Below are 56,929 nucleotides of genomic sequence, written 5' to 3' on the forward strand. Positions count from 1 at the left end.
GCCTGAGGTGCCTGTGCTGCGTGTGGTGCCTGTGCTGCGTGTGGTGTCCGTGCTGCCTGCGGTCAGGACGGCGTCGAGGGCTGCGGCGAGCTCGGGTGGGCGGGGTAGGCCTCCGAAGCGGGTGTGGACCGCGCGGTCGGCGTCGAGCAGCAGGACCGTCGGCGTCTGCATCACGTCGAAGCGGCGAGCAAGTTCGGGGTGCTCGGCGAGGTCGATCTCGATGCGTCGAACGCCCTCGTGTTGGTCTGCGACAGAGGCGAGCTGACGCCGGGTGGCCGGGCACCGCGCACAAGTCGGCGTGGAGAACTGGACGAACGTGGCGGCGGTGCCGTAATCGGTGTCGAGCGCGAGGCCGTCTCCGTTCTGCCTCGTCGACGCGGCGCTGCCCGCCGACCGGGCTCGACCGGTCCGGTGGCGGAGCAGGAGACCGAGGACCGTCGCGAGCGCGAGGACCCCCACGAGCACGGCCACTGCGGTTCCGACGGTCACACGGCGACGGTACGCGCAACCGACGAACTGCTGTCGAACGTGACCGGATGTGACGCCGAGCTGTGCACGTCGCGCCGGGCTCGGCGGGGGCTCAGTCCTCGGGGAGCGTGCGGACCCACTGCTCGAACGCGGCGGCGTCGTCGTCGCTGAAGACGGCGGAAGGCCGCGACTCGTCCTTCGCCGAGTGCAGGAACAGCGTGCCGTCGGCCATCCCCGGCGTCGCGTCGTCGAGGATGGACGACTTCGCAGCGACGCCCTTCCTGGTGAGGAACGTCAGCTGTTCACCGTTCGCCGATTCTGCGATCGCCGCTTCACCGTCGAAGAACGAGGCGAGCTCCATCACCAGGAACGCGGTGGCCCCGTCCTGCGTGGTGAGGGCGACGGCCGGCTTCGTCCGACCCTTGCCGAAGGGGCGCACGACGGCCGTGGCCCTGACTCCCGAGCCGGTCCATGGTCGCACCTCGGTCAGGGGGAGCCTGGCGGCGACCCGCGCCGCGGGTCGTTTCGGCGGGAGGGCGGCCTGGAACAGCAACGTCCCGATCACGACCGCGAGGAACCAGGCGTACGGCGAGAACGTCTTCGTCGCGATGAGGACGAGGAAGCCACCGAGGAATCCCGCCGCGACCAGATTCGGCCACCACCTCGACTCCTGACGCAGGCCGAGCGGCCACACCACGGCGCCGTACACGAGTCCGACGACCGTGGGGACCCAGAAGGCCGAGGGGCGGATGACGCCGGCGTGGAAGTGCAGCCAGACGTCCACCCCCGCCATGACGACCGCCATGACGACGAAGAAGACACGCTGTGCGCGACGGTCCCGCTCGCGCGTGCTCAATGTGGTCATGTCGTTCCCCCGTGGTGCTCGTTCCCCATGCTGCTCAGTCAAGCAGAACGCGCGGTCATGGTCCCACCGCTCGGGCCGTACCCTCGGTCGGGTGACTGACGACGTGACCGCGGGCCGCTACCGGCACTTCAAGGGCAACGATTACGAGGTGCTGCTCGTCGCTCGTGACGTGGAAACCGAGGAGCCCGTGGTCGTGTACCAGGCGCTGTACGGCGAGCGGGGGCACTGGGTTCGCACGCTCGCCGACTTCACGGCACACGTGACACGTGACGGGTACGACGGGCCGCGGTTCGTACCCTTGGCCGACTGATCGCGGAGGCCGGACTGTTTGCCGGCCCGCTGAGAGCGCTCATGTCCGGCGGTTGGCGAGGGTTCACTGTCGGCTGGGCTGTTCTCGGCGCTCGGGGACCTTTGACGAGCGGGCAGACCTGACGGCGTCGCGCAGATTGGCGCCGTCCCCGACCGGGAAAAGCAGGGTGCCAAGGTGACCTACCCCGATCGAGGCGAGAACGACCACCTCGATGACGTGGGTCGCGAAGATCATCGCGGCGGCGCAACACGACGCAACCAGGAGCGGCCCGCTCACCGCGACGAAAGCCTCGCGGAGAGGTGGCAATGAGTTGCGCACAACGTGGGCGAACCGAGCCTCGCGACGACATGGACGTGCGACCGTTGCGCCGACAGCAGGCCAATGGCGAGGAGATGACCGAGTTCATGGCAGAGATTTGAGACGAGAAACGCGAGCACCGCCAGCAACGGTCCGTACGTCGCTCCGCTGCCGAGAAGCGTCGCCATTGCGAGTGCGGTCGTCACCGTCAAAGGAAGTGCCGCAGAACCGACGACTGCCAGGACGAGGCGCACGTACACCGAGAATCTCTTCGCATCGCCAGAATCCACAAGCGCTCCCGCAGTGAAGGCCGTTCTCCATCGGCTCTCGCCTCCAGCGATGAATCCGTGGTCGATCGCTGCGCGACGCCTCGCGTTCGTGTCGGTCCGGAGCGACAGTGCGAACTCTTCACATCGAACGGCAGGGCCCTCCGGACTACAGCACGGCGGCAGCAGTCGGGAGATCATCGGGACGAGGTCAGTCGGACGCACGTGGTCACCGACCCTGCTACCAGCAGGCAGATACAGCACATACTTCCGAGCACCTTCAATGGTCCAGCGAGCTGATCCAGATAGGAGATGAGGGAGCTGCATCCCAGGTACAGCACGGTCGTCAGCATCAGGCCGACGCTGCCTGACATGGGCTGCGTGTCGCTCCACGGGACGAGGGCGCCAGCGAGTGCCGCTGACAGGAAGAGCAGCGTCGCACGGAAGACCATCCCCGGGAGCTCGTCGAATTGGACGACGCCCAGGAGGAGGGCTGCGCCGCTCAAGCCTGTCCAGGCAAGGGCAGCGGCGACGACGTGCGCCACTGCAACGGGCGCGAACCACCACGTACGGCGACGACCGAGCGCGGTGCCGGTCCAAGCCCATGGCAGGACGCGCCCCGGGCCGAAGAGGACGAGAGCACATCCCGCCGAAGGAACCGCCATGGCCAAGCCGTCGCGTACCTCTGCTGGAACGCTCGGCGGGAGCGCCCACGCCGTTGTCGCCAACAAGCATATTGCGCCCGCAATCGCGAGGGAAGTCTGCGGCGCACGAATCATCACCAGGAGCTGAGAGAGCAAAGGCCCCTGCGGTCCACGGAGTATCCGATCGGCAGGGAGAAGCGCGAACGCGGACGGGACCGCCTTCGAAGTCGAGATCTTGCTGACTGCCCAGACGAACACAATCGTCACGACGAAGTAGCTCACGAAGACCAGCCACGCCAGATCAGGCCTCCGGCTGGTCGCGACATCGCTGATCAGCCTTGGGAGGGACAATGCGGGCGCGTCATCGGTAGCCAAACCCGAGGGCCCGATGACGCCGGGGCCGAAAGCGACGAGCGCAGCACCGATCGTCACTGCGCCACTGATCGTCGACGAGACGGCGAAGGGTGTTCGGAGCCAAGACTGCATCAAGCTCCCTACTGCGTGCAGCAGGCCTTGGGCGAGCGCTTCAACGAGAGCGACGCCCGCGAGAAGCGCGACCACGTATCGCGTCGCCTCGCTGAGGTCGAGAACACGTCCTGCTACGAGCATCGCCGGGACGCACAGCGCCGTCGAGCCGATCGTGGTGAGCACGGTCAGTGGAAGCGATCTGCCGATTGCTCGAGCGCTGTTCGTCACCGGTAGGAGGCACAGAAGGTGGTCGAGTGCCGAGCCCGCTGGGGCAGTGAGCGCGAGGACGACCGTCACCAGCGCCGCGCTCAGCAAAGCACCACTCGCCGCGGTCTCCACTATGAACGCTGCGATCGGTGCCGGCACTTGGCCGCTCAACGTCGAGACTGTCGTCAACCCGAGGGCAAGTCCGAGTGCAAGGATGCCTGCGACGGTGAACGCAGCGCAGAGGAGGACTCGCAGACGTGAGACGTTGAAGGCTCCAGCGAGTTCTGACATCCAGACCAACGCGGTGGCGCGCGCGACCGTGATGGTCTGACTCACTGGTGGGGGCGAGCGCGAAGGCGCAGGGCGGCGTACCCGACCGTGATGAGAACGACCGTCACGAGAAGCCCCAACCCGTTCGGCGTGAACTCCACCGATGGCAGCCCGTTCTCCGTACCGACTGTGGCCGAGAACACGAACGGAATCTCAGCGGGTGTCCCACTGACGGCTGAGGTGGCGATCGTGGCAGCGATCGCAAGGAAAGTGATAGCGATGCCGAGCACGAGCCCGATGAACGTCACGCTAGCGGTCTTCATGAATTTCCTTTTCGTCGGGGGTGAACAGGGCACGGAGCCGGTCGGCGCGGGTAGCCATCGACGAAGCGCTACTGATCCGCGCGGAGAAGCACTGGCCGACCGAGCCATGGCTGGAAACGATCTCCCGGGTGCGACCCGAAGCAACAATTGCTCCGTTGTGCAGCATGGTTATGGCCTCACAATGCTTCTCGGCGCGCAACAAGTCATGCGTCGCCATGAGAACCGCTCCGCCTGCCGCGGTGAACAAGGAGAGGCATTCTTGGAGGACTTGCGCTGTGTCCGGGTCCAACCCCCTGAACGGTTCGTCGAGGATGAGGAGCGAGGGACTGTGCGCGAGCGCACACACCAATTGAAGCTTTCGCTTCATGCCGTGGGAGTACGAGGAAATCGGCTTTGAGAGTGCGTTTCGTACCTGGAGGACACGTGCGAGGGACATCGCTCGGGACGAGTCATCGCGGCGACGGAGTGAATCATGCAGGCGCAGGTACTCGCGGCCCGTCAAAGACTGAGGAAGCGGGAGATCGTCAGGTGCGAAACCGAACCGCATCCGAGCGACGGCTTGGCTGACCGTCACGCCATGGTGAAGGACTGATCCGCGGTCCGGGTCGATGATGCCCGTGATCACATGCAAGGCTGTACTCTTCCCGGAACCGTTCGAGCCGAGGAGCCCGTGAATGCTTCCGGGGACGATGGCCATCGAGAAGTCGACCAGTGCAGGGCGCCCGCTGTACGACTTGTCGACTCCGATCACCTCCAGGACAGGATTCACGGGCTCCTCGTGCATGTTCACTTTCGGCAGTACACCTTCCATGTGCCGCCAGCGCTGAAGGACGGCATGTCCATTGCCGGGTACATTCCCTTGTTCTGGCAGGTGATCCACCACGCGGTGATGAGGCCGACCGCGAGCAACAGTGCGATCGCGATGAGCACGAGCACAACGACTCGGTCCTGTTTGAGAGCGAGTCGATCACGCATCGATTCGACTCTGTCGGTGATCGCCGATTGTGAATAGAGCGCTCCGTTGAGCACGAGGTTCGACATGAACCATCCCCTTTCTGGTCGAGCTTCAACGTATCACCTGCGGAATCTAGTATGTCAAGAGCGAATTCGAGGAACCCGTCTCGTTGTCTGACGCCGCCCCTAGGCTTTCAGCGCACCGGAGAGCAAGGGGGAACGCATGCAGATCGGCGTCGACGGGCACGTGCTGCTCAGCCCGAGTGACCTGAGCACGTGGTCGGCCTGCGAGTGGGCGTTCCTGCGCCGGCTCGACGCCAGGCTCGGTCGCGGGGATGCCCTGCCGGACGTGCACGACGACATGCTCGAGCGCACCGCTCGGCTGGGGGACCAGCACGAGCTCGACTACCTCGACATCCTCAAGCAGACCCGCGAGGTCGTCGAGTTCGACCGCCCCGCCCCACCGGACTACGCACGCGCCGCAGCCGAAGCACGACAGGCCTTCGCCGACGGTGCCGACGTGCTGTACCAGCCGACGTTCCACGCAGCGCCGACGGCCGACGAGCCCGGGTTCATCGGGTTCGCGGACTTCATCATCGGCAACGACCGCGGCGAGTACGAGGTCTACGACACCAAGCTCGCCCGGCACGCCAAGATCAGCGCCCTGCTGCAGCTCGCCGCCTACGCCGAGCAGATGCAGGCGCACGGCATCCCCACCGGTGAGCAGGTGCACCTGGTGCTCGGCGACCGGACGACGACCACGCACGACCTCGCCGACATCGCGCCGGTGTACCGCACGCAGCGCGCCGAACTGCAGCGGGTCATCGCCGAGCGCATCGCGGCAGACGAACCGCTGCGGTGGGGCGACCCGCGCTACTCGAGCTGTGGCCGATGCGACGTCTGCTCGACACAGGTCGCGGAGCACCGCGACCTCGTCCTCGTCGCGGGCATGCGTCTCGACCAACGGGCGAAGCTGATCAAGCACGAGGTGCGGACGATCGACGACCTGGCGGTCCGAACCCGGGCAGTGCCGGGCTTGTCCCGCGCGACGCAGGATCGGCTGGTGCGTCAGGCGAGCCTCCAGATCGAGTCGGAAGACGCCCGACGGAAGGGCGCCGACGGACCGGAGCAACCCGTCAAGCCGCGCTTCGAGGTGCTCGACGGCCGCGCGCTCGACGCGATCCCGGCACCCGACCAGGGCGACGTCTTCTTCGACTTCGAGGGCGACCCGCTGCACACCGAGGACGGCGTGCACTGGGGACTCGACTACCTGTTCGGCCTGGTCGACGACCGCGCCGAGTTCACCGCGTTCTGGGCGCACACCATCCGCGACGAACGAGTTGCGCTGGAGCAGTTCCTCGCGTTCATCGAGGCCCGGCGGCAGCAGTACCCGGGCATGCACGTCTACCACTACGCGGCCTACGAGCGAACGCACCTGCTGTCACTCGCCGCCCGGCACGGCGTGGGTGAGGACACCGTCGACGACCTGCTGCGAGCCGGGGTCCTGGTCGACCTGTACCCGATCGTCCGCAAGGCCCTGGTCGTCGGCAGCCACAGCTACTCCATCAAGAAGCTCGAACCGCTGTACATGGGAGCGGACCTGCGCGAGAGCGACGTCACGAACGCCGCGGACAGCATCACCGCCTACGTCGACGCGATCGACGAGCTCCGGAACGGCGACGCCGCCGAAGGGCAGCGGATGCTCGACCAGGTCGCCGACTACAACGCCTACGACTGCCGCTCCACCCTGCGCCTGCGCGACTGGCTCCGCTCGCTGCGCACCGCCGACCCCGATGCGGCCGACCCGGCGCTCGAGCTCGAGGTCCCACCGATCCCCGTCGAGCGCGAGCCCAACCCGGTGTCCGTCGCGCTGGCCGCGCAGCTCGAGGACGTCGACGCCCTCGACCGCACCCCTGACCAGACCGCGTTGGCGCTCGCCGCGGCCGCGATCGACTACCACCGCCGCGAGGCCAAGACCTTCTGGCAGGACCACTTCGACCGCCTGCGGAACCCGCTCGACGACTGGGCCGACACGCGTGACGTCCTGGTCGTGGAGCGGGCGTCCGTCGAGCGCGACTGGGACACGCTGCCGCGTGCCCGGTCGCAGTCGCGGGAACTCCGGTTGTCGGGGACGCTCGCGCCCGGTTCGCGGCTCCGGCCTGGAGGCACGCCCCACCTGGTCTACGACGACCCACTTCCGCCATCGGTCGTCTCCCCGGGCCCCGGGTCGAAGGGCGCTTCGTCGCGCGCCGTGATCGTGGACGTCCGGGACAACGGCGATGCCGTCGAGGTCCTCGTGAAAGAGGGCCTGCCCGTCGGCGGCGAGCCACACCACGAGTTCCCCGTGGCCCTCGCCCCGTCGGCGCCGCCCCGAGCGAAGCCGCAGCCCGAGGCGATCGCGTGGTGGGGTCAGGCCGTGCTCGACGAGTTGCCCGAGATGCTGCCCGACCCCGCGCTCGACCTGCTGCGCCGGGTGCCCCCTCGTGGCCCGATCGTCCCGGTGCAGGGCGACGACACGGTGTCAGCCGTCGTCTCGACCCTGCTCGACCTCGACCGGTCGTACCTGGCCATCCAGGGTCCTCCCGGCACGGGCAAGACCTACGTCGGCTCGAACGTCGTCGCCCGACTCGTCCGTGAGTACGGCTGGCGCGTCGGGGTCGTCGGCCAGTCCCACGCGACCTCGGAGAACTTCCTGACCTCGGTCGTGAACGCTGGCGTCCCCGCGGACCGGGTCGTGAAGGTGCCGAAGTCCGGCGCGACCGAGGACGAGCTCGACGCCGCAGCCTGGACCCGCGTGAAGAACGGTGCCGCGGTCGCCGCGTTCCTGTCTTCGTGCGAGGCCTCGGGCACCGGTGGTGTCGTCGGTGGCACGGCGTGGACGTTCGCGAACGAGTCCACGATCGAGCGCCGTTCCCTCGACCTGCTCGTGGTCGACGAGGCCGGGCAGTTCTCCCTCGCACCGACCATCGCGTCGTCGGTCGGCGCGACCCGGCTCCTGCTGCTCGGGGACCCCCAGCAGTTGCCCCAGGTGTCGCAGGGCTCGCACCCCGAGCCCGTCGACGAGTCCGCGCTCGGCTGGCTCGCTGACGGACAACACGTCCTGCCGCCTGAGTTCGGGTACTTCCTTGCTCGCACCCGCCGCATGGAGCCCGCGCTGACCGAATCCGTCTCGGCCCTGTCCTACGACGGGCAGCTCGCCTCGATGGTCTCCGGGAGGCACCTCGACGGCATCGACGCGGGTGTGCACCCCGTGCCGGTCGTGCACGCGGGCAACACGACGTCCTCTGCTGAGGAGGCCGCCCGGGTCGTCGCACTCGTCGGTGACGTCGTCGGCCGCACCTGGACCGACGGTTCCGACACCCGAGCCCTGACCGACGAGGACGTCATCGTGGTGGCGCCGTACAACGCACAGGGCGCACTGATCCGGCAGGAGCTCGACCGCGCGGGCTTCACCGGCACCCAGGTCGGCACGGTCGACCTGTTCCAGGGTCGAGAGGCCGTCGTGTCGATCGTGTCCCTGGCAGCGTCGAGTGCGGCGGACATCCCACGCGGCCTCGACTTCCTGCTCATGCCGAACCGGTTGAACGTGGCGATCTCGCGGGCGAAGTGGGCGGCGTACCTCGTGCACTCACCGGCGCTGACCACCGGACTGCCCCCGTCGATCGCGGGCTTGTCCCTGTTGTCCCGCTTCATCGAGCTCGTCGAACCGGCTCGCTGACCGAGGCGACGCCGAGTCCCCTAGGCTGCAGGCGGCCGAGGGGGCCAGAGGAGTGGGGGACGATGTCTGCAGGAGCGCAAGGACCGCTGCCGGCCGGAAGACCAGCGCCGGACCCGGTCGGGGCACCGAAGCCGAACGCGGCGTGGACGGTCGACCTCGTCGTCACCATCGCCCTGTTCGTGGTCATCGCGATGCTCAGCGGCTTCGCGGTGCTGTTCGGCTGGGTCCTCGGGACGATGTCGCAGTACGGGTGCGACTGGGAGTCCTCGACGCGCGTGTGCAACCGATCGATGGGGGTCCAGACCGCAGTGGTCGAGGCGATCGTCCTCATCGTCGTGTGCACGGGAGGCGGGGTCCTCGCAGCGAAGGTCCGTCGGAAGCGGCCGCTCGGGTGGCTCGTCGCACTCGGGACGGCTGCAGCGGTAGCGATCGCTCTCGCACTGACGCTCGCGGTGATCGGGGCGGCGTCGGGTTCCTGACACCCGCCTGTCGGTTTCGGTTCACGAATCCCGAGGATCGCGAACCATAACCGTCACCCAGCGAAAATGCTCCGCACTCGCCCGGAGCGGACGGTGAGACGGAGCGGGTCAGCCGTCGCTGGTCGGCACGCCACCCTGCATCTGCGCCCGCATCTCGGCGAGGACGTCACTGTGCAGGAAGTTCGCCTCGGCCGCACTCGTGGGGTCGACCACGATGCCGAACTCCTCGGGCAGGGCCGACACGAGCTCGGACATCGGCACCGGACGCCCCTCGGCGTCGGGCAGGCCGGCGGCGAGTTCGTCCGGGTCGGTGAAGACGGGCACGAACGGCTTGTCCCGGATCATGACGTGGGCGACGCTGCCGGCCTCCGGGGTACCCGCCGCCTTCCAGGGGACCCACGCCGCGCTGCGCAGGAAGCCCGCGGGCGAGGCTGCCATCCTCCGTCGGAGTTCGGCAGCGGCGGTCGGCGGGGCCTTGTCGACGCCTCGGCCGAAGGCTGATCCGTTCGTGTCTTCGGTACTCACGCCAACCATGCTGTCACGGTCGGCGGACACGGCGGGGCCGAGCCGCGCCTCCAGGCCGATGCCCGGCGCACGCGGACGTGGGCCGGGCGTCGGAGGTGCCGGACTCAGTACGCGGCCGACTGCCCACCGTCGATCGGGACGACCGTCGCGTTGACGTAGGACGCGTCGTCGGACAGCAGGAAGGCGACGACGGCGGCGATCTCGGGGGCCTCGCCGTAGCGCTTCGTCGGGTTGACCTGGATGAACTCCTCGGCGGCCTTGCGCGGGTTCTCCGCGTCGAGCTGCTTCATCGAGTTCTCGACCATGGGCGTCCAGATGGCTCCGGGGGCGATGGCGTTGATGCGGATGCCGTAGCGGCCGTACTCGACAGCCGAGTTGCGGGTGAGGCCGACGACGCCGTGCTTGGCTGCCGCGTACCCGGACTGGTTGCCGATGCCGCGGATGCCGCCGACGCTCGCGGTGTTCACGACCATGCCGGAGCCCTGCTCGCGCATGACCTTGAGCACCTTCTCGAGCCCGAGGAACACGCCGCGCAGGTTGATCGACACGACGCGGTCGAACTCGGCGGCGGTGAAGGACTCGGTGGGGTTCTGCTTGCCCTCGATGCCGGCGTTGTTGAAGAAGCCATCGATGCGGCCGAAGCGCTCGGTCGTGGCGGTGACGTAGGCGTCGACCTGGGCCTCGTCGGACACATCGGCGACGGTCGTCAGGACCTGCGCGTCCGGGGTGGATTCGAGCACGGCGGTCTTCGTCGCCTCGAGTCCCTGCTCGGAGACGTCGACGAGGGAGAGTGCAGCGCCCTCGGCGGCCAGGCGGACGGCGGTCGCGCGACCGAGGCCGGAGCCGCCGCCGGTGATGAGGACGACGCGGTCGGCGAAGCGGGTGGTGACGGTGCTGGTTTCGGGCATGGGGGAGGCCTCCTGAGGTCTTCGACGGTGAAGGGCTCGGGGTCCGCGGTGGGGCAGCGAGTCCGATCGATGCATCTGCATCGAGATACCTACACTACACCTGTCGTTTAACGACCCAGTCAGCAGGTGTCCAGCACTCGCACCATCGCGCTGCCTGCCTCAGCTCGTGACGATCGAGGTCGTCGTTGCCATGGTCGCCGCCATGATCACGACCATCGTCGCGGCCTCGATCTCCTCGAGTACCGCCTTCACCGCCGGGCTCGCCCAGGTGCCCGAGGTGATCTCCTTGACCAGGTCCTTGTCGACGGCGCCGAACTGCTTGCGCAGGGTGTTCGTCGCGTCGAGCAGGCCGATGACCGCGGCGGAGAACGGCGTGGGTCCTGCGCGGCCGGCCAGCACGTCCGCGATGCCGGATCGCAGCAGCGCCTCCGGGGCTCCGTCCCGCTCCGGGTGCTTCGTGGTGGGGAAGAGGCCGAGCACCTTGCCCTGCTCGACGCTGATGACGCCGCGCTCGACGAGTCCGGCGAACACGTCGTCGCGCAGCTGGCGCTTGCCGAGTCGGCTCACCCACCACTTCGCCTTGCGCGGTGCACCGGCTGCCGCGATGGAGCCGACCACGCCGTCGAGCACGGGGTCGCCCGTTGCGGCGCCGTTCACGACGGCGACGAGTCCGTCCTGCAGCGAGACCGCACCGCGCAGCGCGAGGTCGGCGAGGACGGCCCCCGCGAGACCCGTGTCGAGCGTCGAACCATCGAGAGCATGGCGTCCGTCGGGCTCGACCTGCAGGAGCGCGAATGCCTGTGGGACCGTGAGTTGCTCAGCCATGCCCGCAGCCTGCCACGCGGGGCGGAGGTGCGCCGGGCCTCCGAGCCGACACCCAGCGGCGCCGGACCGCCCGACGTCAGCAGGCGTCCAGCACCCGCACCATCGCGTCCCGCTCACCCGGAGCCACCCACAGGCGGTACTTCGCCTTCACCGTGACCTGGTGCTCGACGTAGGTGCAGCGGAACGCCTTGTTGGCGGGCAGCCAGGTCGCCGCGTCGCCGGAGCCCTTCTGCGAGTTGGACCGGCCGTCGACGGCGAACAGGTTCACCGGGTCGTTCGCCAGCGCCTGCCGTTCGGCTTCGGTGAGCCGCTGGGCGCCGGTGCGCCAGGCGTTCTCGAGCGCGACGACGTGGTCGATCTGCACGAGCGTCGACGTCGTGTTGCCGCGCACGAAGTCCACCGTCGCGCCGGTGTACGGCGAGACGAGGGTGCCCGTGAGGACCTTGCAGTGGCCCTCGCGGGTGATGCCGGCGAGGTCGCGGGCGAGGACGTCGTTCCGGGTGTCGCACCCGTTGTGGTCGACGTCGAGCCAGGCGCTGCCGAAGTCGCCGGTGCGGTCGTAGCCGGTGCCGGCGGCCTTGCCCTTGACGGGCAGGTCGGCGAGCTGGGTGCGTGCGCGGACCGTGTCGGCGTCGGCTCCGCGGCTGACGGTCGGACTGGAGGCGGGGGTCGCCCCCGACGACGCCTGCTGCGGTCCGATGGTGGTCGTCTCCCCGGCCGTGGGACCGCCCGCCCCGGTCGTGCCCGCCGCGTCGGCGTCCGGCCCGAGGACGCCGGACGCATCGAGCGCGTACCCGCCGACGGCGAGGGCCAGGACGACGAGGACAGAGGTCAGGGTGATGCGGCTGCGGCGTCGGCGGGACGTCATGCGGTGGGACTCCAGGTGGTGCGGGGCGGAACGGTGGTGCGGGGCGGAACGGTGGTGCGGCTGTGTGCGCAGCGGCTCAGGTCAGCAGGGAGCGGATGTCGTCGGCGGTCAGGTCGTCGGCGAACAGGGCGTCGTCGTCGATCATCGTGGCGAACAGCTCGGCCTTGCGGGCGGCGAGGGCGAGGACCTTCTCCTCGATGGTGTCCTCGGCGATGAACCGTTGGACGCTGACCGACCGGGTCTGCCCGATGCGGTGCGTGCGGTCGACGGCCTGGGACTCGGCGGCGGGGTTCCACCACGGGTCGAGCACGAACACGGTGTCCGCCTCGGTCAGGGTGAGCCCGAACCCGCCGGCCTTCAACGAGATGAGGAACGCCGGGGCGGTGCCCTGCCGGAAGCGCTCGATGACCTCCGGGCGCTTGCGGGTGGAGCCGTCGAGGTACTCGTAGCCGATGCCGCGGGCGTCGAGGGCGTCGGACACCATCCGCAGGAACGAGGTGAACTGGCTGAACACCAGGGCGCGACGGCCCTCTGCCGCGAGCTGTTCGAGTTCGTCGAGCAGCAGGTCGAGCTTGGCGGAGGGGATCGGGGTCGATCCCGACGTGACGTCCGAGTCCGCTGACGCCGACCCGGACGACACCAGCGCCGGCGACAGCGCGAGCATCCGCAGCAGCGTCAGCGACCGGAACACGATCATCCGGTTCTTCGACAGGTCGTCGATCAGGTCGAGGACCTTCAGGCGCTCCCGGTTCAGGGTGCGCTCGTACAGCTCCCGGTGCGCGGGGTCGAGCGTGACCCGGACGACCTGTTCCTGCTTCGGGGGCAGGTCGGCCGCGACGGCTTCCTTGGTGCGGCGGAGCATGAGCGGCCGGATCCGTCGGCGCAGCCGCCCGGTGAGTTCCTGCCGGGCCTCACCGCGGAGCTCGGGCGAGGCGAGGGGCTTCACGTAGTCGTCGCCGAACCGGGTCCAGGTGGACAGCAGCCCGGGCGCGACGATGTGGAACAGTGCCCACAGGTCGGTCAGGCCGTTCTCGAGCGGTGTGCCGGTGATCGCGAACTTCACCGGTGCCTGCAGCTCCGAGGCCACACGGTGGGTCTGGGACTGCGGGTTCTTCACGAACTGGGCCTCGTCGAGCACCAGCGCCGACCACGGCAGGTCGGTCCAGGCGCGGGCGTCGAGCCGCAGCAGCGCGTACGAGGTGACGACGACGTCCGACGCAGCGGCGGTGCGCGCGACGAGCGCCGGGTCCTTCAGCGACGTCGAGGTCACCGTCGCGACCCGCAGCGACGGCACGAACTTGGCGGCCTCGGAGGCCCAGTTGCCGACGACCGAGGTCGGTGCGACGACCAGGAACGGCGGCGCGTCGGGCTCCGCGGCACGACGGGCAGCGACCATCGCGAGCACCTGCAGCGTCTTGCCGAGCCCCATGTCGTCGGCGAGCACCCCGCCGATGCCGTACGTCACCAGGAACGACAGCCACGCGTACCCGGCGTGCTGGTACGGCCGCAGGTCGGCGTGCACGGTGTCCGGCGCGGGGACGTCACCCGGGGGAGTCGCCCCGAGCAGCCCCGAGGCGATCGCCTGCCACCGCTCGTCGTGCGAGGTCTCGTCGGCCAGCAGGTCGAACTCCGACCACAGCCCGGCGTGCAGGGGCGTGACGGCGATCGGCTGGTCGGGCTCCCACTCGTCCAGGTCGCGGGCCTCGTCGATGAGTTCCTTGAGCCGATCGAACGCGGGGTCGGCCAGCGACAGGTACGAGTTGTCGACGAGCTTGAGCCGTCGCTGCCGACCCGCGAGCGCGGTGAGCAGCGGCGTGAAGGGGATCTGCTTGCCGTTGACGCTGACGATGATGCCGAGGTCGAACCAGTCGTGCTTGTCCGACGGCATCGTCGTGACACGGATGTGCGGCCGCCCGCTCAACCGCTCGTAGTCGAGGCGCTCACCCTGCACGACCGTGCGGATGCCGAGCGACGGCAGCTCGGGCAGGAACTCGTTCGCGAACACCGCGACGTCGGCCCCGTCGATGGTGCCGTCCTGGAACCAGTCCAGCCCGCCACCGGGTCCGGCAGGGCGGACGGGAGGCCCGGCCTGTGTCGCGTCCTCGGCAAGCGTCGTCGCCGTGGCCGGCTCCACCGCCGGGGCCGGGTCCGCCACGGAGGCGTCATCGGTACTGGCAGGAACGTCGGTGCCGGCCGGATCGTCGGCGGCACGGAGCCCGGACAGGTCGGGGAGCGGGCCGTGCAGGGACACCGGGTCCTTCCGCCCGTCGACGTGCCAGCGCCAGTGCAGGTGCACGCGGTCGTCGGTGCGCGGGGCGCGGGCCGGCTCGAAGGTCGCGGTGAGCACGAGCTCGGGCGGGGTGCGCTCCGGCAGCTCCACCGAGCCGTCGGAGCTGACCAGGCCGAGGGCGCCGCGCAACCGGGGTGACCAGTCGGCCAGGAACTCGTCGACCTCGGCGGTCGGCACGGTGATCCGGGTGCCCTCGACGAGCATGCGGCGCTGGTCCTCGGGCACCGGCGCCGGGGTCGGGGCGACGGCGACCGTGAACTCGGGGCTCTCGCGGAACACGTAGACGCCGTGGTCGCCGATCATCCGCGCTGCTCCGGGTACCACGGGCCGGCCGTCGAGCACGGCACTCGCGCCGATCACCACGGCGTCGTCGTGCCGGGCGACGTCGAGCAGCACCTGGGCCTGCGTGCCGAGGACCGCACCGCCCTCGCGCTTGCCGGTGACGAATGCGATGCCGAGCGCCGCGGCCTGCTGCAGGAGCGGCCAGAGCAGGGGGCTCCGGAAGTCGTCGAGGTGCAGCCAGTCGCTCTCACCGGGCAGGCCCGCGAGCTGCCCGGCGCGGTGCAGGGCGGCGAGCTGCAGGAACCAGGCGTGCTGCTCGGCACCGACGCCGAGCCGGTTCTGCGAGTAGGGGAGCGTGCCCCAGGTCAGCTGCCCGCGCACCCAGTTGCCGGCGTCGCTGCGGGTCACCGGCCGGACCCCGAGCCGAACGCCGCGGGACGGCGCGGGCAGGGCGCGGCCGGCGGCACGGGCTCGCGAGGCGAGCTTGGCGGGGACCGCGTCACGCAACTCGAACTGCAGCCCCATCCGGGTGCCCTGCGGGGTGGGCGCCCGCTCGTCGTCGCCGGCGAGGCGGGCGAGGTCGTGCCTCCAGTCCGAGGGCGGCGGAGCCGGCGTTTCCGGGCGTGGGCCGGCGTTCGCGGCGAGGGCGCGGGCGTTGATGGTGAGGAGCGCGGCCGCGACGTGCTTGCAGTCGCCGCCGAGCGGGCAGCTGCAGGTGCTGCGGACCGGGCGGACGAAGTCGCCGCGCGCGGGGGTGGTGTCGACGCGGAGTTCGTACGGGTCGTCGGCGGTGCCGGACACGACCGCGGTGACCGTGCCGTCGTCGTCGTGCCAGGTGGCGTCGTCGACCAGGCCGGCGCGGACGACGTCGCGTGCGCGGCCGAAGGTCTGCGGCCCGACGAAGCGGATGACGTCGACGGCGTCGATCATCGGGGCAGCAGGCACGGGACTATCGTGCCAGTCGCCACCGACGATCCCCGCCGCCACCCTGTGCGACGGACATCTGGCAGGACTACCGTCCAACGCGGAGCGCGACGACAGCGGTCCACGGAATCGATTGGAACCTCATGCCGGACCGACTGCGGTGGGTACGCGACTCAGCCGACCACTGGAACGGGTGGATCGACGCCGAGGTCGTGTGCGACATCACCCGGACCGACACGTACACCGTCGATTCCCCGGACCACTCGTTGACCGGCGGGCACTCGTCCTTCGAGAGTGCGGCCGCTCAGGTGCACGGCTGGGTTCGCTGGACCGGCCGTTAGGCCGCAGAGCGCAACCCGGTTGTACGTCCACCCGCTGCTCCCTAGCGTGAGAGGGCAGGCCGGGGACCACCCGGAGGTGACCACACCGCTCTGCTCCAGGAGAGAGAGGTGTTCCGATGACCGACACGACCGAGTCGCAGGCGCCCGCTCCGGGTTCCGATCCTGCTGCACGCCCCACCTCGCCGCGTTCACTCGTCGCCGTGGCCGGTCAGGACACCGACGAGGCCATCAGCTCGCTCGCCGGCATGTACGCGGGCAAGGCCTGGTACTCCCGAGCCCTCGACCAGGACTACTGGTTCAAGTACGTCGGTGTCGGTGACGAACGGCTGAGTGTCCGCCGTTCCCAGATGCACGGGTACCTGCGGGGTGACGTCGCCACCGAGGGTGAGGTCGTCGTGCAGTGGCTCGAGCGCGGCGAGGCCCGCGTCGACGTCGGCCGTGACGAGGTCCGCATGCAGCCCGGCGTCCCGACGCTGTTCCCCGTCGAGCGCCGGTTCGAGATGGAGTACCAGGACTGGGACCAGCGCCTGGTGCACCTGCGCCGTGACCTGGTGCTCGACGTCGCCGCCGAGGACCACCTGGTCGACGGCACCATGGCGTTCGACACCACGACGACGCCTGGCTCCGCAGCTCTGGGCCAGTGGCGGACCGCCGTGTCCGGCGCGCTCCGTGCGCTGCGCGAGGAGGGCGACGAGTCCCTCGCCTGGCACGAGGCGCAGCGTGACGTCGCCCGCGCCCTGTTCCGCATGTACCCGCTGCAGGCCGAGCGGTTCCCCGCGGGCTACGGCACCCGCAGCGACGGACGACTCCGGGCCGCCGTCGAGTTCATCCAGGCGCACGCCCACCAACCGCTCACCGTCGCCGACATCGCGCAGGCGGCCGGGCTGAGCATCCGCGGGATCCAGGAGTCGTTCCAGCGGGCGTTCGAGCGCTCGCCGATGACGTACCTGCGCGAGGTCCGGCTCGGACGGGTGCACGAGGAACTGCGGATCCTCGACCCGCAGGCGACCTCGGTGGCGGACGTCGCCCGGCGGTGGGGCTTCGCGCACATGGGGCGGTTCGCCTCGGTGTACGCGAGCCGGTTCGGGGAGTACCCGCGGGAGACGTTGCGGCGCTGAGGGGCGGCTCGTCGTCAGCCCGGTGCGCCTATGTCGTTCACCCGACGACGAGGAAGGCCCCCGTCGATCGTCGACGGGGGCCTTCCTTCCGATCGGTGCTAGTTGATCTCGCTGACGAGGACCGCGCGGTTCCTGCGAGCGACCGCGAGCAGCCCCTCGACGTTGGTGGCGCTCTGGATCGCGACGGGCTCGCCGTACTGCGCGACCAGGGCCGCGCGGAGGTTGCCGAGCGAACCGGACAGGTTGTAGGTCGACTTGAGCTCGGTGAAGAACTCGCTGTTGATCTCGATGCCGGTCATCTCGCCGATGAGCCAGGTGCGTCCGTTGTTGGTGATGAGCTTCATGTCTGATGCGTCCTGTTCTGTTCCTGGCGGCGGTGTGGGTTCTTCTGCCTGGTATGAGCCGTCGTACTCGAAGTGCCAGGCTTCACGTGAGCTGAAGCCGTTCCCGGTGGGCTGCCACCCGTAGGTCGGCGCGTTCGCGTCCATCCAGATCTTCTGGGGTGTGTCGTACTTGTCCACGGAACTGCCGAAGTCGCAAGCCAGGGCCCACCCGTGGATCGACGTACCCGGAGGCGCTGCGAGGGGGCCGGTGCCGGCCTGGTACTCCTGGTAGAGCTTCTCCTGGCGGGCGAGGTCACGGTAGGCCTCGGTGATCACGAGTGCGGTGCCGAACTGCCTGGTGAAGGCTGCGTCCAGGTCTCGCCAGGCGAGGGCGGCGTCCGGCCGGAGGAACGGCTGGCCGTTCGAGGCCGGCACTGCTTCGAGCACGGAGGTCGGGATCTGGCCGTTCTGGTAGCCGCCCCACGCACCGGCCACGGCGGCAGCTCGCGAGGACGGAGCGCCTTCCGGCTTCGACTTGTCCAGGTTTGCCAGGTTGTCCGGCGTCGCACCGAAGGCACGGTCTGCCGTGAGCACGCTGCTCCCGGCGAGTGCGCTCGCCACAGCGAACATCAGGACCTGGCGGCGGCTGGCTCCCGCGGGTGGTGGTTCGAGATTGACGGATGGATGGACGTCGTCGACGTCGGCCATTGGTGCTCCCCTCAGGAGTCACGTCATTCGTGACCCTTGATCAGGTTGCCAGTTGGTAGACAGATGGGTGGACCCCAGTTCGGGGGTCATGCGGCGACCCCCGTGCCGACGACGAGCGGCGTGCCGAGAGCAGCGAGAGAGCGTGTGCGCGACATGAATTGCGTTCACGAGCGAGCACGCGTCAGGGCCTCCCGGGCGTCGGTGCTCAGTCGCGCAGGGGCTTGCCGCCGGTCACCTCGCCCGTTGCCAACTTGCTGTGGCGTCGTGAGTACCCGAAGTACACACCGAGCCCGATCGCGAACCAGATCGCGAACCGAACCCACGTCTCCCACTGCAGGAACGTGACGAGCCACAGCGACGCGATGACGCCGATGATCGGGATGACGGGCATGAACGGCAGCCGGAACTGGCGGTCCAGGTCGGGCTGCCGGTAGCGCAGCACCACCACGGCCGAGCACACCACGACGAACGCGAGCAGGATGCCGATGTTCGTGAGCTCGGCGACCACACCGATCGGCAGCACCCCGGCCAGGATCGCCGACGCGATGCCGAGGATCCAGGTCACCCGTGTCGGCACGTGCCGCTTCGGGTCGGTCTTCGCGAACCACTTCGGCATCAGACCGTCGCGGCTCATCGAGAACCAGACGCGCGAGGCACCGAGCATGAACGTCACCAGAACCGTGACGATGCCGACGATGGCACCGATCGCGATGACGTTGGCGACACCGCCGAGGCCGACGGACGCGAACGCCGACGAGAAGCCCGACGCCGGGTCGATGTCGGTGTACTTCTGCATCCCGGTGAGCACGAGGGTCGCCAGGACGTACAGCACCATCGAGATGCCGAGGGACAGCAGGATCGCCTTCGGCATGTGCTTGCGGGCGTCGGTGGACTCCTCGGCCGCGGTGGACATGGCGTCGTAGCCGAACACGGCGAAGAACACGGTCGCGGCACCGGTCATCACGCCGCCGAAGCCGAACGGGAAGTACGGGGAGTAGTTCGCACTGTTGATGTGGAACACGCCGAGCACGACGATGAGCACGACGAGCGCCACCTTGATGCCGACGGCGACGAACTCGAACCGGGCGGCGCTGCGGATGCCGCGCGTCAGCACGAACGCGGTGAGCAGGCACAGCGCGATCGCGAAGACGTCGATCACGTGGCCGTCACCGGTGCCCGGGGCGCCGAGCATCCACGCGGGCAGGTCGATGCCGAACTGGCCGACCAGGAACCCCACGTAGCCGGAGATGCCGATCGCGACCACCGCCACGATCGCCGTGTACTCGAGCAGCAGGTCCCAGCCGATGAACCACCCGACGATCTCGCCGAGCACCGCGTAGCCGTACGTGTACGCGCTGCCGGCCTTCGGGATGAGCCCCGCGAACTCTGCGTACGACAGGGCAGCGGCGGCGCTCGCGACCCCGGCGACCAGGAAGCTGATCAGCACCGCGGGTCCGGCGACGCCGTTCGCGACGGTGCCGGCGAGGGTGAAGATGCCGGCACCGATGATGCCGCCGATGCCGATCGCGGTGAGCTGCCACAGACCGAGGTGCCGTTTCAGGCCGCCCTCGCCCCCGGCCTCGTCATCGATCGTGTCGATGGGCTTCCGTCGGAACAGGGTGCGTGTCGTCGTCGTCACCCGCCCATGGTGCACCCGGAGGCGGTCGTGCGCACGGGCGGGGTGCGGGCGTTCGGGCGGCGGGGCCGGGGCGGGGGCGGGGGTCGGGATTTCGCGCTGGACGACACTTCTCGCGCCGCCGAGCCCGTGAGCTGTCGCTCAGCGCGAAAGAACGGCCCGACCCGCCCGCACGCGCCCCCGCCGCACGCGGCTGCACCGCAGGCACCGGGCGTAGACCTGGAGCATGCGCCACCCGAAGAGGACCGAGCCCGGCCCCGGCCAGGAATCCGTCTGGGACTACCCCCGCCCACCCGCCGTCGAGCGGGTCACTGCCCGCGTCGTCGTCCGCCTGGGCGGCACGGTCGTCGCCGACACGACCGACGTCGTCCGCGTGCTCGAGACCTCGCACCCGCCGGTCTACTACCTGCCCATGGCCGACCTGGCCGAGGGCGCGCTGGTGAAGGCGTCCGGTTCGAGCATGTGCGAGTTCAAGGGCCTCGCGCGCTACTTCGACGTCGTCGGCGGCGACGGGACGGTCGCGAGCCGTGCCGCCTGGAACTACCCGACGCCCGTGCCCGGCTACGAGTCGCTGCGGGAGCGCGTCGCGATCTACCCGTCGGCGATGGACTCGTGCGAGGTCGGCGGCGAACGGGTCCAGGCGCAGGACGGCGACTTCTACGGCGGCTGGATCACTGCGGACATCGTCGGACCGTTCAAGGGCGCGCCCGGCACGCTCGGCTGGTGACCCGGCGTCGTCAGGCGGGGCGGCCCTAACCCGGACCGACCGGAGTCGTGCGCGGCGGGGCGGGACCGCCCCGGGCCTCCCGGCCGCACCGCGTCAGCGGTTGGCGTAGGGCGACCAGAACGGCGGCGGGAACGCGCCCCCGGTCACGATCACGAGCACCTGCCAGACGAGCATGACGAGCCCGGCGGTCCCGATCACGATGCCGATCCACGACCACACCTGCACCGCGCGGCGACGCCCGGCGATCCGGATCGCCCGCCAGCCGCACAGCACGCACACGAGCCCGAACACCGCACCGAGCAGCACGTGCCGCACGGTGGACTGCGCGGGCACGATGATGCCGAGGTAGAACGCGACCGGTCCGAGCAGCACCGCGAAGGTCGCCGGGGCTGCCGGCGGTTCGTGGTCACGAGCAACTGCTCCCATGGACCGCATGTTAGCGAGTGAACCTCGCTTCGAGCACGTCCAGGTCGCGCAGCGCGGGCACCCGATCGCGGGAACGGGCACCATGGAGGCATGCGTTCCTTCTTCCGCGTCCTGCTCGGCCTGGCCCTCGTCGTCGCGGGCACCAGTCACCTGACCTTCGCGCGCAAGGAGTTCACGGCGCAGGTGCCCGACTTCGTCCCCCTGGACGACGACACGACGGTGCTCGCGTCGGGGGTCGCGGAGATCACGCTCGGCTCGGCCCTGGTGCTCGCTCCGAAGCCGGCCCGCCGCTTCGTCGGCTCGGTCGCGGCCCTGTTCTTCACGGTCATCTTCCCCGGCAACCTGTCGCAGTGGGTGAACCGTCGCGACGCCTTCGGTCTGGACAGCGACGAGAAGCGCTTCGTCCGCCTGTTCGGTCAGCCCGTCCTCATCGCGCTCGCCCTCTGGTCGACGCGCGGCCGGCGCTCCTGATGGGCGCGCCCGCGCGGCAGAGCGGTCCGGCCCCCGGCGCGGATCCGGATCCGCTCGGGTCCGGCCCGTCACGCTTCGGTCGGGAGGCCCGCCACCCCCTGGCCGGTCGCAGCCGCGTCGCGGACGTGGTCGCCTCCACCGCCCTGCTCGTCGTGCTGACGGTCGGCGCGTTGGCAGCGGGGTGGGGGATCCGGCTGATGTCGCTCGCCTTCGTGTCGTGCGGGGCGCCGGGCAACACGTGCAACGAGACCCTTGGTGACTCGGTCGTCGTCGTGGGGCCGATCATCGTGGCGGCCGTCCTGGTCGCGACGATCGCGGTCTGCGTGCTGCGGCTCGTGCGACGTCGGCTGACCTGGCCGGTGGTGCTCGTCGGCATGGCGGCGATCGTCGCGGTGTTCTTCGCCTCGCTCTTGCTCGTCGACAGTTCGGTCACGCACGGCATCTAGGCGCTTCTTCCTCCACAGGTGGGGGAGTGTCAGGCGTCTCTCCACAGAAGCCGACGCGCGCCTCGGCGGCGGCGGTCGGACCGACACGCTGGAGCCATGCCTGACACCGAGATGCTCGACCGCCTGATCCGTGAACCCGTCCGCACCGACGACGACGTCGTCCGACTCGTCGAAGCCGTCGTCGAACGACCGCTGCGCCGGCAGTGCTGGGTGCTGTTCCTCGACGACCGTGGGATGTCGATCCCGTTCCTGTTGCCGATCGCCGACCTGCCGTACTCCCCGGACGAACACGTCGACGACTTCGCGGCCCTGATCGCGGACATCGTGGCGCAGCTCGGCGCCGTCGACGTCGTGCTCGTGTGGGAGCGCCCTGACGCCGACCGGCTCTACCCGGTGGACTGGGAGTGGGTCGACGCCTGTGCGTGCGCCCTCGACGAGCACTCGATCCGGCTCCGCGCCCAGGTCGTCGTGCACTCCGGCGGAGCCGCGATCGTCGAGTTCGACGAGGACACGCAGCCGGTGGCCTCGTGAGTGGTCAGCCCTGGGGAGCGGCGTCCGGCACGTCCTGGCCGGTGAGCTCCTCGACGATCGCCTTCGCCTGCGGCCACGACTTCGCGTAGTGGTCCGGGTCCGAGTTGATCTGCACCGCGTGCGCCATCTGCGTCGGGCTCATCGTCTTCCAGCCGGGCACCTTCACCAGCTTCGCGTAGAACATCGACGCGGCCGTGTACGGGTCCATCCGCTGCTCGTACGTGCCCCAGGCGCCGTTGTCGCGCTGCTGGAACAGGCCGCGGCTGTCCGGGCCCGCGGCGTCGCCGTGGTCCAGGTTCACCAGGCTCGACTCGCCGATCGCGGTCATCACCCCGACGGCCTGCGTGTGCGGGCCGATGCCGAGCGCCTGGGCGGCTTCGATCACGTGCGCGGCGTTCACCAGGCGGTCCTGGCAGAAGCCGCCGACGGGTCCGGCGGGCACGACCATCCCGCCGATCGTCTTCGAGGCGACGGCCGGGCACGCGGGAGTCGGGGTGGCGGCGCTCGACTTCGCGATGCCGGCGAGCGAGTTGACCGCGATCACGACGAGGACGACCACACCGATGCCGACCGCCACGATCCCGGCGCCGAACACCGAGGCGAGGGTGATGCCGACACGGCGCATGACGGGACCTCTCGAGGGGCTGGGCGGGTGCTGGGCGGGCGGAGCGGGAAGAGCAGCACGAGCGTACGGGCGCCTCCTGGGAAGCGTGCGGCGGCCCGCCGTGATCGCACGCTCCGCGCTCCGCGGTTCTGGGTTCGCCGTCGTCACGGGTCATTCGTGCGCGGCGGTCAGCGGTCGCGTCGGTCATCCCGTCGACCCCGACGAAGGCGCCAGCCTCCGGCGGACAGGGACAGTGCGGCGATCACCACGACGACGACGGTCCAGATGACGCTCGTCGCGTCCATCAGACGTCGCGGTGGTCGTGCGGCGGGCGCTGCACCTTCGTCGGCTCCGTCACGAGTCCGGTCGGGGCCTTCTCGGCCTGCTTCCGTCCGTGCGTGAACCAGGTCAGGACCCAGAGCAGCACGCCCAGGGCCAGCAGTGCGCCGGCGATCTGGTACTGCTGCGGGTCACGACCGGACGAGAACGGCATGACGAGCCACAGGCACGTGACGATGCCGATGACGGGGATGATGACGCCGGCTCGGAAGTGCTTGTGGTCGACCTTGTCGCGGCGCAGCACGAGCACGGTCACGTTGACGACGGCGAACACCGTCAGCAGCAACAGCGAGGTGGTGCCACCAAGGACGACGACGATGGGGGAGTCCGGGTCGAGCGAGACCCACCCGATCAGCAGCAGCGAGATGAGCGTGGTGAAGACGATCGCGGTCGACGGGGTGCGACGGGCGGGGGAGATGCGGGACAGGAAGCCCGGCAGCACGCCCTGCTTGCTCATGCCGTAGAGCAGGCGCGATGCCATCATCATGTTGATCAGGGCCGTGTTGGCGACGGCGAACATCGAGATGAAGGGCAGCAGGTCGGCGATCGGGAAGTCCGGCGCGGCGGTCTGCACGACGGTGACGAGCGGGGTCTCGTTGCCGGCCAGCTCACCGATCGGCACGACGGCCACGGCGCAGATCGACACGAGCACGTAGATCACGGCGGTGATGCCGAGGCCGGTGAGCATGATCTTCGGGAAGATGCGCGAGGGGTCCTTCGTCTCCTCGGCCATGTTGACCGAGTCCTCGAACCCGACCATCGCGAAGAACGCCAGCGACGTCGCGGTGCTGATCGACAGCAGCAGGGACTTGTCCTCCGGCGTCTCGAACATCACGACCCGCGAGAAGTCCGCGTTGCCGCCCGCGATCGCCCAGAACCCGATCAGGATCACCATGACGAGACCGGACAGCTCGACCAGCGTCAGCACGACGTTCGTCTTGACGCTCTCGCTCACCCCGCGGAAGTTGATGAACATCACCGCGAGCATGAAGCCCATCGCGATGAGCATCACCACGCCGTTCGGCAGCTCGATGCCGAACCCGGCGCCGAGGTTCGCCGCGAACGCCCGCGATGCCGTCGACGCCGACGTGATCCCGGAACACATCACGATGAACGTCACGATGAAGGTGACGAAGTGGATGCCGAACGCCTTGTGCACGTAGAGGGCGGCACCGGCGGTCTGCGGGTACTTCGTCACGAGTTCGAGGTACGAGAACGCCGTGAGCAGCGCGACCGCGAACGCGATGAGGAAGGGGAGCCACGCTGCCCCGCCGACCTCGGCCGCGACCTGGCCGGTGAGCGCGTAGACACCCGTGCCGAGGATGTCGCCGACGATGAAGAGCAGCAGGAGCTTGGGACCGATGACCCGGCGGAGCTCGTGCTGCTCCTGCTGTGGGCGGTCCGTCTTGGTGGTGGCCATGCGTCACCCTTGCGCGCGAGACGCCTTTCTGTCCAGTCCCACAGGAAGGTTTCTCGCGATCGCAACACGGTCGCTCGGTGACGGATACGCTCCGGCCATGGACCAGCAGTCGAACACCACCGAGGAGCCCATCGAGTTCGCGGACTTCAACGCGAAGCTCCTGGTGCTCGACGTCCTCTGCTACGACCTGGACGTCCTCGACCCCTACGACCCGGACGCCGAGGACGAGACCGACGAGGACCTCGACGTCGACGGGCAGGACGACCGGGCGCGCGAGTACTACGACGACCTCGACCTGCTGCCGTCGCACCTGTCGCTCGTCATCGAGATCACCGTGGACTCCGACCTCGAGGTGCTGCGGGACGTCCACCCCGGCTGGGACGGCTCGGACGACCGCTTCGACCCGCAGAACTGGGACGACCTGCTCGACCTGCCGGAGCTCCGGACCGTGTACGCCGCCGCACCACTGCCCGCCCACGTCGTAGAACGGCTCGCGGGCAAGGGCGTCGAGGTCCGCTCCGCCTGAGCGGGACGCGACCAGGGCGCGACCGGGACGCCCGCGCGATCGAACAGCTGGCTAGCGGTCCAGCGCCCGCAGCTGCTCGGTGAACTGCTTCGCGCCGCCCTGCGCCGGGTGCCGCACGGCGATCGCCTCGATGCCGGCCAGGGCGAGCGCTCCCTGCGCCTTCCGACCGACCGCGACCACCCGGACCCGGTCCGCACCGCCGAGGGCCTCCAGCAGCGCGAGCGCGACGGGTGCGCCCGAGCGGACCTCGGCGGGCCGTGGCGTCCGGTTCGTCAGCCGGTCCGGTGCCACGAAGGGGTGGTGCGGGAAGATCGCCCACGCGACCGGGAGCGCACCGCGCCAGCCCTCCAACGCGGCGTGCACGACGCGGGACGAGGCCTCCCACGGTGCCGTCGGCTCCGGTGGCACCGCGTACCCGGGCGCGAGCTCGCGCATGCTCGTGAACGGCACACCCGTGTTCGTCATGCCGCGCCACCCCGGGGCCTCGGCCACGAGCAACGTGTCGGCCCCCGCCCCGGACTGCTCCAGGTACCGCGTCAGGTTCGCGCGCCGCAGCCGTCCCTCGGCCGATCCGACGTCGTAGAGCGCCTCGGCGTCCGACTCGACGGGCACGGCGTCGAGCGCCGCCCAGAACGCGGCGAACCGACCGCCCGTCCCGCTCACGATCGCCCGAGCACCCGACGGTAGACGTCCTCGAGCCCCGCAGCCGACCGCTCCCAGCTCAGGCGCTCCGCGTGCTCCCGGCCCGCAGCGGCGAGCCCGGCGGCGTACGGCGCATCCGTCAGGATCCGCTCGATCTCGTCCGCCCACGCCTGGGGGTCGCGAGATTCGAGCACGACGCCCGTCTCCCCGTCCACCACGGCCTCACGCAGGCCCCCGGCAGCCGCGGCCACGACCGGCACCCCGGAAGCGGAGCCCTCGAGCGCGACGAGCCCGTACGTCTCGGAGTGGGACGGCACGAGCACGGCTGCCGCGCCACGGAACAGGAACGCCAGGTCGGCACGCGACTGCGGCCCGACGAAGGTGACGTGGTCGGCGATGCCCCGCGCGTCGGCGAGCCGACGCAGTTCGTCCACGTAGTCGCCCGCCTCACTCGAGACGTCGCCCGCGATGACCAGGGTGGGGCGGGCCTCCAGGCTGATGTCCGCGATCGCCTCGATCGCCAGGTCCAGGCCCTTGAGCGGCTGCACGCGCGCCGCCGCGACCACGTAGGGGGTGGCGGCGCGGCGCGCTCCGACCGCCGCGGGCCGGAAGACGGACCCGTCGACCCCCGGCGGCACGATCCAGATGCGGGCGTCGTCGCCACCGAGCCGGGTGCGCACGGTCGACGCCTCGGCCTCGGACACCACGACGACGGCGTCCGAATCACGGGCCAGCAGTTCCTCGCCGGCGATGCGGCCCGCGGACTCGGGGCGTTCGCCCTCGGACAGCGGCGTGGCCGGGTCGGCGGCGATGGAGTGGAACGACTGCACGTGGGGGATGCCGCGCTCGCGGGCGACGGGCAGTGCGGCGGCGCCGGAGAACCAGTGGTGCGAGTGCAGGACGTCGAACGGCCCGAGCTGCTGCAGCTCGTGACGGAACGGTTCGATGAACGCGTCGTGCTCACCCTTCGGCACCGGCTCGGCCGGCCCCGCGGACAGGAACCGCAGGCACACGCCCGGCACGAGCGACACCGAGTCCGGCTGCGTCGGGGCGGACCGGCGCGTGATGATGTCCACGTGGTGGCCCAGGTCGGCCAGCGCCTCGGCCTGGTGCCGGACGACGACGTTCATGCCGCCGACCTCGCCCGAACCGGGTTCGTCTCCGGGGGAGGTGTGCAGCGACACCAGCCCGATGTGCAGGGGTTCGGTCGTCGCGCTCACCGCTCAACCCTAGCCGCGCGGCCTCCGCTGCGACGGGCGCGCGGGCGCCACCACGACGGGCCGGCGGCCCGCCTCGTCCAGCGGGTCGGATGGGAGGCCCCGATCACCTCCCAGGATCTGCACGCGCTGGTCGCCGTGTCGCTCCCAGAACGCCGCCGTCCACGCGCACAGGGCCCCGTCGAGCAGGTCCTCGCGGTGCTTGTGCGTCGGACCGTGCAGCACCGACGGATCGGCGAGCCGCCGCGTCAGCGGATGGGAGTCGAGCAGCAGCGGCGGGTCGAGCGGGGTCTCGCGCAGCCGCCGGACCAGCTCGTCGAAGGCCTCGGCGCGACGGGCACGTGCCTCGGCGGCGGGGATCCGGAGGTCGAGCCGCTTGTACCGGGGTCGTTCCACGTCGTAGCCGAGCTCCTCGACCCCGACCAGCGTCGTGTAGGGGTAGCACTCGAACATCACCGGACCGGTGCGTCGGCGCATCGAGTCCGTGTCGGAGACGTACCCCACGCCCAGCGCGGTCAGCCGGTCGAGCAGCGCTGAGCCGGCGCTCGCCGCCGATGCCTGGTTCGTCGGGTTCGCCGCGACCTTCCACCGGCCGTAGCGCTGCCCGACCTGCCGCTCGGACTCGCGGATGCCCGTGGGGTTCGTCACGACGAGCGAGGCGTCCACGGCGATCAGGGATCGTGGCCCGAGGTGCTCGGCGATCCAGTCCGTGACGGCGTCGACCCCGCGGGCCCACCCGGCGTCGGTGATCGTGCCGTCGTGGTCCATCGCGACCAGCCCGGTCTCGTTCGCGGCCTTGCGCTCGGAGCCGAGCCCCCACGCGAGGTCGATGCCGAGGTACGCGTTCACCCGCCCATCTTGCCGTGCCCGCAAGACACCGGTGTTCGCGCGCTGAACACCGGCGTGCGCGTGTTCGACCAGGGAACACCGGTGTCTTGCGGGAGCTCGGCGGCGCACCCCCGGCTGCGGGCGGGCAGCCGGCACGCGTGTACGGTCCGCTGCATGGCGAGCGAAGCGACGACGGTGCGGGTGCCCGGGCCCGACGGTGACCGCGAGGTCCGGATCAGCAGTCCCTCGCGGGTGCTCTGGCCCGAGGCGGGCATCACGAAGCTCGACCTGGCGGAGTACCTCGTGACGGTGGGCGATGCCTTCCTCCGGGCGAACGGCGACCGGCCGCTCTCGCTGCAGCGGTTCCCGGGCGGTGTCGACGGCGAGCAGTTCTTCTCGAAGAACCCGCCGAAGGGGGCGCCCGACTACGTCCGCTCGGTCACGGTGACCTACCCGAGTGCCCGGTCGCACCCGCAGCTCGTGATCGACGAGCCGGCCGTGGCGGTGTGGGCCGCCCAGATGAACACGGTGGTGTTCCACCCGTGGGCCTCTCGTGCCGAGGACAGCGACCACCCGGACCAGCTCCGCATCGACCTCGACCCGCAGCCCGGCACGGACTTCGGTGACACGGTGCCGGTGGCCGAGGAGCTGCGGAAGGTCCTCGACGAGGTCGGCCTGACGACCTGGATCAAGACGAGCGGCAACCGCGGCCTGCACGTGTTCGCGCCGATCCACCCCGAGCACGAGTTCCTCGAGGTGCGGCACGCGGTGATCGCCGCGGCGCGCGAACTCGAACGACGGATGCCCGACCGGGTCACGACGGCGTGGTGGAAGGAGGAGCGGGGGCAGCGGATCTTCGTCGACTTCAACCAGGCGAACCGCGACCGCACGATGGCCGGTGCCTACAGCCCCCGGGCCCTGGCACACGCCTCGGTGTCCACGCCGATCGCGTGGGAGGAACTGCGAACCGCTGACCCGACCACCTTCACGATCCGGACGGTGCCGGAGCGGCTGCGCACCACCGGCGACCCGTGGGAGTCGATGGGGGAGCAGCCGGGCAGCATTGCACCGCTGCTCGAGTGGTGGGAGCGGGACCTGGCGAACGGCGAGGGTGAGCTGCCGTTCCCGCCGGACTTCCCGAAGATGCCCGGGGAGCCACCGCGCGTGCAGCCCTCACGGGCGAAGAAGCCGAGCTGAGGCCGAGCGGCCGGGCGGCCGAGCAACCGGGCCGAGCCGGGTCGAACCGAACCGAGCCTCAGGCTGCGGAGGAGACGTCCCGCTGACGGTCCGGGTCCTCGACGCGCGTGGTGTGCGTCGGCAGCCCGATGCTGGCGGTGTGCAGGCGGGTGAGCCGCGACCAGGTGCCGCGGTGCACGTCGGTGATGCCGTCGACGATCACGAGCCGAGTCCGATAGTGACGAGGGCGAGCGCTGTGGCGGTCACGCCGGCGATGGCGCTGATGACCGCGCTGAGCTGCAGGACGCGCTGGCGCCGTGCCTCTCGGACTTCTGTGAAGGGGCTCCGCCGAGGGTGGCGGACAAGCGTGCTGGTGCTCATGTCGATCCGCTCCGATCAGGGCATCCGGACTGGACGCCTCGTGCTGCTGAGATCATCCTGGCACGGCTTCGCTAGTTCGGCTAACTACTTTTCCCCGAACGTGACAGAACAGCGACAAATGGACACCGCAGTGCGTTCCGCGTCAGGACAGCACGTCGCTCAGGTCGTACGCACTCGGCACCTCGAGCTGCTCGAACCCGCACGACGTCGCGTCACGGTCGGGCCGCCACCGCTCGAACTGCACGGTGTGCCGGAACCGGTCGCCCTCCATCTGGTCGTACCGGACCTCGAGCACCAGCTCCGGCGCCAGCCGGACGAACGACGTGTCGCGACCCGAAGAGAACCGCGACCGTTCCCCGTCACCGGTGACGGGCCTCCCGTCCGCATCGCGGAGCACGACGGGCTCGAGCTCGTCGATCAACGCGGCCCGCCGCTTGTCGGAGAAGGCGGAGACACCGCCGACCTGGCGGAGCTCGCCGTCCGCGTCGTACAGGCCGACCAGCAGCGACCCGACGCCGGAGCCGCTCTTGTGCACGCGGTAGCCGATGGCGACGACGTCGGCGGTGCGGTGGTGCTTGATCTTGAGCATCGAGCGCTTGTTCGGCTCGTACGGCCGCGCGCGGGGCTTTGCGACGACGCCGTCGAGCCCGGCGCCCTCGAAGGTGGTGAGCCACTCGCGCGCCTGCTCGACGTCGAGCGTGGTGCGCGTGACGAAGAGCGGGTCGGTCATCGCGTCACCGAGCTGTTCCAGGCGCTCACGGCGCTCGTCGAAGGGCAGGTCGAGGAGCTCCTGCCCGTCGACGGCCAGCAGGTCGAAGGCCACGAACTGCGCCGGGGTGTCGACGCTGAGCTTGGCGATCCGCGAGGCCGCCGGGTGGATGCGCTGCGACAGGGCCTCCCAGTCGAGGCGCTCGGCACCGGGCTCGCCGGAACGCAGGATCACCTCGCCGTCCAGAACGACCGGGTGGTCGCGGCCGCCGAACTGCGCGCGGAACGCCTCGACGAGCTCGGGGAAGTACCGGGTGAGCGGCTTGGCGCCGCGGCTGCCGATCTCGACGTCGTCACCGTCGATGGTCACGATGCCCCGGAAGCCGTCCCACTTCGGTTCGTACCGCAGCCCGCCCTTCGTGCTGTCCGGGTCGGGGACGGTGGCGACTGCCTTGGCGAGCATCGGTGCGATCTCCATGGGTCCTGTCTACTCGCGCGCGTCGGCGCGACTGTCTGCCTGGAGGCCCGTGCTCCGCCCGGCACGTGCGTTCGGTGAGCAGAAATGGTCGGGTCCACGGCCCGCACCCGACCATTTCTGCTCACCATCCGTCGGGAGCAGGGCCGTCGAGGGCCAGACACGCGTCGGTAGGGTGGCCGGCGTGACGACCGTGCCCCCGCCGGCAGCGCCGGCCCCGGAACCGATCAGCCCCGTGCAGGCCGCAGCGCTCCACGACGGCGTCCTGCCACCCGTCGAGCAGGTCCGGCCGGGCATCTGGACCCTCGCGGTACCGTTCCGGTTCGGGGTGCCCGACGCGACCCTCGTGTACGTCGTCGAGGGGTCGGACGGCTCGCTCGCGGTGATCGACCCCGGGTGGTCGGCCGACGGCGGACTCGCCGAGCTGCGGGACGGGCTCGCCGGGATCGGCCGTTCCCTGGACGACGTGTCGCTCGTCGCCGTGACGCACCTGCACGCCGACCACCTGGGGGCCGCGGCTGCCATCCGCCGGGCGACGGGTGCCCGCGTGGCGATGCACGGCCTCGAGGTCCGTGCGCTCGAACGGGAACGCGCCGACGCCGAGCGGAACGACGCGGACATCGCGACGTGGGGGCTGCCCGAACACCTGCGGGCCGGGGTCGTCGAGGCGTGGGGCAGCGGACGCCGGATCGGGATGGGCCGGATCGAGGCGCCGTACGCCGACGTGCTGCTCGAGGACGGCGACCTGCTGCCGGTCCCCGGTCGGACGATCCGGACGCTCTGGACCCCGGGCCACACGACCGGGCACGTGTGCTTCCTCGACGAGGCCGACGGGCTGCTCTTCTCCGGCGACCACGTGCTGCCGCGGATCAACTCCGGTGTCGGGCTCGGCGGCCGGACCGGCACGAACCCGCTCGGGGACTACTTGGCGTCGCTCGAGCGGCTCGACCCGTACGCCGAGCTCGAGGTCTGCCCGGGGCACGAGTACCGGTTCCGTGACGTCGTCACCCGCGCCGAGACCCTGGCCCGGCACCGGGAGGAGCGCTCGCGTCACGTCGCCGCGGCCCTCGATGCGCTGGACCGTCCGACGCTGTTCGAGGTCGCGGCCCGGGTACCCTTCAGCGGCGGGATCGAGTCGATGTCCGGGTTCCTGCTCGCGAGCGCGCTGACGCAGACGACCCTCCACGCGGAGCTGCTCGGGCGGGCCGGCGAGATCCGGCCCGCCTGACCTCAGCCGAGCGTGGTCGCGAGGCGCTCGATCGTCGTCTTCGCGTCGGCGAACTCCGCGGCGGCGTGGTCGGCCAGCGGTGCGAGGTCCGGCAGCCGGTCGGCCAGGGTCGCGCTGACGGTGATCGGGTACAGCTTCATGCCGAGCGCGGTGCCGAGCACGATGTGCAGGACGGGGGAGCCGTGGTCCCAGCCCTCCGTCGGGGTGCCGGCGTCGTAGGTCGCACCGCGGCTCACCACGGTGACGACGGGTCGTCCGGCCAGGGGCTGCACGCCGCCGGTCAGGATGCCGGGCACGTGGATGCGGTCGATCCAGGCCTTCAGGGTCGACGGCACGGTGTAGTTGTACAGCGGCGCACCCACCACGACGACGTCGGCGGCGAGGAGCTCGTCGATGACCTCCTGGCGCAGGGCCTCGGCCTCGGGCGCGACGGTCTCCTCGGCGGTACGGTCGGCGGCGGCCCAGTGCAGCGCCGAGCTCTCCAGGTGGGGGAGCTGATCGACGTGCAGGTCCCGCCGGACGACCGTGTACTCCGGGCCGCGGGCGCGCCAGGCGTCGGCGAAGGCCGCGGTCAGTGCGCGCGAGCGGGAGTGGGTGAGGTCGGCCGAGGAGTCGATGTGCAGCAGCGTGGGCATGGTGCCCACGCTACCGACGGTGGGACGGAAACGGCCCCGCCGCCCCGTGCGGGGACAGGCGGGGCCGAGCCGGGCCTCCCGTCCGTCACGCGGGCGCGCGACGGACGGGAGACGACGGGGACCGTCAGCGCTGAGCGCGGCGACGGCGCAGGGTGCGGGCGCCGATCAGACCGGCACCGGCGACGAGCAGGCCGAGCGCCCAGGGGAGGGCACCCGTCGCATCGGTTCCGGTGTAGGCGAGCCGACCGGAGCCGGTGTGGTGCGTGGCGACCGCCGCGGGGACGATCGGCTTGATGACGGCGGCCGGGGCGATCGTCGGCTGCACGTCCACCGCGAAGACCGTGCTCGGCACCGCGGCACCGGAGACGGTCAGGGTGTGCGTCGAGGCGTGCGGGAACGTGACGGACACGAGCCCGACATCGGCCATGTCGGAGTACGGCCCGATGACGTCGGTCGCGACGTCCGAGGTGACGGTCGGGGTGAAGAACGTCGGCTCACCCGTCTCCTCGTCGAACTCCGGGAAGAGCTCGTTGCCGAAGCGGTCCACCTGCGTGCCCGAGACCAGGAGCGTGCCGCCCTGCTCGACCGTCACCTTGCCACCCTTGACGGGCTCGTCGTCGCTGAGCAGGTCGCCCTGGTAGACGTCGCCGTTCGGCTTGATGATCCACGCGGTGGTCGAGGTGCCGTCGAGGAGCGCGTCCTCGGTGAGCGTGAGGACCTCGATGCCCACTGGGGCGCCGGCCTGGACGTCGATGCTGACGTACTGCTCGCTCGTGACGGTGCCGCTGGGGGTCGTCGTCGTCGCGGTAACCAGGACCTCGAAGTACTCGTCGGTGTCGGTCAGGGTGCCCGAGAGCACACCGGTCTCCGCGTCGAAGTCGATCCCCTTCGGCAGGGTGGACTGCTCGTCGCCCTCGTCGTCGAACGACGAGGCCGACAGCTTCGGCGCCGGGGTGCTCAGCGCACGGAACGTGTACGAGAACGGCTCGCCCGCCGTCGCCTCGATGGTCGGGTCGCTGTCATCTTCGGAGAGCGGCTGGCCGGCCTCGTCGACGAACACCGGTGCGACGGCGGTCTCGGTGGTCGTCGTCGCGACCTCGCCCACGGCCGCGCCCTCGAGCGTGACCGTGATCTGCTGCCCCGCCAGGGCCGGCTCGATCGTGTAGGTGGCCGCCTCGGACAGCGTGGCGCCGGCCTCGTCGGTCCACAGGTAGGAGATCTTGCTGCCGGAGGTGAACCCGGCCTGCTTTGCGACGAGTTCTGAACCGACCGTCAGGTCACCGGAGATGGTCACCGACTGTTCGGCGGCGGCGCGCACGGACGGTTCGGTCGCCGCGGGCTTCGTCGGCGTGGTCGCTGCCGGGGCGGCGGGGGTGCCGGCCGGAGCCGTCGAGCCGGTGCCGGGGGTGCCGGCGTCGGTCGGCTCGGTGTCCGGGCCGGTCACGTCGGCGTCGTCGCCCGCGGGGGCGTCGTCACCGGTGGTGTCGCCGGCGGGAGGCGTGCTGCCGTCCGCCTCGGAGCCGGTCGCGGGCGTGCCCGTGCCGTCCGTGGCGGTGTCGCTCGGCGTGGTGCCGTCGGTGGCGGCCGTCGCAGGAGCGCTGACGGCCGGGTTCGACTCGGCAGCGGTCGCTGCGGTCGCGGTCATGACGCCCAGACCGGTCGTGAGACCGATCAGCGCGACGGTGGTGCCGACGGCGCAGGCGCGTCGGACGGTGGAGGTGCTGCGGCGCACTTCGTCCCCCAGGGTTTGAGTCCGGTCGGGTGCCGGAACGTAAGAGTTCGCCGAGAATCCTCGGCATGATCGGATCGTAGGGGTTATATGCGCACGTGCGCGACGGGCTTGATCGGAATGTGACCCGGGTTGGGGGTTCCCGCACGATTCGCGGACGGGAGGCGCGGTGCGGACCCGCACCGCGCCTCCCGTCCGCATCGGATCGCGTGTCAGGCGCGTCGACGGCGCAGACGGTGCACCAGCAGGCCACCGCCGGCGGCGAGCAGGCCGAGCGCCCACGCCAGGGGACCGGACTCGTCGGCACCGGTGTAGGCGAGCGTGCCGGACGCCGTACGGGTCGTCGAGGACCCGGCGGCGTCGGCGTGCGCTCGGACATCGACCCGGAACGAGGTCGTGACCCCTCCGTTGGACACGGTCAGCGTGTGGATCGACGCGTGCGGGAAGTCGACCTGGTTGGACTCCGCCTCGGCGACCCAGGTGATCCGGTCAGTGGACACGTCGCTCTTCACGACGGGGTGCGGGCTGCCCGGGGTCGTCGTGCGGTTGCCGTTGGCGTCGACGGCGACGGCCTTCACGAACAGCGGGATGCCCTGGTCCGCCGGCACGCTGTCGACCGACTTCGTCTGCACCGAACCCGCAGCGTCGATCGTGTACTCGGTGACCGATCCGTCGGGTGCGACCTCCCACTCCGGGCCCTCAGCGCCGTGGTAGACCGACGCCAGGACTCCGACCGGGGCGCCGGGCTCGACCGTCAGGGTGACGTGCGCCGTCGCGGTCTCGGAACCACTGCGTGCGATCACCTCGAAGTCGTACTGCGTCGCGGGGCGCGGCGTGCCGGACAGGACGCCCGTGGCGGGGTCGATCGAGAACTCGGAGCGGAAGAAGTCCCCGTCACCGATGACGTCGCCGCCGTCGGAGCCGGCGAGCGAGTACTCGACCGGGCCGGTCGCGCCCTGCACCGAGAAGCGGTGGCTGAACGGCGTGCCCGACGTCGCCGTCAGGTCGAGCGGGGCATCGGAGGAGGACTGCTCCGTGAACGTGAGCGGGGTGTCGGCGACGTCGACCGGGATCGACAGCGAGAGCCCCTCGGAGCGCAGGGTGAGCTGTCGCGGACCGGTGCCGTCGAAGGTCGCCTTCCAGGTGTTGGATTCGTCGTCGTAGCGAAGGACATCGTCGGGGTCGTCACTGGTCAGGGTCGACTCTGACGGCATCTCCGTGCCGTTGAGCGGGGTCCCGATCCGGTCGGTGACGACGGCGCTGACCCAGAGCGACCCACCGCGTCCGACCGGCACCGCGTCGATCAGACCGCCGCCGCCGATCGGGGCGATGCCGCCGTCCGGGCCGCCCGCGACGGACCAGGAGGGATTGCGCCCCTCGGCGTTCGAGTACACCTGGGCGCCGATGTGCGCGGCCGCGCCCGGCTGGATCTCGACCCGGACGTACTGGGTCGCGCTCTGGTACTGGTCGGTGGCGGCGACGTCGATGTCGAACGAGTCCGCCGGGTTGGTGAGGGTTCCGCTGAGGACGCCCGTCTTCTCGTCCCAGTGCAGACCGGGCGGCGTGGTGTGCGGGTTGAACAGGTACTCGAGTGGGCGGTCGCCGCCGTTCGCGACGAACGTGTGCGAGAACGGTTCGCCGGCCGTCGCGTGCAGGACGATCCGGTCCTCGGGGCTCGACGACTCGGACCAGGTGACCGGAACCGAGGCCGCCGTGGTCGACTCCGTTCCGGCCGGTGCCGCGGGAGCCGGTGTCGGCGTGGGCGTGTGCGTGGGGATCGGGTCGACCGGCCCTGCGGGATCCGGGCTCGGCGTCGGAGACGGGTCCGCTGCCGGCGTGCCGGGGACGGCGGCCCCGTCCGGAGCGTCGGGAGCGGGGGAGGCGACCGGCGCTGCCGGGTCGGTCGTGCCCCCTGGCTGTGCCGTCGGTGTCACCTCGGTGGTGCTGGACGTGGCGGTGTCGGCGACGGCGGCGGTGGCGCCGATGCCGAACGCGGACGACGCGGCGACGATCGCGACGGCTGCGCCGACCGCGGCGCTGCGTCGGAACGTGGATGTGCAGGACTGCTTCACGGGGATCCCCCTCGGATACCAGGTCGGGACGCCGGATCAGCGTCCTCTACTCAGGGAATGTCCCGTGGGGAGCAGACCTGACGATCCTTCGGTCACGGATTGGTCACGACCTGCGCCGGGACCGGCGCGACCGCGAACGGACGGGAGGCCCGGTGCCAGCTGGCACCGGGCCTCCCGTCCGTTCGTCGGTCGCGTCTCAGGCGCGACGACGACGCAGGCGGAGGACCAGCAGGCCGCCGGCGGCGAGCAGGCCCAGGGCCCACGCCAACGGCGTGGTCTCGTCGGCGCCGGTGTAGGCGAGCGTGCCGCCGGTGCCGCTCGTCGTGGTCGCGACCGCGGCGGTGGCGACGGGACGGACGGCGACGACGAACGTGGTCGAGGCGCCACCCTGGGCGACGGTGAGACGGTGGTCCGAGGCGTGCGGGAACGTCACCTTCGAGGCGTCGCCCCGGGGATCGGTGACGACCTTGTCCGACGCCACCGAGCTCGTCACCGTCGTGCCGAACCCGGTGCTCACGGAAGCCGGCGCGGTCGGGTTGCCGAACCGGTCGACGGCGAGGCCGGACACCACCAGCGAACCGCCCTGCTGGACGGGCACCGACGCGACGGTGCCGAGGGGCTCGCCCCCGCCGGAGAACGCGCTGATGACGCCACCGGGTGCGACTGACCAGACCGTCGCTCCGGGTGTGCCGGTGTCGACGATCGCGCGGACCCCGATGGGTGCGGCCGGCAGGACGGTCAGGCGCACGTACTCCGTGGCGGTCGCGGTGCCACGGAGGGCGACGACCTCGAAGTCGTACGTGCCAGCGGTGGTCACCGTGCTGGTGAGCACCCCGGTCTCGACGTTGACGGTCAGGTCGGAGGAGGGTGCGTCCTGGATCGCGTACGCCAGCGACCCCCTGCCGCCCGTGGTGCGGAACGTGTGCGTGAAGGTCGCGCCGGCGGTGGCGGTGAGGGCGAGCGGCTTCGCCTTCGTCGACGGCTCGGTGAAGACGACCGGCGACGGCGCGACGGTCAGGCGGACGTACTCGGTCACCTGTGTCGAGCCGCTGAGGGCCACGACCTCGAAGTCGAACGTGCCGGCGGACGTCGGCGTGCCGCTCAGCACGCCGGTCTCGACGTTCACCGTGTAGTCCGCCGACGGGGCGTCCTGGATGGCGTACGCGACGGTGCCGTTGCCGCCCGTGGTGGTGAACGTGTGGCTGAACGGCGTGCCGACCGTCGCGGTGAGGGCGATCGGGGCCGCCTGGGTCGACGGCTCGGTGAACGCGAGGTCGCTGCCGTCACCCGGTGCTGCCGCCGGGGTGGCGCTGTCCGTGGCCTTCGCGGCGGGGCCGGCGCCGGGCGTCAGGCCGGCGCTCGGCGTCTTGGCGGCCGTGGAGGTCGCCGCGGTGCTCGTCGGTGTCGTCGTCCCCGTCGGCGTCGCCGCCGTCGCGGGCGCGCCGACGCCGACGACCGCGCCGATGGCGGTCGCCGCGACGACGATGCCGATCGTCGCCGCGCGACGGACGGGCGGCTTGGTGGACTGGTGCATGGTTCCCCCTCGGGAGTCTGGTGGTGGGCAAGCGGTGCCCGCGCGCTCCTCTGTGCTGACGTTACGGTTCGCGGACCCGTTCCGACCCCTACCGGAGATCACGGTTTCATCTCGGTACTACCGGCTCTCATCTGGGGTTTTTCACAGAATCGCGCAAAGACGGACCAGAGGCGCGGGGCGGTCCTGCCCCGCGCCTCCGGTCCGTCAGACGGTCGCTGTGACGTGCCTCAGCCGAGTCGGCGACGCAGGCGCCACACCAGCAGGCCGGCGCCCGATGCCAGGAGACCGAGGGCCCACGCGAGCGGGCCGGACTCGTCGGCACCGGTGTACGCGAGGGTGCCCGACGCGGTCGGCGTGCGGGTGGTCGTGACCGTGGTCGTCGCCGTCGGCTGCACCTCGAAGCGGATGGTGCTCGTCACGTCTCCGGACGCGACGGTGATCGTGTGCGGCGAGGCGTGCTCGAAGGTCACCCACGTGGCCGCAGCCTCGGGGTCGTACTCGATGCGGTCACTGGCCACGTCGCTCGTGAAGGTGAGGTCGGTGTGGTCACCGACCGGCTGTCCGTCGGCGTCCACGGCCAGGGCGCGGATCTGCACCCGGTCACCCTGTCGGGCCGGGATCGCGTCGACCTGCTGCGGGTCGCGGTCCGCCGGGTAGTAGGTGATCACGTCGCCCTCGACGCCCCACCGGTCGCCGGACGTCCCGTCCGCGGGGAGCACCCCGATGGTGATGCCGGCGACGGCAGCGGGGGCCTCGGAGACGCGGACCGTGAACGAGGTCGAGACGCCGCCCTCGGACACCGTCAGCGTGCGGGTGCCCGGCTCCGAGAACGTCACCGTGTTCGCCGACCACTTCGGGTCCCAGACCACGCCGTCGGACGCGGTGGTGCTCGTGACGGTCGAGCGCGGGTACTCGTCGCCCGGGGTGGTGCGGTTGCCCAGCGCATCGACGGCCAGGCCCGCGAGGGTCATCGAGGAGCCGACGGTGGCGGGGACCTCCGACACCACGGTCTCACCGGTGCCACCCGGCGCGTACTCCCGGATCGTCCCGTCGGCGTCGACCTGCCAACTGACGTCGGAGTCCGAGCTGTCGACGCCGAACGTGACACCCACCGGGGCGCCGGGTTCGATGTCGACCTGGACGTACTGCACGGCGCTCCGGTGCAGGTCGGTCGCGGTGACCGCGAACAGTGCGGGCCCGTCGAAGGTGCTCTTCGGGGTGGCGCTCAGGACGCCGGTCTGCTCGTTCCAGGACCAGCCGTTGACGTCGTTGTTCGGGTAGAAGTTCAGCGGGTTGAACAGGTACTCCAGCGGGCCGTCACCGCCCTGGGCGGTGAAGGTGTGCGAGAACGGCTGACCGGCGGTCGCGGTGAGGACGATCGGCGCGTCCTCGGTCGACGGTTCCGCCCAGGTGACGGGCGTCGATGCCTCGGGGGCGGGCTGTTCGGCGGCGGCGGGGGTCGTCGGCGCGGTGCTCGCGGCGGGCGGCGTGGTCGCGGCCGGGGTGGTGTCCGGCGTCGCCGTCTCGTCGGCCGGTGCCGGTGCCGGTGCCGGCGCCGGTGCCGGGTCGGCGGTCTCGCCGTCCGGTGTGGCCTGCGCGGTGTCGGGAGCGGTGTCGGTGCCGGTGTCAGCCGCCGTGGTGTCGGCTGCGGCGGTCGCGGTGGTCGCGGTGGTCGCGTCCTGCGGAGCCGACGTCGCGGTGCTACTCGGTGCAGCCGTCTCGTCGGTCGCTGCGGAGGCGGCGCTCGCCCCGATGCCGAACGCCGATGAAGCGGTGACGATCGCGATCGCCGCTCCGATCGCCGCGCTGCGGCGGAAGGTGTACTTGCAGGACTGGTTCACGGGATCCCCCTCGGATGCCTGGGTGGGACGCCGGATCAGCGTCCTCTCCTCAGGGAATGTCGCCCGCTGACCAGTCCTGACGATCGCTCGATCACGGAACGATCACGATGGCACGGAGGTCCGCAGCCGTCGTGCCGGACCCGCGCCGCGCCTCCAGACCGCCCTGTCACGCTCCGACGACGGACGCGGCGCGTTCGAGCGCGGAGCGGAGTGCGCGCACGGCTGGCGACGATGCGCCAGCGGCGCGGACCACCGTGAAGATCGTCCGCCGCGGCCGCTCGGGCAGCTCGAGCAGCCGGCAGGTCGTCGTCCGACCGGTCCACATCAGGTCGGGCATCAGGCTGACGGCGTTGCCCGACTCGACCAGGCGGATCTGCGTCTGCAGGTCGGCGTCTCGTACCGGACGTCGGGCTCGAAACCCCAGCGCCGGCAGACCTGCTCGGCGAAGTGCCGCGACGCGGTCCCGCGGGGCTCCATCACCCAGGGCATGGTGCGGGCGTCCTCGAGTGACGACACCGGGCGCAGCGCCGTGTCGCGCGGGGGCAAGGCCAGCCGGACCGCGTCCGTCGTCAGGTCGGACCGGTCGAGCCCGGGCAGGTGCGGAGCGGCATGGGCTGGGTACTGCTCGGCGATGACCATGTCGAAGTCGCGAGCCCACGTCTCGTTCAGCGCGGTCTCCGGTTCGCGCTGCACCATCTCGACCCGGACGTCGGGGTGTTCCGTGGCCATCTCGTGCAGGGCGCTCGGCATCAGGGCGAGGGCCGCCGACTGGAACACGGCGACCCGCACCCGGCCCTGCACGGACGACAGGGTCTCCTCCACCTGGGACTGCGCGTGCTCGAGGACGTCGAGCACCTGGCCCGCCGCGGCCACCAGCACCTCGGCCTGCGGGGTGAGCTGGAGTCGTCGACCGGCCTTGCGGAGGAGCTGCACGCCGGCCTCCCGCTCCAGGGCACTCAGCTGCTGCGAGACCGCCGACGGAGTGAAGTTCACCGCCTCGGCGACGGCCGCGATCGTGCCGCGGATGGACAGCTCACGGAGGAGCACGAGACGGCGGACGTCGAGCATGGTCCGACGCTAGCCGGGTCACGACCGGAACGGTAGCGCAACTGAACGGTATCCATCAGGAACGCTCACTTCCGCTACCGCATCCCGGACCTCCACACTGAACCCATGACGACGCTGCACGAGGACTCCGCCATCGACCACGACGCCCTGGCGGACCAGTCCGTCGCGCTCGTCCGACAGTGGCTCGCCGAGGCCGAGTCGTACCCGGTCGACGGCTCCGCGAAGCAGCTCGCCGGCGTGCTCGCCGACCCCGCCGGCCTCGACTTCGCCGTCGGGTTCGTCGACGGGGTCGTGCGACCGGAGGACCTCGCAGTCGCCGCCCGCAAGCTCCGCCAGATCGCCCCGGACGCCCCCGGGTTCCTGCCGGCCGCGCTCCGCGGACTCGTCCGGCTCGGCGGCGGCATGGCCCCGGTGCTGCCGAACGTCGTCGTCCCCATCGCCCGTCGGGTCCTCCGCAACATGGTCGGCCACCTCATCGTCGACGCCACCGACTCCAAGCTCGGCCCGGCCATCGCCGGCATCAAGCGCGACGGCGTCCGCCTCAACGTCAACCTGCTCGGCGAGGCCGTGCTGGGCGAGCGCGAAGCCGCCCGCCGTCTCGAGGGCACGCACAAGCTCCTGGCCCGCGACGACGTCGACTACGTGTCCATCAAGGTGTCCTCGACGGTGCACCCGCACTCGCCGTGGGCGTTCGACCACGCGGTGGACGACATCGTCGAGCAGCTCCGACCGCTCTTCCAGCGCGCCGCAGCCGCCAGCCCGGCCAAGTTCATCAACCTCGACATGGAGGAGTACAAGGACCTCGACCTCACCATCGCGGTCTTCACGAAGCTCCTCGACGAGCCCGAGTTCCTCGGCCTCGAAGCCGGCATCGTGCTGCAGGCGTACCTGCCCGACGCGCTCGCCGCGATGCAGGAGCTGCAGGAGTGGTCCGCCGCCCGCCGCGCTCGTGGTGGCGCGGGCATCAAGGTCCGTCTGGTCAAGGGCGCGAACCTGCCGATGGAGCAGGTCGAGGCCTCGGTGCACGGCTGGCCGCTCGCCACCTGGCACACCAAGCAGGACTCGGACACCAACTACAAGCGTGTGCTCGACTGGGCGCTCACCCCATCGCGCGTCGAGAACGTCCGCGTCGGTGTCGCCGGGCACAACCTGTTCGACGTCGCGCACGCCTGGCTGCTCGCCGGCGAACGCGGCGTGCGGGACGGCATCGAGTTCGAGATGCTGCTCGGCATGGCGCAGGGGCAGGCGTCGGCCGTGAAGAACACCGTCGGTTCGCTGCTGCTCTACACGCCGGTCGTCCACCCGGGCGAGTTCGACGTCGCGATCGCCTACCTGATCCGCCGTCTGGAGGAGGGCGCGTCGCAGGACAACTTCATGTCCGCGGTCTTCTCGCTGGTGTCCTCGCCGCCGCTGTTCGCCCGCGAAGAGGAGCGCTTCCGCGCGTCCCTCGTGCCGCTCGCGACGCCCGAGGGGCTCGCAGCACCGGCATCACACCGTGTTGCCGACCGCTACGCCGCCGTCGGCCGCCCCGGTCCCGGTCACTTCGAGAACACCCCGGACAGCGACCCCTCGGTCGGCGCCGTCCGCGCCTGGGGCGACGCCATCACCGCACGCGTCGCCTCGTCGACGCTCGGCGTCCGTGCCGTCCAGGAGGCCCGGGTCGACTCCGCCACGGCGCTCGACACCGCGCTCGGTCGCGCCAAGGCCGCGGGTGCGGTCTGGGGGACCTGGTCCGGTGGTGCACGTGGCGCCGTGCTGCACGCCGTCGGCGACGCACTCGAGGCGAACCGCGCCGCCCTCATCGAGGTCATGGCGTCCGAGACCGGCAAGACCATCGACCAAGCCGACCCCGAGGTGTCCGAGGCGATCGACTTCGCGCACTTCTACGGCACCCTGGCGTCCTCGCTCGACGACGTCGACGGTGCGACCTTCACGCCCGCGGCGCTGACCCTGGTCGCGCCGCCGTGGAACTTCCCGGTCGCGATCCCCGCCGGATCGACCCTCGCTGCGCTGGCGGCCGGGTCTGCGGTCGTGCTGAAGCCCGCGCCGCCCGCCGAGCGCTCCGGGGCCGTGCTCGCCTCGATCATCGAGACCGCGCTCGACGCCCACGGGGCTCCGGCCGACGTGCTCGCGTTCCTGCAGGTGTCGGAGAAGGACCTCGGGCAGCAGCTCATCGCGTCACCGATGGTCGACCAGGTCATCCTCACCGGTGCCTACGAGACGGCCGAGCTGTTCCGTTCGTTCCGCCCCGACCTGCCGCTGCTCGCCGAGACCTCGGGCAAGAACGCCGTGATCGTCACGCCGTCGTCCGACCTCGACCTCGCCGTGAAGGACGTCGTCGCGTCCGCGTTCGGGCACGCCGGCCAGAAGTGCTCGGCCGCGTCCCTCGTGGTCATGGTCGGCTCGGTCGCCAAGTCGAAGCGCTTCCGCAACCAGCTGCTCGACGCGGTGTCCTCGCTCACCGTGGGGTACCCGACCGACGCCGCTACCCAGATGGGCCCGGTCATCGAGCCGGCCTCAGGCAAGCTGCTCGACGGGCTGACGAAGCTCGGCGCGGGGGAGTCCTGGGCCGTCGAGCCGAAGCAGCTCGACGAGACCGGCAAGCTCTGGAGCCCGGGTGTCCGACAGGGCGTGCGCCGTGGTTCGGAGTTCCACCGCACCGAGTACTTCGGCCCGATCCTCGGCATGATGACCGCCGACTCCCTCGACGAGGCGATCGACATCGTGAACGAGGTCGACTACGGCCTGACCTCGGGCCTGCACTCGCTCGACCCGGGTGAGATCGGCACGTGGCTGTCGCGGATCCAGGCAGGCAACCTCTACGTCAACCGCGGCATCACGGGTGCCATCGTCCGGCGTCAGCCGTTCGGCGGGTGGAAGAAGTCGGCCGTGGGTGCCGGCACGAAGGCCGGTGGGCTGAACTACCTGCTCGGGCTCGGGTCGTGGACGCCCGCACCGGCGGTCGCTGCGTCCGGTGTCGCCGTGTCGGGTCCGGTCTCGGCGTTCGTCCGGGCGGCCGAGGTGTCCTCGCCGGTGCTGGACCGTTCGCTCGCGTCCGACGAGCAGGCGTGGGCGACGCTGTTCGGCACCGCGACCGACGTGTCGGCGCTCTCCGCCGAGCGGAACATCGCCCGGTACCTGCCGTTCCCGGCGGTGCAGGTGCGCCTGGCCGCGGGTGCCGGCTCGGACACGGACCCCGACGCCTCGGTGGTCGAGCTCGTCCGCGTCGTCGCCGCTGCGCTCCGTGCCGGCACGACGATCGAGGTCTCCACGGCCGCGACGCTGCCGTCGTCCGTCGCCGCGGCGATCCGTTCGCTGCCGATCGTCCGCTCCCTGTCGCAGACGGTGTCCGACGAGGCCTTCGCCAGTTCGGTCGCCTCAGGGCCGTCGACCCGGGTGCGGCTCATCGGTGGGGACACCTCGGCGCTGTACTCGGCCGTCGGTGGTCGTCCGGACGTCGCGGTGTACGGCGGCCCGGTGACCGAGGCCGGGCGGCTCGAGATCCTGCCGTTTGTCCGCGAGCAGGCGGTGTCCATCACGGCGCACCGCTTCGGCACGCCGAACCACCTGACCGACGACCTAATCTGACCCCGGACTGCGGCGCTGGCGTTCGGGTCCAGCGCCGCTTGCACAACCGAAGTGCCCCCGAACCACGCGATCGCGTGGTTCGGGGGCACTTCGGTTGTGCGGCGTGCGGAACGTCGTGTCCGGGGCTGTCCGGTCGCCGCACGGCCTCGGGTGCTTCGGAGGGACCGAGCGTTGCCTCGGGTGCGCGTCGCAACCACGGCGCGCAACCCTGAGGAGCTCCACCATGACCGAGCCGTTCGCACGCCCGACCGCCCTGGCCCACGTCCGTGTCACCGTGACCGACATCCACCGGAGCAAGGCCTTCTACCAGCTGCTGCTCGGCACGGATCCGGCGATCGACTTCAGCGACCAGGTCGACGAGCCGGGTGTCCGCGAGGATCGCGAGCGTTTCTACGGCGGATCGGTGTTCCGGCTCGGTGACCAGGTGTTCGGGCTCCGTCCGGTCGCTCCCGCAGGGCAGACGTTCGACCCGGACACCGTCGGCCTCGACCACGTGAGCTTCGTCGTGGGTTCGGTCGACGAGCTGCACGAGGCGGCCGCCCGACTCGATGCCGCGGGTGTCGAGCACGGCGAGGTCACCGACCTCGGCGACGCCGGCATGGTGATCCTGTCCGTGCAGGACCCCGACGACATCAACCTCGAGCTCGCAGCCCTCAAGTCCTGAGCAGTCTGCGCCCTCGGCCGGGCCCCGGTGCCGATCCGATCGGTGCAACCAAAGTGCTCCCGAACCATGCGAATGCGCGGTTCTGGAGCACTTTCGTTGTGCGCGGGGCTCCGGGCGGGACGTGCGCGGGGGTCCGGGCGGGACGTGCGCCGCGCGGCCGGTCAGTCGGCGACGGCGGGCTACTGCACGACCATCGAGCCGGTCACGAGCTCGCGGAGTTCGGCGGGCAGCGGGATCGGACGGCGGGCACCCTCGCGGTCGATGATGACGTGCACGAACTCACCCGTGGCGAGCAGGGCGCCGTCGGACTGCCGGAACAGGCCGAACTCCCACGACAGGCTCGTGTTGCCGAGGTGCTTCGAGCGCATCCCGACCTCGATGACGTCCGGCCAGACGGCGGACTCGACGAACCGGCAGCTCGACGACACCAGCACGGCGATCCACTCCGACGAGAACGGGTCGAGCCCGGCGACCTCGCGGAACCAGTACGTCGACGCGTTGTCCATCGCCGAGTAGTAGATCGTGTTGTTGACGTGCCCGAACATGTCGTTGTCGTTCCACCTGGTGGGGTAGGTCCGGCGGAACGGGTACTCGTCGATGGTCATCGGTCTCCGATCGGTGGTGCGGGTGTGGCGTGCACCGCGTCGGGCCGCAGGACGTACTCGAACGCCGCACGTGCCCGGTCGGGATCAGGGGTCTCACCGGAGATGAACTCGGCGTAGGTGAACGACTCTGAGATCCGGACGAGCAGCCGTGCGAGCTCCTCAGCCGACAACGGTGCCGGATCGAACGTACCGGACGACTCCTGCTGCTCGATGAGTGCGGTCACCCGGGCGACGAACCGGCTCTGCACGTCGCTGTCCGAGGTGGTGAGCAGACGCATCGCCCGAGCGGGTTCGCGGGTCAGGAACGCCCGGAAGTACGGGGCGTCGATCAGGTCGGCGGTGAACCGGTCGAGCACGACGACGAGCCGGGCTGCTCCGGTCGCCCCGATCTCGTCGGCGGCATGGGTCGCCCCGTCGAGGGTCGGGACTGCGAGGGACCACAGGATCTCGGACAGCAACCGGTCACGGTTGCCGACCCACCGGAACAGCGACGTGCGGTCGACGCCGAGTGCGGCAGCCAACGCCCCCATGTCGATCCGTGAGCCGGCGATGAAGGTGTGACGGGCCTCCCGGAAGGCGCGCAGCGCTGAATCCGATGTGTACACGCGATCCTCTCTTGCAACGTTTCCGAGAATGATGCATCGTGGTTCCCATGTCAACGACGATGCCCGCGACGCCCCTGCTCGAATCGGACTTCTACGGCTTCCAGCAACAGCTCACCGAGCAGGAGCGCGCGTCGCTCGGGCACCTCCGGCAGTACCTCGAGAGCGAGGTCGCGCCCATCGCCGACGCGAACTGGGCGCGCGCCGAGTTCCCGATGCAGGTGATCGCGCCCCTCGCCGAGCTCGGCATGTACGGGCCCGGCGTCCCGCTCGTGCGGCAGTTCGAGAACTCCGCCGTGTACCGCGGCTGGGCGGCCCTCGAACTCGGACGCGTGGACGCGAGCGTCGCCACCTTCATCGGCGTGCAGTCCGGCCTGGCGATGAACTCGATCGCGGTCGCCGGCAGCGACGAACAGCAGCGCGAGTGGCTGCCCCGGATGGCCACGGGCGAGATCGTCGGGGCGTTCGGGCTCACCGAGCCGTACTCGGGCAGCGACTCGGCGAAGGGTCTCCGCACCACCGCCCGGCGCGAGGGCGACGAGTGGGTGCTCGACGGCGAGAAGCGCTGGATCGGCAACGCCACCTTCGCCGACGTCGTCGTGATCTGGGCGAAGGACGTCGCCGACGGTCAGGTCAAGGGCTTCCTCGTCACCACCGACACCGCGGGCTTCACCGCGACCAAGATCGAGGACAAGATCGCCCTGCGCGGCGTGCAGAACGCCGACATCGTCATGCAGGACGTCCGGGTGCCCGAATCGCGTCGGCTGCAGAACGCCACCTCGTTCCGCTCGACCGCCGAGGTGCTCCGGCTGACCCGCACCGAGGTCGCCTGGCAGGCCGTCGGCATCGCGGTCGGGGCGTACGAGGCTGCGCTGGCCTACGCCCGCGAGCGGATCCAGTTCGGCAAGCCGATCGCTGCGCACCAGCTCGTGCAGGACCTGCTCGTCAAGTCGCTGTCGAACATCACGGCCTCGATCGCACTGTGCACGCAGGCCTCGGCCATGCAGGACGCCGGGGTCGGTGGCGACGAGCACTCCGCGATGGCCAAGGCGTTCGCGACCGCGAAGATGCGGGAGACCGTCGCCTGGTGCCGCGAGGTGCAGGGCGGCAACGGCATCGTGCTCGACAAGGGCGTTGCCCGGTTCTTCGCCGATGCCGAGGCGATCTACTCGTACGAGGGCACGCGCGAGGTCAACACCCTGATCGTCGGCCGGGCGATCACCGGGCAGGCCGCGTTCGTCTAGCGGCCCGCCCGGCTCACGCCCGCTCGCCGGGCGCGAGCGCTACCCGAGCAGGGCCGGCCGCTCCCACTCCTGGTCGAGCACGTGCTGCCCGAGGAACGCGAACACCGTCTCGTACCAGACCACGGCGTGCTGCGGAGCGAGGACCCAGTGGTTCTCGTCCGGGAAGTACAGGAACCGGTGCGGCATCGAGCCGTCCGGTGCCGCGTGGTGCTCCGCGAGCTCGGACCAGAGCCGCAGCCCCTCGCCGATCGGCACCCGGTAGTCCTTGTCGCCGTGGATCACGAGCATCGGCGACGTGATCTCGGCCACGAACCGGTGCGGGTCGTTCGCCGCGATCCCGTCGGCGTCGAAGATCGACGACCAGTACTGCGACGAGTCCGTCGTGCCGTTGAACTGGTCGAGCGCCCACAGGCTCGCGTGGGTGACGATCGCGCGGAACCGGTCGGTGTGCCCGGCGACCCAGTTCGCCATGTACCCGCCGAACGACCCGCCCATCGCTGCGGTCCGGGTTGCGTCGATGTCCGCCCGCGCCTCGACCACGTCGGTGATCGCCATCAGGTCGGTGTACGGCGCCTGCCCCCAGGCGTTCCAGCCGCGGTTCACGAAGTCGAGTCCGTAACCGGTCGAGAGCGCGGGGTCTGGCAGCAGCACGGCGTAGCCCCGGGCTGCGAGCAGCATCGGGTTCCAACGCCAGGACCACTGGTTCCACGAGTTGAGCGGTCCGCCGTGGATCCACAGGACGAGCGGGTGCGGCCCGTCGCCCTCGGGCACGACGAGCCAGCCGCGCACGCGGGCGCCGTCGGCGGCGGTCGTCTCGACCTCTTCCAGGTGCGCGGGCAGGTCCGGCAGGGACGCCGGCGTCCCCAACGGGGTCACCGTGCCGTCCGTCGCGATCCGCACCGGGTGCAGCGGGGCCGCCCAGGAGGCCCGGAGCGCCACGACCACGCCCGTCGCCGCCGCCACGCGCAGGCTCGAGTACGCCCAGTCGTCGTGCGTCAGCTGCTCGACGGCTCCGCCGTCGAGGGGGATGCGGAAGACCGGCGCGCGGCCGTCCTGGTCGGCGACCGCCAGGAGCGCGCGGTCACCATGTTCGAACACGAGCTCGCTCGGCCAGCGGTCCCAGTCGGTCGCGACGCGGCGGGCGTCGGAGCCGTCGATGCCGGCGACCCAGACCTCCTGCTGGTTCGCGCCGGCCGGGGTGGAGCGGACGGTGCGGACCCAGGCGATCGTCCGGCCGTCGTGGCTCAGCGCCGGCATCTCGTGGTCGACGTCGACGTCGTCGAACAGCACTGTGCGGTGGCCGCTAGACAGGTCGATGGTGACGAGCGTCGAGCGGTCCCCACGGGCCTCCCGGACACCGACGGATGCCAACAGGACCGAGCCGTCGGGCGTGAGCGCTCCGCTGACGTGGTCGAGCGAACGGCCGGGGGCCGGTGTGCGGTCGACGGGCGGGACGGGTTCGGCGCTCACGCCGGCGGCGTCGCCGTCGCTGTCGGTGTCGATGCCCGCCGTGTCGAGGGTCAGGACGTGCGTCTGTGCCGGGCCGAGGTCGTGGTCCCAGTACCGGACCGGGTAGGTCTCGTGCAGGATCGCGCGGACGTGCTTGTCCTTCCGGGTCTTCCGGAGCTCCGCGTCGGCTTCGAGCACGGTCGCCGGGTCGGAGCCGGCCCCCGGCAGCAGGTCGGCGGTCAGCGCGACGAGGTCCGACGATGCCGCGGTGGCCAGGACGCCACCGACGCCCCCGGCCAGGCGGGTGAGCGGACGGGCCTCGCCGCCGGTCGCGGGCAGCACCCAGAGCTGGGCTGCCTCGAGGTCGGTGGCGTCGGCGTCGGGCCGGGCGGAGACGAAGAGCAGGTCACCGGTGCGGGTGAAGGCGATGCCGCCCTCGCCCTTGGCGGAGCGTGTCAGGCGGACCGGGCGCGCGGCGGTGTCGGGGGTCGGCGTCGCGGGCACCTGCCAGATCGATCGGCGGTACCCGGTGGCGTCCGGGTCGAGCGCACTGACCGTCAGCGCGACGCGGGTGCCGTCGGGGCTGATGTCGATGCCGTCGACGCGGGGGAGCGCGATGTACTGGTCGAGGTCGGAGAACGGGGTGCTCATGCGTGCACGCTCGCCAGGTCCTCGGCCCAGAAGGCAGCGACCTGCTCGGCGACCGCGGTGCCCTGGGCGTGACCGGCCTCGGCCGACGGCGCCTGCGTGGCGAGCGAGAGCGAGTTCGTGCCGAAGGCCTGCTGGGACGCGCTGTCCGCCACGACGACCTCGACCGACGAGCCGCCGGCGCGCAGCGCCTCGACGGCGACGTCGAGCCAGGGCCCGCACGGTGACGGCCCCTCGGGGCCGCAGGCGATGACGAGCACCCGCTCGTACCCGGCGGCCGCGTCGGCGTTGGTGCCCGAGCGGACGCCACCGTCGACGTACGGGCGGCCGCCGACGGCAACCGGTGTCCAGACGAAGGGCACCGAGCAGCTGGCCGCGACCGCACGGGGGAGCGGCACACCGTCGGCCGCCGTCAGCAGGCGGAAGGTGCCGTCGGTGGCGTCGACCGCGGTGACGGCGAGCGGCTTCTCCGGCCACTCGGTGGACGGGAGCGTCTCGCCGAAGGTCGCCGTGCGCTCGTCGTCGCTCTGCCCGCCGACGACCTGCTGGGCGGCCTGGCCGAGTCGAGCGCGGGCGTCCTGCTCGCCGGTCGCACCCTGCAGTGCTGCGCCGATGTGCTGCTGCACGGCTTCGACGTCGATGGGCGCCGGCTCTTCGTAGGTGGTGGGCGCAGGGGTGTGCTGCTGGTCGTAGGCCTGCTGGACGGCACCGTTCCGGACGAACGCGCCGACGACGCTGCCGGCGCTGGTGCCGACCACGAGGTCGGCGGCGTCGAGGTCGACGCCGGCTTCCTGCAGTGCGACGAGGACACCGACTTCCCACGCGATGCCGGCGACACCTCCGCCACCGAGGACGAGGGCTCTGGATCCGGGAACGGGCGTGCTGACGTCGGTCATGGGTCCTGCTTACCAGCTGCGTGCGACGGGCCGGTGGAGGCCGATGGATCCTGTGGAGAACCCGCCTGTGGACAACTCCGTCCGCGTCGGTGGCGTGACCTAGCGTCGTGGTCATGGGGAACCAGCGTTCAGGACGGGTCGGTACGGTCGTGTGGCCGATCGTGGTGGCTGCTGCGCCCACCGCGGCGTTCCAGCTGCCGAACCTGTTCGTCACGCCGGCGGTCCGACTGTCGCTCGTCGCGTTCGGGCTCGTCGTGCTCGTGGGCGCCGTGACCGTGCAGGTCGTCCGGACCCGGCGCAGCGACGCCGCACGGTCCGTGGCCGAGGACAACGCCACCGCGGCCGAGCTCGAGCAGTCGACGGCGGTCCGGTACGCGTTCGGCCAGATCGCCACCCGGCTCGTCCGGTTCACCGAGCTGCCCCGGTCCGATCGCCACGGCGAACTCTCGGTCGTCGCCGACCGCGTCGCCGTGGCCCTGGCGTTCTACCTGCTGCCGAAGGTGCCCGACGTCCGCGCCAACGTGTACCAGCTGTCCACCGATCTGCGGGCGCTCGAGCCGATCGGTCACGGTGGCGCCGGCGACACCGCCGGGGTCTTCCGAGCGGGCACGCCCTACGGCGACCGCAACCTCGAGTGGGTGCTGGTCGGGGGATCACCCCGGATCGTCGGTGACCGCTCGGCCGACGTGGACGTCGACCAGGACCTGCCGGGCTTCGAACCGCGGTACACCTCGTACGTCTCGGTGGTGATCCGGTCCGACCAGTACTCGTTCGGCATGCTCACCGTCGACTCCCCGGTCCCCGACGCCTTCACCGAACTCGACGCCAAGAACATCGCGATGATGGCGTCGTTCATGGCCGTCGCGTTCTCGCTGACCTACTCGTTCCCCGAGCGCGACCGCAATCCAAGGAAAGGCCCGTGATGCTCACACGCTCTGTCGGACGCTCGACGTACGATGCCCCCATGACGACCGTGAACCCTGCTCCGCCGTCGTTCGGGCGTGCCCGGATCTCTTCGCCGAACTGGAACGACACCACCACCGACGCCGACTACGAAGACCTCGACGTCATCGCCGCCAACATCGAACGCGAGCGCGTTGCAGCCCGGCTCCGGGTCACCGCAGCCATCGCCGCGCGTCTGGGTCGCTGACCCCTCCCGCATCGTCCACGACGAACGGCTCCCACGCATGCGTGGGAGCCGTTCGTCGTCTGCGAGCCCGAGCCGAGCCCGCGCCCGAGCCGGAGCCGGTGTCGGGGCTACCGCGACTCGGTCACGTCGATGAGCACCTTGCCGACCGTGTCCTGCTCGACGGCGTCGTGCGCCTGGGCGGTCTGCTCGAGCGCGAACCGGGTGAGCGGGAGACCGGCGTCCTCGCCGACCGGAAGCACACCGTCGTGCAGCGCCTCGGTGAGGTCCTCGGCCGCCGCGGACAGTGCCTCGTCGCCGATCGTGTAGAGCAGCAGGAACTGGTAGCGGGCGTTCACGCTCATGTTCGGGCGGATCGGCAGGCTCGCCTCGTCGCCGCCGTTGTTCGCGTAGATCGACACGACGCCGTGGTTCGCCAGCACGTCGGCGACCAGCGCGGCGTTCTGTGGGATCGACACCTCGACGACGATGTCGACACCGTCCGGCGCGATCGACCGGATGCGCTCGGCGGCGTCCTCGTCGCGGTAGTTCACGACGTGGTGGGCGCCGGCCGCAGTCGCCAGTGCTGCCTTCGCGTCCGAGCTGATCGTCGTGATGACGGTCGCGCCGGCCCAGCGGGCGAGCTGGATCGCGGCGTGCCCCACGGCACCGGCACCGCCGGCGACGAGCACGGTGAAGCCGTCCAGGGCGCCGGGGCCCAGGCGTGCGGGGCCGTCCTCGTGGGTGGTGAGCGCTCGGTGCGCGGTCATCGCAGGGACGCCGAGCGAGGCGCCGACGTCGAACGAGACGCCGTCGGGCAGCGGGACCACGCGCGACTCGGGCACGACCGTGTACTCCTGCGCGGTGCCGGTCGGCCGCGAGGCGGCCGCCATGAACAGCCAGACACGGTCGCCGACGGCCAGTCCGTCGACTCCGGCACCGACGGCGTCGACGACTCCTGCGCCGTCCTGGTTCGGCGTGATCTCGGGGAACGGCAGCCCGTCGCCGTAGGTCCCGCCGGCGCGGGCCTTCCAGTCCGTCGGGTTGACGCCGGAGACGACGACGCGGACGCGGACCTCACCGGCTCCGGGCTCCGGGATCTCCCGCTCGACGAGTTCGAGGACGCTGCTGGCACCGGGCTTCGTGTAGACGATCGATCGCATGTCCCCAGGCAACCACTCGTCGCCGTCGGGGATTCCGAATGTGGGTGTGGGGCGGAACCGCTTAGCTAGCCGAAATGGACCCCGTTCGGGGGGCGCGACGCGTGAAGAAAGCTCGACATACTGGCTCGAACCCGAACGAATGGAACTGCGTTGCCAGCACGAAGCATGTCGATCTACCTTTTGAAGCCGGGCCACTCGTCCGAGAATTCGTTGAATGAGAAGCATGGGCTGGCGCTCGTCTCCAATGCGGACGCGATTCCGCCCAAAAGCGAACTTTGGACGGCGGGAGTCCATACTTCCACGCCTTGGTGGCAGGGGTACTTCGGTCTCCCGGATCCTCAGAAGTCGGCAAATCTCGGGGCGATCCTATTTCTGCCTTGTGCCGGACGCACTTTCGCGCTCACTTTCGGGCAGACCGCTGCACAACTGCGAGACGACTCGTATGAGTATGACTTTGGATTGAAGGTAAGCCTTAATGCCGTCGATCCAGATAAACTCAAGAGCACCGACACTAGCGAGCCCGGTGCCGGGCGTAGGCAGCGAACTCAGACCGGGGCTGACTCCGCTATCACGTTCTTTGACTTCGACTCGGATAGTTCCGTCATGAAGAGCATTACCGGCAAAGCTAAAACCGAGTATGAACATCTTGTTCGTCATGTCACGGGTGCGACAAATCTCCGCATAGGAACGTCTGTTCGTTCAGAGGGGCTCGTCGGTCTTTGTATGAAGCTGCTTGAACTTTACGAGAGCACCGATTACCGCGCAAGCTTCCCGGATATCGAGAATTTGCAGCCGGTGAGAGATCCAGGACTGATTTCTCTGCTTGACGAGGGCATTGATCTGTTCAAGGAGAACCCGGCTCCATTCCTGATGCTACCTGAAGTCACGGAATACAATGAGGAGGCGTACTTCAGATACTCCGGAGTAGGGTCAAATGATCTCCACGGTGAGCTGAACATCTCAGACCTGACGACCCATCTGGTAGCCGGCGAGGTAAAGACTCTAGGTCCAGAGGACCTCCGTCGAATCCGGGTCATGGTGACGGATGGGAATGGTAGTGTCCGGAAGTCCTACGCGCTCTATCGCTGTCTGAATGTTGAGAACACGTCCACAAATGGTAGCGTGTACATTCTTCATGACGGCAGTTGGTACGCCGCCCGTCAAACATTTGTCGATGAAATGCGCGCTGCGATAAGGACGGCGATCCGAGTTAGCTCACTCCCAGCCTTCAATGATGCGCGAGAGTCTGAATACAACTCGAGGGTGGCAGATGGCTTAAGCACCATCAATCTGGATATGACGAACATCGCTGGGCCGGGACGAACGGCATTGGAGCCCGCGGACCTTCTTCGAATCGAGAATGGGTCTGTGAATCTCTACCATGTGAAGGTCTCGACAAGGTCCTCAGATCTAAGTCATTTGTTCAATCAGGGCCTTAACTCGGCGCAATTGTTGCTCTCCGAAGAATCTGCCGCGGGCAGGCTCCAAGCCGCCGCTGCCGACCGCAGTGAGCCACCGATTGTGGACATATCCTCCTTCCTCGAAACCCCCAATATCGTGGTGCGGTATGTTGTCGTTTCTCGACAGGAGCCGTCGGAGGGAGAAATTCAGCTGCCGTTCTTCTCGCAAATCACTTTCTGGCGGGTGCTCCGCGCATTCAAAATGCTACGTATAACAGCAACATTAGAGCTTGTGAAGAATGATCGACCACGGAAGCCTTCGAAGCCGAAGGAGCGCAAGGAAAGGTCCGACAAGGGCAAGAAGCGGACGTAGAGGTCCCAAGCCGGCGCGCCCCGGTTCAATGCATGTCGCAGTTAGCGCGCGTCGTACCCCTCGCGCGCCTCGGCGACGTCGGGCATGTGCGAGGTGGCCCAGTCCTCCAGCGGCACGAGCACCGTGCGCAGCGACCGGCCGAGCTCGGTCAGTTCGTACTCCACGTGCGGCGGGATCTCGGGGAACACCGTCCGCGTCACCATGCCGTCGCGTTCGAGGGCCCGCAGCGTCTGGGTGAGCATCTTCTGCGAGACCCCCTGCACCCGGGCCGCCACCGCCGAGTACCGTGCGGGACCGTCGGCGAGGGCGCCGATCGTCAGCACGCTCCACCGGTCGCCGATGCGGTCGAGCAGCTGCCGACTGGGGCAGTCCGCCGCGTAGGGGCTGTACTCGAGTGCTGACATCGTGTCCTCCGTAACGCACCGCCAGGTGCCTACTTACTCAAAGAGAGTAACTCTTGTACGGTGACTGTCAACGTCACTGACGCCCAGCACGTCCACGAAGGGAACACCATGACCAACATCGTCGTCTTCGGAGGCACCGGCTACGCCGGCTCCGCCATCACCCACGAGGCACTCTCCCGCGGCATCACCGTCACCGCGGTCGCCCGCGACACGAGCAAGCTCGAGCCGGCCGAGGGCCTCACCCTGGCGCAGGGTGACGCGTTCGACGCCGACTTCGTGTCCGAGGTCACGAAGGGTGCCGACGTCGTCGTCGTCTCGCTCCACGCCGTGCAGGCGGACGGCAGCGAGCTGAAGGACAAGTTCCAGCACTTCGTCGACGCCGCCGCCGCAGCGGGTGCGCGTCTCGGCATCGTCGGCGGTGCCGGTTCGATGCGCGTGTCCGAGGACGGCCCCCGCCTCTTCGACACCGACGGCTTCCCGGATGCCTTCAAGGGCGAGGCGAAGAGCCACGCGCAGATCCTCGACGCCCTGCGCGCCTCGGACACCCAGGTCGACTGGTTCTACGTGAGCCCCGCCGCGGCCTTCGGCGGCTACAACCCGGGCGAGCGTCGCGGCACCTACCGCGCCTCGGACGAGGTCCTGCTCGCCGACGCCGAGGGCAACTCGGACATCTCCGGCGCCGACTACGCGATCGCGTTCGTCGACGAGATCGTCACCCCGGCGCACCACCAGACGCGGTTCGGCGTCGCCTACTGAGGCACTGCCCCTCGCAAGACACCGGTGTTCACACAACGCACCGCGGGATCCCGCGGCGTCGAGCGTGAACACCGGTGTTTTGCGGACTGCCCGACGCGACCGACGGGCGGACGGGAGGCGCGGGGCGGGGCCGCCACGGGCCTCCAGGCCGGCGGGTGGTCACCGCCAGGGCCCCCGCTAGTGGGCGACGATCGCCGGCACCGGCAGGTGGTGGCGCATGCGCACCGCCAGGTGCAGGCCGCCCCGGCGGGCGAGCACGAGCGCGATCACCGCGGCGGCTGCTGCCGGCACGCCACCGGCGACCATCATCCCCACGTGCGCGCCGTAGTGGTCGACGATCTGTCCCATCAGGGGCCCGCCGATCGCCTGCCCACCGAGCAGCACCAGGACGTAGAGCGACATCACCCGGCCGCGGATCGCCACGTTCGACGACAGCTGCACGAGCGAGTTCGACGCGGTCTGGAACAGCAGCTGCGACATCCCCACCGCCACGAGCGCGACGGTGAACGGTGCGATCGCCGGGATCGACCCCGAGACGACGAGCAGCACGCCCGTCCAGAACCCCCCGCCGACGATGGTGCGGAGCCGGACGACTGCCCGGCGGGTGGACAGCAGCGCGCCGACCAGGGCACCGATCGCCACGGCGGAGTTGAAGACCCCGTAACCGCCGGCACCGACGTCGTACACCTGTGACGCGAAGGCGGAGAGCAGCACGGGCATCGTCAGTGCGAACACCGAGAAGAACGCGACGAGGATCACCGGCACGATGATCGTCGGCTTGTGCACGGCGTAGCGGAGGCCCTCCACGAGCTGCCCCTTGCCGCGGGGCGCCGGGGGTGTGCGGTGCAGTTCGGAGACCTTCAGGAACCCGAGCGTCACGACGACGGCGACGCAGGCGATCGCGTTCACACCGAACGACCACCCCGCGCCGACCGCGACGAGCAGGGCCCCGGACAGCGCCGGACCGATC

Annotated in this window: 52 protein-coding genes and 1 pseudogene (2 of these 53 cut by a window edge); 18 read left to right on the forward strand and 35 right to left on the reverse strand. The window is 70.5% G+C overall.

Going from position 1 to position 56,929, the window contains the following annotated elements; translation table 11 throughout:
- Together ORG17_RS06440 and ORG17_RS06445 are read right to left on the reverse strand one after the other, a co-directional pair.
- A protein-coding gene (locus tag ORG17_RS06440) for a thioredoxin family protein (RefSeq protein ID WP_214527622.1) crosses the window boundary here: on the reverse strand, nt 1–489 show its 5' portion. Its footprint begins 27 nt before the window's first position; only the first 489 of its 516 coding nucleotides appear in the window; its start codon is at nt 487–489; the stop codon falls past the left edge of the window.
- 91 nt (nt 490–580) lie between these two features.
- The gene (locus ORG17_RS06445) at nt 581–1,333 is read right to left on the reverse strand and encodes a hypothetical protein (RefSeq protein WP_214527621.1); all 753 of its coding nucleotides are present in this window, start codon (nt 1,331–1,333) and stop codon (nt 581–583) included.
- A 91-nt stretch (nt 1,334–1,424) separates the two neighbouring features.
- On the opposite strand from ORG17_RS06445, the gene ORG17_RS06450 reads away from it, so the two are divergent.
- On the forward strand, nt 1,425–1,643 hold the full coding sequence (locus ORG17_RS06450) for a DUF1653 domain-containing protein (RefSeq protein WP_301565250.1): 219 nt from the start codon (nt 1,425–1,427) through the stop codon (nt 1,641–1,643).
- 760 nt (nt 1,644–2,403) lie between these two features.
- On the opposite strand, the gene ORG17_RS06455 is transcribed toward ORG17_RS06450, so the two are convergent.
- Genes ORG17_RS06455 through ORG17_RS06470 form a run of 4 tightly spaced genes read right to left on the reverse strand, consistent with a single transcriptional unit; the run spans nt 2,404 to nt 5,159 of the window.
- Complete coding sequence (locus tag ORG17_RS06455; RefSeq protein ID WP_214527620.1) at nt 2,404–3,861, reverse strand: hypothetical protein; 1,458 nt, start codon at nt 3,859–3,861, stop codon at nt 2,404–2,406.
- Entirely contained in the window at nt 3,858–4,118 is a 261-nt protein-coding gene (locus tag ORG17_RS06460; protein ID WP_214527619.1) for a hypothetical protein, read from the reverse strand. Before ORG17_RS06460 ends, ORG17_RS06455 begins: the two co-directional genes overlap by 4 nt.
- Nucleotides 4,105–4,902, reverse strand: coding sequence for an ABC transporter ATP-binding protein (locus ORG17_RS06465; RefSeq protein ID WP_250892516.1), 798 nt, complete (start codon nt 4,900–4,902; stop codon nt 4,105–4,107). The genes ORG17_RS06460 and ORG17_RS06465 overlap by 14 nt, the downstream gene beginning before the upstream one ends.
- 2 nt (nt 4,903–4,904) lie before the next feature.
- Nucleotides 4,905–5,159, reverse strand: a complete 255-nt coding sequence (locus ORG17_RS06470; protein ID WP_214527617.1) for a hypothetical protein — start codon at nt 5,157–5,159, stop codon at nt 4,905–4,907.
- Nucleotides 5,160–5,295: 136 nt separating this feature from the next.
- On the opposite strand from ORG17_RS06470, the gene ORG17_RS06475 reads away from it, so the two are divergent.
- Both ORG17_RS06475 and ORG17_RS06480 read left to right on the forward strand, forming a co-directional pair.
- The gene (locus tag ORG17_RS06475) at nt 5,296–8,790 is read left to right on the forward strand and encodes a TM0106 family RecB-like putative nuclease (protein ID WP_214527616.1); all 3,495 of its coding nucleotides are present in this window, start codon (nt 5,296–5,298) and stop codon (nt 8,788–8,790) included.
- Nucleotides 8,791–8,852: 62 nt separating this feature from the next.
- Complete coding sequence (locus ORG17_RS06480; protein WP_214525575.1) at nt 8,853–9,269, forward strand: hypothetical protein; 417 nt, start codon at nt 8,853–8,855, stop codon at nt 9,267–9,269.
- Between the two features lie 108 nt (nt 9,270–9,377).
- Here ORG17_RS06480 and ORG17_RS06485 read toward each other — a convergent pair whose 3' ends face one another.
- The 5 genes from ORG17_RS06485 to ORG17_RS06505 form a co-directional block, all read right to left on the reverse strand.
- Nucleotides 9,378–9,794: an SseB family protein gene (locus tag ORG17_RS06485; protein WP_214527615.1), complete on the reverse strand. Its 417-nt coding sequence runs from the start codon at nt 9,792–9,794 to the stop codon at nt 9,378–9,380.
- A 104-nt stretch (nt 9,795–9,898) separates the two neighbouring features.
- Nucleotides 9,899–10,702 carry an SDR family oxidoreductase gene (locus ORG17_RS06490; protein WP_214527614.1) on the reverse strand — a complete coding sequence of 268 codons (804 nt, stop codon included), beginning with the start codon at nt 10,700–10,702 and terminating at the stop codon, nt 9,899–9,901.
- Between the two features lie 159 nt (nt 10,703–10,861).
- Nucleotides 10,862–11,527, reverse strand: coding sequence for a GOLPH3/VPS74 family protein (locus ORG17_RS06495; RefSeq protein WP_214527613.1), 666 nt, complete (start codon nt 11,525–11,527; stop codon nt 10,862–10,864).
- Between the two features lie 76 nt (nt 11,528–11,603).
- Nucleotides 11,604–12,395 (reverse strand): HNH endonuclease family protein, encoded by a 792-nt coding sequence (locus ORG17_RS06500; protein ID WP_250892507.1) that lies wholly within the window; start codon nt 12,393–12,395, stop codon nt 11,604–11,606.
- A gap of 76 nt (nt 12,396–12,471) precedes the next feature.
- Complete coding sequence (locus ORG17_RS06505; RefSeq protein WP_214527612.1) at nt 12,472–15,912, reverse strand: DEAD/DEAH box helicase; 3,441 nt, start codon at nt 15,910–15,912, stop codon at nt 12,472–12,474.
- A 436-nt stretch (nt 15,913–16,348) separates the two neighbouring features.
- Between ORG17_RS06505 and ORG17_RS06510 the strand changes: the two genes are divergently transcribed.
- Nucleotides 16,349–17,350, forward strand: a complete 1,002-nt coding sequence (locus ORG17_RS06510) for an AraC family transcriptional regulator (RefSeq protein ID WP_214527611.1) — start codon at nt 16,349–16,351, stop codon at nt 17,348–17,350.
- 98 nt (nt 17,351–17,448) lie between these two features.
- Here ORG17_RS06510 and ORG17_RS06515 read toward each other — a convergent pair whose 3' ends face one another.
- On the reverse strand, nt 17,449–18,267 hold the full coding sequence (locus ORG17_RS06515) for a M15 family metallopeptidase (protein WP_214527610.1): 819 nt from the start codon (nt 18,265–18,267) through the stop codon (nt 17,449–17,451).
- A 319-nt stretch (nt 18,268–18,586) separates the two neighbouring features.
- Nucleotides 18,587–20,020 carry an amino acid permease gene (locus tag ORG17_RS06520; protein WP_051596668.1) on the reverse strand — a complete coding sequence of 478 codons (1,434 nt, stop codon included), beginning with the start codon at nt 20,018–20,020 and terminating at the stop codon, nt 18,587–18,589.
- A 223-nt stretch (nt 20,021–20,243) separates the two neighbouring features.
- Between ORG17_RS06520 and ORG17_RS06525 the strand changes: the two genes are divergently transcribed.
- Complete coding sequence (locus ORG17_RS06525) at nt 20,244–20,744, forward strand: DUF427 domain-containing protein (protein ID WP_214526403.1); 501 nt, start codon at nt 20,244–20,246, stop codon at nt 20,742–20,744.
- Nucleotides 20,745–20,837: 93 nt separating this feature from the next.
- Here the strand turns inward: ORG17_RS06525 and ORG17_RS06530 are convergent, their stop codons facing one another.
- Nucleotides 20,838–21,170, reverse strand: coding sequence for a hypothetical protein (locus tag ORG17_RS06530; RefSeq protein ID WP_214526402.1), 333 nt, complete (start codon nt 21,168–21,170; stop codon nt 20,838–20,840).
- Between the two features lie 90 nt (nt 21,171–21,260).
- Between ORG17_RS06530 and ORG17_RS06535 the strand changes: the two genes are divergently transcribed.
- From ORG17_RS06535 to ORG17_RS06545, 3 genes are all read left to right on the forward strand, one after another.
- Nucleotides 21,261–21,641, forward strand: coding sequence for a DoxX family protein (locus ORG17_RS06535; protein ID WP_027465186.1), 381 nt, complete (start codon nt 21,261–21,263; stop codon nt 21,639–21,641).
- A complete protein-coding gene (locus ORG17_RS06540) occupies nt 21,614–22,087 on the forward strand; it encodes a DUF6264 family protein (protein WP_368859732.1) in 474 nt (157 codons plus the stop codon). The genes ORG17_RS06535 and ORG17_RS06540 overlap by 28 nt, the downstream gene beginning before the upstream one ends.
- Nucleotides 22,088–22,183: 96 nt before the next feature.
- Nucleotides 22,184–22,618: a hypothetical protein gene (locus tag ORG17_RS06545; RefSeq protein ID WP_027465188.1), complete on the forward strand. Its 435-nt coding sequence runs from the start codon at nt 22,184–22,186 to the stop codon at nt 22,616–22,618.
- Between the two features lie 4 nt (nt 22,619–22,622).
- On the opposite strand, the gene ORG17_RS06550 is transcribed toward ORG17_RS06545, so the two are convergent.
- Entirely contained in the window at nt 22,623–23,243 is a 621-nt protein-coding gene (locus ORG17_RS06550; protein ID WP_051596669.1) for a hypothetical protein, read from the reverse strand.
- 283 nt (nt 23,244–23,526) lie between these two features.
- Nucleotides 23,527–24,981, reverse strand: coding sequence for an APC family permease (locus tag ORG17_RS06555; protein ID WP_214526401.1), 1,455 nt, complete (start codon nt 24,979–24,981; stop codon nt 23,527–23,529).
- A gap of 97 nt (nt 24,982–25,078) precedes the next feature.
- On the opposite strand from ORG17_RS06555, the gene ORG17_RS06560 reads away from it, so the two are divergent.
- A complete protein-coding gene (locus tag ORG17_RS06560) occupies nt 25,079–25,507 on the forward strand; it encodes a DUF6892 domain-containing protein (RefSeq protein WP_214526400.1) in 429 nt (142 codons plus the stop codon).
- Nucleotides 25,508–25,558: 51 nt separating this feature from the next.
- On the opposite strand, the gene ORG17_RS06565 is transcribed toward ORG17_RS06560, so the two are convergent.
- From ORG17_RS06565 to ORG17_RS06575, 3 genes are read right to left on the reverse strand one after another with little or no spacing between them, the layout of a single operon-like run.
- Nucleotides 25,559–26,170: a uracil-DNA glycosylase gene (locus tag ORG17_RS06565; protein ID WP_214526399.1), complete on the reverse strand. Its 612-nt coding sequence runs from the start codon at nt 26,168–26,170 to the stop codon at nt 25,559–25,561.
- Nucleotides 26,167–27,369: a glycosyltransferase gene (locus ORG17_RS06570; RefSeq protein ID WP_214526398.1), complete on the reverse strand. Its 1,203-nt coding sequence runs from the start codon at nt 27,367–27,369 to the stop codon at nt 26,167–26,169. Before ORG17_RS06570 ends, ORG17_RS06565 begins: the two co-directional genes overlap by 4 nt.
- Nucleotides 27,370–27,378: 9 nt before the next feature.
- Nucleotides 27,379–28,215: a DUF429 domain-containing protein gene (locus ORG17_RS06575; RefSeq protein ID WP_214526397.1), complete on the reverse strand. Its 837-nt coding sequence runs from the start codon at nt 28,213–28,215 to the stop codon at nt 27,379–27,381.
- 153 nt (nt 28,216–28,368) lie between these two features.
- Here ORG17_RS06575 and ligD point away from each other — a divergent pair, with 153 nt between their 5' ends.
- Complete coding sequence (ligD, locus tag ORG17_RS06580) at nt 28,369–29,391, forward strand: non-homologous end-joining DNA ligase (RefSeq protein WP_214526396.1); 1,023 nt, start codon at nt 28,369–28,371, stop codon at nt 29,389–29,391.
- Nucleotides 29,392–29,449: 58 nt separating this feature from the next.
- Here the strand turns inward: ligD and ORG17_RS06585 are convergent, their stop codons facing one another.
- The 3 genes from ORG17_RS06585 to ORG17_RS06595 all read right to left on the reverse strand — a co-directional run bounded on the left by ORG17_RS06585 (nt 29,450) and on the right by ORG17_RS06595 (nt 30,937).
- The gene (locus ORG17_RS06585; RefSeq protein WP_155896788.1) at nt 29,450–29,593 is read right to left on the reverse strand and encodes a hypothetical protein; all 144 of its coding nucleotides are present in this window, start codon (nt 29,591–29,593) and stop codon (nt 29,450–29,452) included.
- The gene (locus tag ORG17_RS06590; RefSeq protein WP_155896789.1) at nt 29,590–29,751 is read right to left on the reverse strand and encodes a hypothetical protein; all 162 of its coding nucleotides are present in this window, start codon (nt 29,749–29,751) and stop codon (nt 29,590–29,592) included. The genes ORG17_RS06585 and ORG17_RS06590 overlap by 4 nt, the downstream gene beginning before the upstream one ends.
- Before the next feature lie 142 nt (nt 29,752–29,893).
- Nucleotides 29,894–30,937 carry an ATP-dependent DNA ligase gene (locus ORG17_RS06595; protein WP_214526395.1) on the reverse strand — a complete coding sequence of 348 codons (1,044 nt, stop codon included), beginning with the start codon at nt 30,935–30,937 and terminating at the stop codon, nt 29,894–29,896.
- Nucleotides 30,938–31,118: 181 nt separating this feature from the next.
- Between ORG17_RS06595 and ORG17_RS06600 the strand changes: the two genes are divergently transcribed.
- A complete protein-coding gene (locus tag ORG17_RS06600; RefSeq protein ID WP_214526394.1) occupies nt 31,119–32,162 on the forward strand; it encodes an MBL fold metallo-hydrolase in 1,044 nt (347 codons plus the stop codon).
- Between the two features lie 2 nt (nt 32,163–32,164).
- Here the strand turns inward: ORG17_RS06600 and ORG17_RS06605 are convergent, their stop codons facing one another.
- From ORG17_RS06605 to ORG17_RS06630, 6 genes and pseudogenes are all read right to left on the reverse strand, one after another.
- Nucleotides 32,165–32,797, reverse strand: coding sequence for an FMN-dependent NADH-azoreductase (locus ORG17_RS06605; RefSeq protein WP_214526393.1), 633 nt, complete (start codon nt 32,795–32,797; stop codon nt 32,165–32,167).
- Between the two features lie 124 nt (nt 32,798–32,921).
- A complete protein-coding gene (locus ORG17_RS06610; RefSeq protein ID WP_214526392.1) occupies nt 32,922–34,529 on the reverse strand; it encodes a putative Ig domain-containing protein in 1,608 nt (535 codons plus the stop codon).
- Between the two features lie 209 nt (nt 34,530–34,738).
- Nucleotides 34,739–36,598: a putative Ig domain-containing protein gene (locus ORG17_RS06615; protein ID WP_214526391.1), complete on the reverse strand. Its 1,860-nt coding sequence runs from the start codon at nt 36,596–36,598 to the stop codon at nt 34,739–34,741.
- A 196-nt stretch (nt 36,599–36,794) separates the two neighbouring features.
- On the reverse strand, nt 36,795–38,132 hold the full coding sequence (locus ORG17_RS06620; RefSeq protein ID WP_214526390.1) for an LPXTG cell wall anchor domain-containing protein: 1,338 nt from the start codon (nt 38,130–38,132) through the stop codon (nt 36,795–36,797).
- A 227-nt stretch (nt 38,133–38,359) separates the two neighbouring features.
- Nucleotides 38,360–39,973 carry a hypothetical protein gene (locus ORG17_RS06625; protein ID WP_214526389.1) on the reverse strand — a complete coding sequence of 538 codons (1,614 nt, stop codon included), beginning with the start codon at nt 39,971–39,973 and terminating at the stop codon, nt 38,360–38,362.
- Nucleotides 39,974–40,139: 166 nt separating this feature from the next.
- Nucleotides 40,140–41,041, reverse strand: a pseudogene (locus ORG17_RS06630) (LysR substrate-binding domain-containing protein).
- 105 nt (nt 41,042–41,146) lie between these two features.
- Between ORG17_RS06630 and ORG17_RS06635 the strand changes: the two are divergent.
- A complete protein-coding gene (locus ORG17_RS06635) occupies nt 41,147–44,629 on the forward strand; it encodes a proline dehydrogenase family protein (protein WP_214526388.1) in 3,483 nt (1,160 codons plus the stop codon).
- Between the two features lie 223 nt (nt 44,630–44,852).
- Complete coding sequence (locus ORG17_RS06640) at nt 44,853–45,293, forward strand: VOC family protein (protein ID WP_027465202.1); 441 nt, start codon at nt 44,853–44,855, stop codon at nt 45,291–45,293.
- A gap of 179 nt (nt 45,294–45,472) precedes the next feature.
- Here the strand turns inward: ORG17_RS06640 and ORG17_RS06645 are convergent, their stop codons facing one another.
- Both ORG17_RS06645 and ORG17_RS06650 read right to left on the reverse strand, forming a co-directional pair.
- Complete coding sequence (locus ORG17_RS06645) at nt 45,473–45,898, reverse strand: acyl-CoA thioesterase (protein WP_214526387.1); 426 nt, start codon at nt 45,896–45,898, stop codon at nt 45,473–45,475.
- Nucleotides 45,895–46,503, reverse strand: a complete 609-nt coding sequence (locus ORG17_RS06650; protein WP_071247243.1) for a QsdR family transcriptional regulator — start codon at nt 46,501–46,503, stop codon at nt 45,895–45,897. Before ORG17_RS06650 ends, ORG17_RS06645 begins: the two co-directional genes overlap by 4 nt.
- 59 nt (nt 46,504–46,562) lie before the next feature.
- On the opposite strand from ORG17_RS06650, the gene ORG17_RS06655 reads away from it, so the two are divergent.
- Entirely contained in the window at nt 46,563–47,744 is a 1,182-nt protein-coding gene (locus tag ORG17_RS06655; protein WP_214526410.1) for an acyl-CoA dehydrogenase family protein, read from the forward strand.
- Between the two features lie 39 nt (nt 47,745–47,783).
- Here ORG17_RS06655 and ORG17_RS06660 read toward each other — a convergent pair whose 3' ends face one another.
- Nucleotides 47,784–49,844: a S9 family peptidase gene (locus ORG17_RS06660; RefSeq protein WP_214526386.1), complete on the reverse strand. Its 2,061-nt coding sequence runs from the start codon at nt 49,842–49,844 to the stop codon at nt 47,784–47,786.
- Nucleotides 49,841–50,737, reverse strand: a complete 897-nt coding sequence (locus ORG17_RS06665) for a patatin-like phospholipase family protein (protein WP_214526385.1) — start codon at nt 50,735–50,737, stop codon at nt 49,841–49,843. Before ORG17_RS06665 ends, ORG17_RS06660 begins: the two co-directional genes overlap by 4 nt.
- 113 nt (nt 50,738–50,850) lie before the next feature.
- Between ORG17_RS06665 and ORG17_RS06670 the strand changes: the two genes are divergently transcribed.
- Both ORG17_RS06670 and ORG17_RS06675 read left to right on the forward strand, forming a co-directional pair.
- Complete coding sequence (locus tag ORG17_RS06670; RefSeq protein WP_071247251.1) at nt 50,851–51,660, forward strand: GAF domain-containing protein; 810 nt, start codon at nt 50,851–50,853, stop codon at nt 51,658–51,660.
- Nucleotides 51,661–51,701: 41 nt separating this feature from the next.
- The gene (locus ORG17_RS06675) at nt 51,702–51,887 is read left to right on the forward strand and encodes a hypothetical protein (protein ID WP_027465208.1); all 186 of its coding nucleotides are present in this window, start codon (nt 51,702–51,704) and stop codon (nt 51,885–51,887) included.
- Between the two features lie 107 nt (nt 51,888–51,994).
- Here the strand turns inward: ORG17_RS06675 and ORG17_RS06680 are convergent, their stop codons facing one another.
- Nucleotides 51,995–53,026, reverse strand: a complete 1,032-nt coding sequence (locus ORG17_RS06680; protein ID WP_214526384.1) for an NADPH:quinone reductase — start codon at nt 53,024–53,026, stop codon at nt 51,995–51,997.
- A 165-nt stretch (nt 53,027–53,191) separates the two neighbouring features.
- Between ORG17_RS06680 and ORG17_RS06685 the strand changes: the two genes are divergently transcribed.
- Nucleotides 53,192–54,799, forward strand: a complete 1,608-nt coding sequence (locus ORG17_RS06685) for a DUF6119 family protein (protein ID WP_214526383.1) — start codon at nt 53,192–53,194, stop codon at nt 54,797–54,799.
- Between the two features lie 41 nt (nt 54,800–54,840).
- On the opposite strand, the gene ORG17_RS06690 is transcribed toward ORG17_RS06685, so the two are convergent.
- On the reverse strand, nt 54,841–55,203 hold the full coding sequence (locus tag ORG17_RS06690) for a winged helix-turn-helix transcriptional regulator (protein ID WP_071247254.1): 363 nt from the start codon (nt 55,201–55,203) through the stop codon (nt 54,841–54,843).
- Nucleotides 55,204–55,311: 108 nt separating this feature from the next.
- On the opposite strand from ORG17_RS06690, the gene ORG17_RS06695 reads away from it, so the two are divergent.
- The gene (locus ORG17_RS06695) at nt 55,312–55,959 is read left to right on the forward strand and encodes an NAD(P)-dependent oxidoreductase (protein WP_111058181.1); all 648 of its coding nucleotides are present in this window, start codon (nt 55,312–55,314) and stop codon (nt 55,957–55,959) included.
- Nucleotides 55,960–56,136: 177 nt separating this feature from the next.
- Here the strand turns inward: ORG17_RS06695 and ORG17_RS06700 are convergent, their stop codons facing one another.
- Nucleotides 56,137–56,929 carry the 3' portion of an MFS transporter gene (locus ORG17_RS06700; protein WP_214526381.1) on the reverse strand. The gene runs 530 nt beyond the window's last position, so only the last 793 of its 1,323 coding nucleotides appear in the window; its start codon lies off the right edge, out of view — the gene reads right to left on this strand; its stop codon occupies nt 56,137–56,139.

Origin of the sequence: Curtobacterium flaccumfaciens pv. betae, from assembly GCF_026241855.1 — a bacterium.
In the GTDB taxonomy this organism is placed as follows: domain Bacteria; phylum Actinomycetota; class Actinomycetes; order Actinomycetales; family Microbacteriaceae; genus Curtobacterium; species Curtobacterium flaccumfaciens.

Coding starts and splice junctions, on each gene's coding strand:
- ORG17_RS06445 (WP_214527621.1), bottom strand. CDS start 1,333: ATGACCACATTGAGCACGCGCGAGCGGGACCGTCGCGCACAGCGTGTC.
- ORG17_RS06460 (WP_214527619.1), bottom strand. CDS start 4,118: ATGAAGACCGCTAGCGTGACGTTCATCGGGCTCGTGCTCGGCATCGCT.
- ORG17_RS06465 (WP_250892516.1), bottom strand. CDS start 4,902: ATGCACGAGGAGCCCGTGAATCCTGTCCTGGAGGTGATCGGAGTCGAC.
- ORG17_RS06470 (WP_214527617.1), bottom strand. CDS start 5,159: ATGTCGAACCTCGTGCTCAACGGAGCGCTCTATTCACAATCGGCGATC.
- ORG17_RS06475 (WP_214527616.1), top strand. CDS start 5,296: ATGCAGATCGGCGTCGACGGGCACGTGCTGCTCAGCCCGAGTGACCTG.
- ORG17_RS06480 (WP_214525575.1), top strand. CDS start 8,853: ATGTCTGCAGGAGCGCAAGGACCGCTGCCGGCCGGAAGACCAGCGCCG.
- ORG17_RS06490 (WP_214527614.1), bottom strand. CDS start 10,702: ATGCCCGAAACCAGCACCGTCACCACCCGCTTCGCCGACCGCGTCGTC.
- ORG17_RS06495 (WP_214527613.1), bottom strand. CDS start 11,527: ATGGCTGAGCAACTCACGGTCCCACAGGCATTCGCGCTCCTGCAGGTC.
- ORG17_RS06500 (WP_250892507.1), bottom strand. CDS start 12,395: ATGACGTCCCGCCGACGCCGCAGCCGCATCACCCTGACCTCTGTCCTC.
- ORG17_RS06510 (WP_214527611.1), top strand. CDS start 16,349: ATGACCGACACGACCGAGTCGCAGGCGCCCGCTCCGGGTTCCGATCCT.
- ORG17_RS06525 (WP_214526403.1), top strand. CDS start 20,244: ATGCGCCACCCGAAGAGGACCGAGCCCGGCCCCGGCCAGGAATCCGTC.
- ORG17_RS06530 (WP_214526402.1), bottom strand. CDS start 21,170: ATGGGAGCAGTTGCTCGTGACCACGAACCGCCGGCAGCCCCGGCGACC.
- ORG17_RS06535 (WP_027465186.1), top strand. CDS start 21,261: ATGCGTTCCTTCTTCCGCGTCCTGCTCGGCCTGGCCCTCGTCGTCGCG.
- ORG17_RS06545 (WP_027465188.1), top strand. CDS start 22,184: ATGCCTGACACCGAGATGCTCGACCGCCTGATCCGTGAACCCGTCCGC.
- ORG17_RS06550 (WP_051596669.1), bottom strand. CDS start 23,243: ATGCGCCGTGTCGGCATCACCCTCGCCTCGGTGTTCGGCGCCGGGATC.
- ORG17_RS06555 (WP_214526401.1), bottom strand. CDS start 24,981: ATGGCCACCACCAAGACGGACCGCCCACAGCAGGAGCAGCACGAGCTC.
- ORG17_RS06560 (WP_214526400.1), top strand. CDS start 25,079: ATGGACCAGCAGTCGAACACCACCGAGGAGCCCATCGAGTTCGCGGAC.
- ligD (WP_214526396.1), top strand. CDS start 28,369: ATGGCGAGCGAAGCGACGACGGTGCGGGTGCCCGGGCCCGACGGTGAC.
- ORG17_RS06590 (WP_155896789.1), bottom strand. CDS start 29,751: ATGAGCACCAGCACGCTTGTCCGCCACCCTCGGCGGAGCCCCTTCACA.
- ORG17_RS06595 (WP_214526395.1), bottom strand. CDS start 30,937: ATGGAGATCGCACCGATGCTCGCCAAGGCAGTCGCCACCGTCCCCGAC.
- ORG17_RS06605 (WP_214526393.1), bottom strand. CDS start 32,797: ATGCCCACGCTGCTGCACATCGACTCCTCGGCCGACCTCACCCACTCC.
- ORG17_RS06620 (WP_214526390.1), bottom strand. CDS start 38,132: ATGCACCAGTCCACCAAGCCGCCCGTCCGTCGCGCGGCGACGATCGGC.
- ORG17_RS06635 (WP_214526388.1), top strand. CDS start 41,147: ATGACGACGCTGCACGAGGACTCCGCCATCGACCACGACGCCCTGGCG.
- ORG17_RS06640 (WP_027465202.1), top strand. CDS start 44,853: ATGACCGAGCCGTTCGCACGCCCGACCGCCCTGGCCCACGTCCGTGTC.
- ORG17_RS06645 (WP_214526387.1), bottom strand. CDS start 45,898: ATGACCATCGACGAGTACCCGTTCCGCCGGACCTACCCCACCAGGTGG.
- ORG17_RS06655 (WP_214526410.1), top strand. CDS start 46,563: ATGCCCGCGACGCCCCTGCTCGAATCGGACTTCTACGGCTTCCAGCAA.
- ORG17_RS06660 (WP_214526386.1), bottom strand. CDS start 49,844: ATGAGCACCCCGTTCTCCGACCTCGACCAGTACATCGCGCTCCCCCGC.
- ORG17_RS06665 (WP_214526385.1), bottom strand. CDS start 50,737: ATGACCGACGTCAGCACGCCCGTTCCCGGATCCAGAGCCCTCGTCCTC.
- ORG17_RS06670 (WP_071247251.1), top strand. CDS start 50,851: ATGGGGAACCAGCGTTCAGGACGGGTCGGTACGGTCGTGTGGCCGATC.
- ORG17_RS06675 (WP_027465208.1), top strand. CDS start 51,702: ATGACGACCGTGAACCCTGCTCCGCCGTCGTTCGGGCGTGCCCGGATC.
- ORG17_RS06680 (WP_214526384.1), bottom strand. CDS start 53,026: ATGCGATCGATCGTCTACACGAAGCCCGGTGCCAGCAGCGTCCTCGAA.
- ORG17_RS06685 (WP_214526383.1), top strand. CDS start 53,192: ATGTCGATCTACCTTTTGAAGCCGGGCCACTCGTCCGAGAATTCGTTG.
- ORG17_RS06690 (WP_071247254.1), bottom strand. CDS start 55,203: ATGTCAGCACTCGAGTACAGCCCCTACGCGGCGGACTGCCCCAGTCGG.
- ORG17_RS06695 (WP_111058181.1), top strand. CDS start 55,312: ATGACCAACATCGTCGTCTTCGGAGGCACCGGCTACGCCGGCTCCGCC.